The sequence below is a fragment of the Mesorhizobium sp. IMUNJ 23033 genome (genome assembly GCF_044778005.1).
Lineage (GTDB): Bacteria > Pseudomonadota > Alphaproteobacteria > Rhizobiales > Rhizobiaceae > Mesorhizobium > Mesorhizobium amorphae_A.
This window is the reverse complement of record NZ_JBJACT010000005.1, coordinates 164,991-218,972: the sequence shown is the minus strand read 5'-3', so window position 1 is coordinate 218,972 and position 53,982 is coordinate 164,991. Positions and strand designations below refer to the sequence as shown.

Genomic DNA, 53,982 nt, shown 5'->3' with positions numbered 1-53,982 from the left:
TGATCTGGCGGCTGACCGGTGGCAAGGTCCACGCCACCGACGCCACCAACGCCTCGCGCACGCTGGTCTACAACATCGAAAAGAATGTCTGGGACGACGAGCTGCTGTCCATCCTGCGCATTCCGGCCGCGATGCTCCCGGATATCAAGGATTGTGCCGATGACTATGGAGTCACGGAGAAAAACCTGTTTGGCGCCGAGATAAAAATTCTCGGCGTGGCCGGCGACCAGCATGCCGCGACCATTGGCCAGGCCTGTTTCGAGCCGGGCATGATGAAATCCACCTACGGCACCGGCTGCTTCGCGCTGCTCAACACCGGCGCCGACCTGGTGCGCTCGAAGAACCGGCTGTTGACGACCATCGCCTACCGCCTGAATGGCAAGACCACCTATGCGCTGGAAGGCTCGATCTTCATCGCCGGTGCCGCCGTGCAATGGCTGCGCGACGGCATCAAGGTGATCGGCAAGGCCGAACAGAGCGGCGCGCTGGCGGCAAGCGCCGATCCGACGCAGGATGTCTATCTGGTGCCGGCCTTCGTCGGCCTCGGCGCACCGCACTGGGACGCTGGAGCACGTGGCGCCATTTTCGGCCTGACCCGCAACTCCGGCCCGGCCGAATTCGCCCGCGCCGCGCTGGAATCCGTCGCCTACCAGACCCGCGACCTGCTCGACGCCATGCGCAAGGACTGGAAGGGCGCCTCGGCCAAGACGGTGCTCCGTGTCGACGGCGGCATGGTGGCGTCCGACTGGACCATGCAGCGGCTGGCCGACATCCTCGATGCGCCGGTCGACCGGCCGACCATCCTGGAGACGACGGCGCTCGGTGCTGCCTGGCTCGCCGGTTCGAGGGCGGGGGTGTGGCCAAAGGCCAAGGACTTCGCCAGGAGCTGGGCGCTTGAGCGGCGCTTCAAGCCGGATATGGAGGCCACTGTCCGCTCGGCCAAACTCGCCGGCTGGCGCAACGCGGTGCGCAGGACCTTGAGTACGCAGTAGTTCTGCCGGCAAAATGAAAGCCCGCACCGTCACCGGCACGGGCTTCCATCAGCCTCCCGTGTTCGATTCGCCGCTAGTAAGGCGAATAGCACTGCTGACGCGGGCCGTCATAAGGCTGGAAGGTGTTGTCCCAGGCGCGATAGCTTCTGTAGCGGTCGTAGCACCACTGCACATGCGCGTCGCCGCCGCGATAGACCCGGTTCTGGTTGTTGATGATGGCGCCGGTGATCAATGCGCCAGTCGCGAAAGCAGCAAGCGGGAACCAGAAGTCGCCGTGACGGCGATAGCCACGACGGTATTCCCGGTAGCCGCGATGACCGTTCCAATACATGCCGTCATTGCGGGAAAAGGTGCGGTTGCGGTTGAAGTTGCGGTGTCTCCGCCACTCCTGGTACTGCACGGTCTGGACGTCCGATGAGAGCCCTTGCCCCATCGGCACATAGCTCGGCTGCGCATTGACCGGCACGATCTCGGCCGCGACGAACGAAGCGGACAGGGTTGTCGCCAGCAGACCCGATATGATCCTGTTCATGGTCTTCTCCTTGAAAGAGGGCGGTTGACGTCCCTTGTGGCAAGGAAACGGGCAGGCCGGGCAATTGTTCCCGCCAGGATTGCAAGTGATTGTTTTCGCAGGCGTTGCTTGCCGAGGCACAGGCCGCGAAACCACCGCCTCAGGCCCTGCCGCTGCCCGCGGTCTGGTCGGCACCCAAAGCCCGGTGGCACCGCGCCGAGCCCCGGGAAAATCCGCCTTCCATGCCCCGCTTTTTCCGGTTGACCGGTCGCGGCACTCTCCCTATGTTCCGCGCAATTTCGAGGGCGGCCTTTTCGAGCCCGCGGGAGCGCGTAGCTCAGCCGGTAGAGCAACTGACTTTTAATCAGTAGGTCATGGGTTCGAATCCCATCGCGCTCACCATAAATTTCCAAGCAAAAACAAATGGATAAAGTTTCGCTTCCGAAACGACTTTCCTGCCGAAATCTGACAAGGCTAACGGACGGCTAACAAAAGGGGTGAGGGGCGCAGAAATGATCGATTGGGACGAAATTCGAAAGAATCGCCACGTAACAGAGCCCTCGCCGCCGACTTGGCCTATAGGAGTGAAAGCGATCAGCCTTAGCGGCGTCACCTTGCTCGGTGTCCACGAAAGCACCGGGGAACTCTATTGGGACGGGCAAGCTGTCGTAACCGAGAGGCGCCTCGCCAACTATGAGCGGCGTTTGGCATTAGCGGTTACAATCGCCACCGTCGTCATGGCGGTCATCGAGGTGGGCCGTGCGGCACACTGGATCACACCCTGAAAAGGAAAAGCCCGCCACCGTGAGGCAGCGGGAGAAAGGCCCGGAAGCCGAAGCCGCCGTCAATAGCCAGTTGGAAACCACGGACTGGTGTCATACCCTAAGCGCGGATAATGATCCGAGAAGTTTGCGGCCCGATTTGACGGTCGCGCAACAACGGTGCCCGTCGATTTACAATCCAGTTTCGGGGTCGGCTTGCTGCCAGCCTTCATATGAGCTGCAGAACACGAGGTTGCAGCCTGAGCGGTGGCCACCTTTTTCTTCTCTTTCGCAACAGCTGCTCCGGTGGCGGCCAATACCATTGCTACGCCAAAGACAACGAGTTTCATTGAAAACGCCCTCACCCTGCACAATCCGAAATGATTGCGCCTAGTTAACGTTACGTCAACCATATTTTGTCCGCAACGACGGCGAATAGTGCCAGTAAAAAGAGCCCGCCACCGAAGCAGCGGGCCAACTGGGTTTCTCAGAACCCAGTTTCAGTCGCGGTCGGGCTGTTCGCCGTTCGCCCTGATTGTTTCAAGCGTCGCAGCCCCTGCCTTAAAGCTTCGCTAGACCTCGGCTCACAGCGTCACCAACACTTCCTGCGACTTGAGGTCGTCCGGCCACATGACGGTTTCGCCAAAGTCGTCAGGGCAGTACCCTTCAGCGTCGTGGCCGTCCTCGTCGTCGCAATCGTCCTGCTCCAAGTCGAGCGTGTCACCGGGACCGCCGCGATCAGCCCAACCTAGCGACGGCTCGTCGTCTGCGGTCTCCTCCAGATCGCAATCGGCCTCCATGAGATCCAGCGCCGCTATTAGGCTCATGGCGCGGTCCAGGAGGTCGTTCAGACGTGTTTCGACCGATTGGCGCCACAGACGGGGGTCCATACCCTTCGGCATTCCTAGAGGCTGCAGGCGGCCTGAAAATCGTCCCATGATCTGCATTTCCTCGGCAGCAGGCATAGCTTCGCCGGCTGCCGGAAACGATGGTTTCGGCATTGTAGTTGCTCCTTGAGCATGCTTAGTAACAGGGTTACTAAATGAACGCTGCGCAGTGCAAAATGGCGAGGGCGGCAATTGGCCTCGGCGTGCGAGAATTGGCGGTGAAAGCCGACGTGTCGCCCAACACAATTGCTCGTCTTGAGCGCGGCGAGGCAATGCGGGAAAGCACGGTTGAAGCCATCCGCCGCGCCCTCGAATCGGCCGGCGTCGAGTTCATCGCCGAGAATGGCGGCGGCGCCGGTGTGAGGCTGAGGAAGCCGTGAGGCTGATCAAATCATTGGTGGGACTGGTCAGAATGACTTGGGCGGCACGTACAGGCAGATCGTAATGTCAGGGTTGCTAGATGGTTTTTGACGATGCCGGCCTGCTTTTTGGGCATGGCACCAATGGAAACGCATGTCGTGTGACTGACGCACCCTGCCGTCCGCGTAAGGTAGCAACTCGCCGGACGGCACCTTGAAGCCCTTGATTGTTTCCTGAACGGTGCCATCTGCCATCGGCTCGCAATGCTCGTCCTTGCAGCACTGTTTTTCATACCAGCTATCATCATGTGCCCATGCCAACGGCATTCCGAAAGCGCAGGCGGCGGCGATGATAGCGCCCAACCCGGATGCGCCACAGCGCCCGCTCCATGGCCAGATCATGATTTACATTAGGCTTGTCTGATATGATGGCGCAAGCTGGGCAGTGTTCTGCTGATACCGAATGGCGTTGGCCGGTTAGCGCCGCTTCACCTTCGGCGTGATCTCCTCGATCTGCGCCTTAACGCCGTCCTGGACCATCGCCTGTTCAAGCGCCTCTGCTTCTACCTTGTCCTTGGTCGTTAGAACCGTGCGCCAGTGCGGCTTGTCGAAAACGCTCACAATATAGGTGGTCACCGGCACCTGTCAGCTAAAGCCCGCGCCTCGCGCGCGCCTAAGCCCAGGGGGGTTCCGCGATCACACCATAGGCGTCTGCATCTCGATTATATTAGCTTGTGCTTGCGGACCTTTCCGCCTGCGGGCCATAAACCCTCTTCACCGCGAGGATTCCCGTCATGGCTAGAGAAGGTTCTCTGAGAAGATCGACATGGTGTTGACTAGGGCTCGGCGGCTCGGACGAAAGATCCTGCGCTGGCTGGAGGGAGACAGCCGATCCCAACAGCTCAGAGACGAAGTTCTGTTTTGGAGAAACTGGTTCTCCACTCAGGGGTCTTTCTGGCCAGAGGACTACAAGGAACGACTTGATCCCAATTTGCCAATTCAGGATCACGTTGGGCGATATGTGGATAGGTTGACGACTAACCCAGTTTACATCCTCGATGTCGGCGCGGGCCCCTTGACGAAGCTCGGCAAAGTGCATGCTTCGAAAGAGATCATAATTACTGCGACTGACCTGCTAGCAGCAGAATATGATCAAATTCTAATAGAGTTCGAGATCCAGCCTCTTGTACGAACAGTCTTTGGCGATGCCGAAAATCTTGTCACCCAATTTGGCGATTACAGATTCGACATCGTGCATGGACAGAATTGTATAGACCACACGGCTAGTCCTCTCAAGGCAATACAACAGATGCTCTCGGTCACAAAGCCTGATGGTTTCGTCGTGCTTTATCATGCTGAAAACGAGGGAAAAACGGAATCGTACAAGCAGTTGCACAAGTGGGACTTCACCTGTGAGAAAGGACATTTCGTTATCAGAGGGCCTGGCCCGGGTGGGGATTCGGTGGATGCCGCTGACGCGCTGGCCGCGGTGGGGCATGTTGAATGTAGCTTGGACGACGGCGCGGTGCTTGTTGCAATCCGAAAGTATCCGCAAAGACCCCGGTGACACCCGGACCGAGCCTCCGTTGAAGGGGTTCGCCGCAACGGAGGATTATATTCCTGATCTCGATGGCACCGGCAAGCGGTGGGAGCGGCCATTCGTCCTTTGTTCACCATATTAGCGCTCGCTCATAGAGGTCAGGCATACTCACGGTTGCGACTCTGGGCTCATCCGATTTGAGGGGAACCAAACTCCCCCGTTCTGCCAAGTTGGCAGCGACGCAAGCCGGCCTGTAGCCTCGCCCGCCGGCGAACTGTGTCTCTCCGTTTGTCGGCAGGTCCGGCGATCGAGCCCAGCCAAACCCGCCCCGGTCTCGCCGGGCCGCGGTCGCCGGGCCGCAGCAACCCTAGATTTTGTTCACATCTGCCGGCATCATCGGGGCATGATGAGCATCGAGGACGACATCGCTAGGGTCGAGCAGCACATCCACCAGCAGCGGATAGCCCATCAGCTAGAGGTAATTGCTCAGGCAGAGGAAACCGGCCTGTCGTCAGATAGGGCGCGCGTATTCCTATTGCTTCTGAATCAAACGGTGGGCATGAGCCGCGACCATCTGGCCAGGCTTCTGTCGGATCAGGCAATGGGGCGCGGCGGTGAGGCCTTTGGCCCCGACGGATTTAGGCCCTCAGTCTTAATTGAGCGAGTTCTAATATGCCTATAGCTTAGGCAGCGCGGGGAAGGTTGCCACCCACCCGCAATGGCCGGTGCAGTACCCCCCGAAGCGATACCCCGCTGCACCGGTCGTTGCCTACGGCTGGGTAGCGGGAAGGGGGTGCGTCTTTGTGCCCAGCGACCTTGGGCCTTCAGTCTTAATTGAGAGATTTCTAATATGCTATAAACTCTGTCCATCGCGGGTTTTCTGGTCCGCATGGCCGGTGCAGTGGGGGTGTAGGGGGTAGTGCGCTGCACCGGCCGTTTTCTCCACCATAGATTGAGAATTAGCTAATATACGTGTAAAGTCATAGTGCGGCTTCGCCTCACACGATCCGCAATGGCCGGTGTAGGCTTTGCCCAAAGCCAACCAAACGCACCGGCCATTTCTATGCTGGTCTGTCAGGTAGAGCCCGCGCTTTGCCTTGGACGGGGAAAGCGCGGGGGTTGCCACCTGAGTTGCATTTCACCAAGGGTGAAGAGCGCGCCGAGACAACCATTAACCGTCGCTGATGTCTAGGCCGGGATTTCTCACTCCTCTCTAAAATCCTGCAGCGCCATCTCAAAGGCGGAATGGCTAAAGCCCGGCATCACTGCCCGCGTCAGATATCTTCGCGGCGAGCCGAAGTTGCGCCATGCCCTTTCGGCAGTCCTGGTGGCGGCGCCCGTCCCTTGCGCACTCGGTGCCATAGACGCTCGCGCATCTCCTTGGTCAGGGCGACCGTGGCCGAGCCGGCATATTTCCCGCCGCGCGCCATAATGCCCTGCGGCGGCTTGCCAGGCTCCCGCTTGATGCCCAGCAGTTCGAAGTCGCCGATTTCCCAACACTTGGTCTTCACCCAGATGTCGGACGGACCGCTGTGGTACGGGCTGCCGCGTCGCTTCGACACCATGCCCTCCAGTCCCATCTTGTCGATGGCTGCATAGAACTCGGCGCCACCACCTTCGACGTGCTGGCTATATTGGATGATGCCATCGGCAGGCTTCACGAGATCCCAAAGCATCGCCTTGCGCTCGATCGCCGGCAGCGACCGCAAATCCCAACCATCGAGGTGCAGGATGTCGAAGGCCACAAAGGCGAGCAACTCCGCGTTCCAGGCCATGCGTGAGTGCATCTGATGGAAATTAGGCCTGCCGTCCGGATCAGGCGCGATCACCTCGCCGTCAAGGATCAGCGACTTCGCTGGCAGTTTTTCGACCGCGGCGACGATCGGCCAGTAGCTCTTCGACCAATCGTGCCCGTTCTTGGTGAAGGCACGAGCGCCGGCCCAGTCGAGGATGAGTTGGACGCGGAATCCGTCGAACTTGATCTCGTGCAGCCAGTCATCGCTAACCGGCGGCTCGAGCACCAGGACTGGCTCGAGCGGCTTGATGAACTTCAACCGGGCTTCGCCGGCCCCGTTACGCATCAGAACTCCCCGCAACATCGAATTTGATTCAATATCGCAGAGCTGTTTCGGTTCCGTTAGCAATTTCTAAAATGGGCAGTTGCCGCTGCCGATAGCGGATGCAGTCAAAACTAATTCTGCGGGAAATCCCGAAGCGATCCATTCGTTTCGCGCCTGATCGAACTCGTGCCTCTCGGCGCGAAGAAACATGTCCACGTCATCCTGAATCTGCCGACACGAAAGGTCGGAAATAAAGACTCGCAGATATGGTATCGATCATCCGGCGCGGTCTGGACGCGTTCCCGAGGTATAAACCACCACCCAGTTGACGGCTCATTGCGGTGGTAGGGCTGGGGTTGCTTGACGAAGTATCCGCCCCCCTCGGCTGGTCTGACATCCTCAGTATCGACGGGATGGCAATCTTTGTGGCCGCAACACCTTGAATGCAGAACAGGGTCAGTTTTGCCGCTGTACCAATCGTGGGCGTCTGCATTGCCAGCCAAGACGACCCCCACCAATACAATATGCCTTTGCGCATGTTTCATGGCAGAACCCCACACGCACATATCACATTAGCTATTGCTCATAAATAGCCGGTGCGGTGTGAAGCCAGCCAGCGCGCGTTTTGAATGGCCGCTCCCTAAAGGCGCCGGCCGTCCTCACCATAGCGCGCTGTTCGGATACGGCTTGGGTCTGGGGCGCAAGAAACTCATCAGCGTGCACTCGCGTGGTCGTGAATTAGCAGTTTCTTGTATTTCGCCTGAAGCGAGATCATCATGCAAGGCCGCTTGTCGGGAACTCGAAGAGGAAGGGGTTAGGTTATGGAAGCCGTTTGTTACGTCCCCAGCGCATTCTGTGTGTTGTCGTTCATGATCAGCGTCACAATGGCGTTCCTTGTCATGACACCGTTCGCAGCTACACGCCTGCTGGTGCTGAGGATGCGCAAACACGCTGTCTGGAACCTTCAGCCCGCCTGATTTCCATGCGAGCCAGTCCTGGTGGTTGATTGCTAGTCTCGCGGACAGGTTGTATTTCTGTCTGGGTTCAGCAATATGGCGGGATGGGGGGACGGCTCTACGGATTGGACGCTCTGCGCGGGATTGCGGCGCTGGCCGTCGCCGTTCACCACCTGGCCAGCATCTACCATCTTCCGCCCCCACTACCGCTGAACCCTTTTATAGCGGTCGATGTGTTTTTCATCCTGTCTGGCTTCGTGATGGCACGGACGTACGAAGATCGACTGCGCAACGGGCTAGCAACGCTTGCCTTTATCAAATTGCGGTATCGTCGGCTGTTCCTGCCGTTGGCCGTAGGATCGACCATTGGATTTGGCCTGGCGGTCGCCATCTATGGACCGACTGTTCAATTGGTTGCCGCCTACGTCCTGATTCTGTCGTTTCTTCCGGCGATCGGCCCCTCAGCGTTCCTGCTGAACGTCCCCGCGTGGTCGCTGTTCGTAGAGATCATCTGCAACTCCCTGCACGGCGCGATCTTCGCCAGAATGTCGAACGCGCGACTGCTGGCATTGATCGGCGCGTGCGGCCTACTTTTTGCCGCCTGCTTTGCCACTGGCGTTTCTCTCTGGGGTCCAGGGGTCACTTCGATCCTGTCGCTGATCCCGCGCGAATTGACCTGCTACCTCGTCGGCATCTGGATGTTCCGCCGCTATGGGGACGCACCATTGGGCGGCAACCCGGCATCCATGGTGACCGACCCGGGAACGATCCGCTCTCCCATGAGTTAGCAAATCATGGCGAACAGCATGGAACCCCACGGCATGGACACCATGGAACCCCACGGTCACGGGATGGCGGCCGATAATGCCGAGCAGCGCATCAACCGGACCGAGCTTGCGATTGAACGCACAGAAGAAATGGTGGCCGAGAATATCGCGCTGGCCAGCAGGATACGAACCGCGCGGCGTCTGGTCGGAGTCCCAGACCGCTTGGTGAAGATCGATCCTCCCAGGACGAATTGACCCATGATGCTCGCGGCTTTGGACCTCCAAACCAAGCGAAACGGCGAAATGCGTCGCGCTGCCAGGCTTGCGATGCTTAGGCACCAAGTGATCCACCACATCGAGCGAACGGACCTTGCGGCGAGGAAAGTCGAGCAGGCGCTGGTCAAGTTCGCTGAGGCAAACGCGCTTTCGGGGACCGGCTCCCACCGCCTCACTAGAGCAACGCTCTTTGTCCATTTCTGTTGAAATTTCTGGGAGGAAACCTTTCTGGCCTTTATGCGGCATCGAGGCGCGCCCCCAATTCCTCCGCCAACCGGAAGGCTCGGCCATAGTCAGGGCTGCCGTATTCGAGACTGCCGGCAACGATGTCCTCCAACCATGCTTGCCACCAGTCGGGGAAGCTCGTCCTTCCTGGCTCCTTCATGGCGCGCTCGATCATGGCGAGAATGGCGCCGACGCTCTTCCCAGGCGCTCCTTCCTGAGCCCCTTGCGCGCCGAATGGCGCCGATTCTCGGGATATATTTCCTGCTTCAGCAGGATATATTATGGTTTCACCTAATATATTTACAGAGTCATCATATTGATTTTGTTTGGTTTCTGGATTTGGCTTGTTACCTATCAACGCCATTTCGGCAACAAGCTTGTTACCTATCCCGACGCCGCCAACCTGCTGGAATGGACCTGCATTGGTAGCGGGCTTGCTACCTATGGACTTGAGGTAGGCGGCGTCGAACTCGGTATAGATGACCCTGTAGACGCGCAGCCTGGCGTTGAGAGGATGCCGGCTCGCCGAAATATAGCCGCGGCCGGCAAGAGCGCTCAGCGACCGCGACAGGCTTTTTTCGTGGCAGCCGACGAGTGCCGCCAGTCTGGCATGGGACGCGTAACAACCCATGCCATTGCCATTCAGGCGATCATGAACAGCCAGGGCCATGAGGATCCGTAGCTCCTCGCTGGTCAGGTTTTTGTCGCCGATGGCGCGCGCCGGAGTCGGCGCATAGATCGGTTTCGGCTCGGCCATTAGACACCGCCATTTCGGAGCCGGCGGTGTTCGGCCACATGATGGCGACGGCAAAGGAACCGGCCGCGCAAAGGCTGGTCATAGTGCTCGGGATCGTGATGGAAATCCGCCTTCTCTTCACCGCAGATTTCACACGGCAGACGCACGAGCAGTCCGCGCCGGATGGCCGATGCAGCGGCAATGTGAGCCCAACGCGCCAATGGATTCCGCTCACGCCAACGAGCTTGCCGGGAGTTGTCTTTCGCTTGCCGTTCCGGGGAGGCTTTGGTAGATTCGAAAGTCTCTGATGCTGCCAAGCTAGAGTTTTCGAAGCCGGCCCGCGTTTTCTCCGACGCGGCCGGTTTTGCCGTTTCAGGGGGTCGCATTGGCTGCCCCCTTGATCTCATGCGATTGGCGAATTGCCTGGCACGTTTCCAAGGCACTAAGGCCAAACATCTCCCGAAGTCCTGGCACCAGCGGTCGCGGCCGATGGCAAGGTGGCGTGATCGCGAGGAACCGTGCGGCCTCGTCGATGGCCGACGTGCTTTCGTGGCAAAGGCCCGTAGTGCCGCCTACGGGAAGCGCGGTGTCGGCGCTCATGGCAACCATCCGGCGATGGCAAAAGCCAAGAACAGGACAGCGGCGCCGGAGACGGCGTAGGGGAGGGCGGCGGCCATTTATGCGGCCTCCTCTTCGCGCTGACCAGCGAGAGGGCGGGATGCGAGCCAACTTTCGATTTCGGACTCGGTCCAGAAGCGCGAATTTTGGCCCAGCATACGGCCAGGAGGGAAGTCGTTCTTGTCGACGAGCCGGCGGAGCTGCGGCCAGTTGCATACGATGCCGCGCGTCTTTAGGTCGGCAAAGCGGAGGATTTTCTGGGTCATTGGAGTTACCTCGCGTTAAGTTGCGAGAACCCAATTACACAGGCTTTTAGCGCAGGTGGTCCTGATATTTAAATTTTAGGACGATCCGAAAAGCATCGGCCCGATGCGGTTCCAAACGGCTTCAACAGCTTTATACTCCATGTTGACTCCGGCAACGCCAAGCGCTTGTGAGACGACACGGCAGGCCGAGTTGTTCTTGTTGAGAGAACTATTCGTTGGAGCCAAACCAAAGCGCTCATGAACCTCCTGCACGGTGATCGCGATGACAATATCCCGGAGCATGTAGTCGGCTCTCGACTTGCCTTGCAATTTGCGAGGCGGAGCGACGTCGAGCAAGTTCTGGTACTCTGACAACGGCCTAGGGAGAGGCTTCCCGCTTAGTGTAATTTCTGCGATCAGCGTGCGCATAGCGCCATCGGCGATTTTCCAGCCCTGGCTTGCGTAGTAGGTATAATCGGCCAAAAGCTCAGGGTTGTTTCTGGCAAGGTTGGTCATCAACTCCTGCGCCATGCGCCTGCCATCGTCCTTCGAGAGAAATCGCACCGGCGAGAGGCCGGGCAAGATTTCAATAGGCATATCGCGGGCGGAGATGATCCGTTCTTTGGCAAATTCGACAGCTTCGGCAATGTCGGCGCTCTTGGTCATTTCCGCGCCCTCCGCTTGAGCGGAACGACGTTCTTTGCGGGCGGGCTGATGATCGACTTGAGCAGGGCGCCGAGACGGGCGAGGGCGTCTGCCTTCTCGTCCCCATAGCGGTGGCGGTTGTAAACGCCTTCAACGCCGTCAATGGCGTGACCCATGACGCGCTCGGCCGTGTCACTGGCGACGCCAGCACGGGCCATCAGCGAGCGGGCAGTGCGCCGCAAGTCGTGGATGGTCCAGTGGTCGATCTTCACCTTCTCGTCGAAGGCGACCTTCGCCTTGGACATGCCGTTGAAATAGCCTTCCTTGGTGCGGCCAGTGAAGACGTGAGGGTTTTCTCCGACTCTGTTGCGGCCCTTGATCACGTCCAGCGCCAGAGCCGGAAGCTTCAACTCGCCGCCGGTGCCTTTCTGGCGGTCGTCGCTAGGGACCTGCCAGACGCCGTCTACCGAAATGTCGTCCCAGCGGATCGTCATCACCTTCTCGCGGCGTTGCGCGGTCGAGAGAGCTAGGCGGAGGAAATCGCCAAAGGTGCCGGCCTTGCCGGCCTGCTGCCAGATGGCGCGGATCTCGTCATCGGTGAGCACTCGCTCGCGCTTGACTGGCGCCGCCCGCCGCATTCCTCGGACGATAGGCGACAGATAGTCCTCGTTGCGGGCAGCGTACCAGTTGCAGATGCCTCGGACGATCGCGAGCACCAGATCAGCCTGCCGGGCGCCGTTGCCGTCCTCGACCTCGTCGAGCAGCGTAGCGACATCGCCACGGCGAATGGCGGTGAATTCCCGCTTCTCCCATTTCGGGAAAACGTAGACGTCGAGGCAGCGCTTGATCTCTTTCTCGGAGAGCAATCCCTTCGCCGCGACATGGCGCTTGAGATAGTTTTCAGCGACCGTCCGGAATGTGTCTGCAGCGGTCTTCTGCTCGATCGGGGGAAGTCCGTCCCGGATACGCTTGATTGCCTCCCTGGCCCCATCCCTGGCCTTTTCTATGCCCATCATGTCGGCGGCGCCGATCGTGGCCCACACCTGCTTGCCGGTTGGGTCTCGCGAAACGGCAACGAAAGATTTGGCACCAGACGGCATGACGCGGACGTAGTGGCCGCGCAATTCAGGATCGGAAAAAGTGTATCGCGCGGCCCTAGCTTTTAGGTCGGCGACGCCTGCATCTGAAAGTGTCTTTCTGCGCATCAGATTTACCCTTCGGCTAACGGTGGGCTAACAGGTCGGTGCAGTGACAGGGGCTAACATGCGGCTAACATCGACTAATCTGTATGCTAAAACAGGGTGTTACGACAAGCGGAATTTAGCGGCGTTGCGTCTGATTTATCGATGAGGCCCTGACTTTTAATCAGTAGGTCATGGGTTCGAATCCCATCGCGCTCACCAAAACAATCAATGATTTTGCAGGCGCCTAGTTTACAAAATCGCAAAACCCGCCGAAGCGGGTACTGTGAGGGCACATGGGACCGGCGTCCCCGATCAGCGCTATCGCAATTACAGATCTTCCCTCGCGTGCGTGCAAGCGCGCGAGGGCACGCGAGGGCAAAAGTGATTATGTCCTCAGCGCCAGACAGGTTACGCTACGTCAGCACGAAAGGGGAAAGACGATGAAAACGTTGCTGGCAATAGCCGCCGCACTTGGCCTCTCCATATCCGCTGCATCCGCAGAGTGCCCCGGGCATTCGAAGGTACAGGCATCGGTCGACACACAGATGAAGACTGCGAGCGTCGCGCCCGCCGACACAGCAACCGCGGATACTCAGACGATCAAGAAAGAAGTGCCGCCCGAGACCGAATAGCGGTTAAGCCCAGTCACCGGAGGCCCCGCAGCGGCTGCACGGCTTCGGCCTGCAAGGCGGGACATGCTGGCTGCGCAGGTTCACGATGTCTTTGACGACATTACCGGTCCGGGCACCTGAAGCCCCCGGGTGATTTTCTCAAACGGAGGTCGCCAGGCATAAAGACCCAAAGCAGATTTCGCAGGCAGACTTGGAGTGCTTTCTGGCACACGCGGCACGGCTGCAGGCTCCTTCTCTACATTAGCAATCACTTGTATTTCCATTGAATCAGGATCATGCTGAGTCAGGCGGTGTGGGGCCACTGGATCGGGGTTAGTGGGTTTGAAGGGGTAAAGAACCATGGAATTCGCAAGTTGCTTTGACCAAAGCGGAACTGTTCTTGCGTCGACGATCTTCCTTAACGTCACAGCGGTTTTTATAATCCTGGCTGCATTCGCCGCTGCGCGTTTGATTACAACGTCAGGCGCAGGTTCAATCGAACGGCTTCGGACCGCGTAAAGCCAGCGAGGGACATCGCCACCGCGCGTTGCGGCGCCACGGAGTGGTTGTCGGCCTCGACCCCGTGGGACGGGCTAACCTGCAATCTGCTTTGCCTCTGATCGATTAGGTCGCCCAGTCGGGAACACTTGGCAGCACCATCCTTGTCGCCACACAGGTCGATGGCTAAACTCAGCCTTCCCAAGGGAGGCTCGAACATGGCACTTCACCTTTCGGCGGAAACTGTAGCTCCCAGAGCGGCGGCACCTCAAAAGTATCTCTTCGGCCCGGTTGCCGACTTCCTCATGCTCGGTGGCAGCGCATTTCTGATTCTGCCGTTTCTGTTTTTGGTGCCGCTCGAGTACGAAGGCGCTGTGGCCGCAACGATGGTCTTTGTGGCCTACCTGATAAACTATCCCCACTTCGCCCACTCATACCAGCTTTTCTACCGCAATTTTGGGCGCAAGGTGAGCGGGGACGGATACGACAGGGGCCTTCAGCTTCGCTACATTTTCGCCGGCATCGTCGTTCCCGTCATCATGGGCGCGTTCTTTGCGTATGGCGCGGCAGCGGCGAACGCCCGCCTCTTGGGATATGCAACCAATGCGATGTTCTTTTTCGTCGGCTGGCACTACGTCAAGCAAGGCTACGGCATGCTGATGGTGGATGCCGTCCTGAAGCGCAAATTCTTCGACGATCGAGACAAGAAGGTGCTGCTGGTCAACAGCTATGCCGTGTGGATCCTGGCATGGCTTCAGACAAATACGGCAGTCACCCAGGGCAAATATTATGGCCTGGAATATTACACATTTGCGGCCCCGTCGTGGATCACCAACATTGTCCTGCTGACGGCAACTGCTTCCACGGCGGCCACGGGTCTGATGCTGGTCAATCGCTGGCGAAAAAACGGCGGCAACCTGCCGTATAACGGCGTCGTGGCCTACGTCGCATCGCTTTACCTTTGGATTCTGATTGCGAGGATAAACCCGCTCTGGCTGCTTGTGGTGCCCGCGCTCCACTCGCTCCAGTACTTGGCGGTGGTTTGGCGTTATCAGACCAATGTCGAGCGCGACGATCCCGGCGCCGTCGGACATCCGCCGCTGAAGCTCCTGGCCTTTCTTGGCCCGCTCTACAGGCTGCGGGTCTTGGGATTTATCGTCGGTGGTGCCGCACTTGGATATCTCGGTTTCTGGCTGATCCCGTTCGTGCTGACTGCCTTGATCCCGTACGACAAGCAGGTGCTCGGTTCATCGCTCTTCTTCTTCATCGTGCTGATATTCATCAACGTGCACCACTACTTCCTGGACAACGTGATGTGGCGCCGCGGCAACCCGGAGGTGTCGAAGTATCTGTTCCGCTAGGCTGTTCGGCGGCAGCCCGCAAGGGTTCGAATCCCATCGCGCCAACCGGAAATTCAAGATCGTCCGAAGGCGCCAGAAGACGGCTCGGAACTGCCGGTCAAGCGTATAGGCATGGCCTCGGGGTGGCCAGCAACTGGCTGGCATATCCAGAGATGCCGACCATTACGACGAGAGCGGAAATTCCTCCCGCCAAGAAGACGAGATAACACCCAACTCGCTCGACAGCGCGTATCTGTTGATTACTAGCTAACTTATTCTAGCTATATATCGCGCGTGGGCAGCAGAAATGCGCGGGTTGCATGCCTTGAGTTGTCGGCATTGCTGACGACGGGCTGGAGCGGGTGGCACGATGGGTAACAGGTCAGATTTCGCGACGGTCCAAGCCGAACCGGGCAGCCTGAGCGCCGATGATGCGGGGGCTCCTGTTGTTTCGGCGATTATCCCTTGCCTGAACGAAGAGCGCACGCTCGGCATCTGCATTCGCAAGGCTCTTGATGTCTTTGCCGCGCGTGGCATCAGCGGTGAGGTGGTCGTCGGAGACAATGGGTCAAGCGATCGGTCGGTTGAAATTGCCGAGTCCCTCGGCGCGCGTGTCGTGCACCAGCGGGTCAAAGGATATGGCGCGGCGATCAGTGCAGCGGCTGAATCCGCGCGAGGCAAGTACCTCATCATGGCGGATGCGGACGATTCCTACGACTGGAGCAAGCTCGGCGACTTCGTCGACGCCTTGGAGGGTGGTGCCGACCTCGTCATGGGCAATCGCTTTGCGGGCGGTATCGAGCCTGGCGCCATGCCTCCGCTGCATCGATATCTGGGCAATCCGGTGCTTTCAACGATTGCCCGCTGGCTTCACCACTCTCCGATACACGATTTCCATTGCGGCATGCGGGGTTTCACCCGCGATGCGTTCCGCAGGATAGGCGCGCGCTCGCCCGGCATGGAATTCGCCTCGGAGATGGTCATCAACGCGCATCGCGCAGGCCTGGTGATCCGCGAGGTGCCGATCAAACTCTACCCGGACAAGCGTGGCCGTCCACCTCATCTGCGCTCATTCCGTGACGGTTGGCGGCACCTGCGGCTGATCGTGGCCCATGCACCCGATACCATGTACCTCATACCGGGACTGACCTTGCTGGTGATTGGCATTGCTGGCCTTGCAATCCTCGCTACTGGGCCCGTCCGCATCGGCGGGTGGTATTTCGGAATTCACTTCGTCGCGCTCTCCGCCATGGCGACCCTGATCGGCCTTTCAGCCATCCTCTTCGGTATGCTGGCCAAGGTGGCGATCGCTATCTACCACCCGGTCCACGGAGGTCGAATCGTGCCCTGGCTGACGCGCGGTCGCCCGCTGGAATGGCTGCTCTTCTCAGGTAGCGTGCTCGCAGTGGCTGGCTTCGTCGCGGACGTGTTGCTAGCGCTACATTGGATTTTTGTCGGCGGGCCAATGGAGCAGTCGGTGCACCTGACCTTTGTGATCACCACTGCCTGCGTGGCAGGTATGTCCATGGTGTTGTCCGGTTTCGTGCTCAAGCTGCTGCTTGATAATTTGGATGACAAGCGTGCGTTCTAACCGTCCGACTGACTTCCGAGCGGAAACTCGAGCAGGTAGCTGCGTCGTCGAAAAGCCATTTCTGTCCGTCATCATGCCGGTCCACGAAGGAGCGGCATGGATTGGCGCGACACTTGACTCGCTGGCTGCTGAGCCGACCGACGGCCTCGAGATAATAGTTATCGACAGCAGCCCGACGAGCGCCACCGCTGCGATTGTCGAGCGATTTGTCCACCAATTGCCCCTTCGGCTGCTTCAGCGAAGGGATCTCGGGCAGTGGCAGACGAAGACCAACCTGGGCGTCGAGCTAGCGGCCGCCGATCACGTCTGCATACTCCCATCCGACGACCTGTGGCTGCCTGGACGCGTCGCGGCCGCTCGCCACTGGCTTGCAGACGCGCCCGAAGCCGCACTTCATTTGGCCCCAACCGCTATCGTCGACCGCAACGGCCGGCGAATAGGGCGCTGGAACTGTCCCTTGCCGGCTGACGAGGTGCTCGGAGCTGAATTCCTGCTGGAACGGCTGCTCGTGCAAAATTTTGTCTCGGTGCCCGCGCCGGTATTCCGCCGAAGCGCGTGGCTGGAGTGCGGGGGCTTGGATGAGAGACTCTGGTATACGGCGGATTGGGACATATGGGCGAAGCTCGCCAGTACTGGACCGGTGACCTATCACGACGAGATCACGACGGCCTTTCGGGTTCACGGCAGCTCGCTGACTGTAACCGGATCCCGTGACGCGAGCGAGTTCCGGTCACAAATGCAGATTGTCCTGGAGCGCCATTTGCACCGGCTCCCGGCAAGCAGTCGCCGCCGGGTCGAACCGGCCGCTCGGGCGTCGATCAGCGTCAATGTGTTGCTGGCCGCTGCGTCGGGCGGCAACTTGAAGGCTTTGGTTCGCGCGACTGGTGTTGTGCTATCGCTCGGACCAATCGGAATGAGGCGCTATTTGCGCGACTCGCGGTTGCGTGAGCGTACCGTGAGCCGACTTCGCGCGAAACTGACAGGAGCTTTCTGAGCCAATGCCCAGGACTGCTATGACCTCCGGTGAGCAGGCGGGGCAGGAGCGCCTTGCGGGTGCCCGTGAAAGACCGCTTTTGGAACGAGGGTGGCGATACACACTGGTGGGGTTGGTGTGCGCCATTACGCACAACGCCATCATGATTGCGGTCGATCAAGTGGGGGTGCATTACCTGCTGGGCACCGTGATTTCATTCTTGGCAGTAACGCCCCTCGGATACGCACTGCATAGCCGCTTCACCTTTGCCGAGCCTCTTCGCTTGAAGGCATTCGCGCGTTTCGTAGGAGGCGTGGCCGCGGCCTATCCAGTCTCGCTGGCCATGATGATGGTTCTCTGTTCCGGTCTCGGTCTTGGTGTTGCGATTGCGACTCCGATCGCTACCGTCGCTCTAATCGTCTGGAACTTTGTCGCTGCGCACTGGGCCATCCTGCCGCGGCTCTATCTGCAGCCCGCAACCGTGCCGACGGCACCCTCCCGCCCGGCGAAGCAGCAATCAGTGGGAAATGAGGAATAAGAATGTTAGCACCAGGTCAGGTCGCGCGCAGGGTTCTCGGCCGCCATTTTGAGCCGGTCGGCAATGCCTATCGCCGTGTGTTCGTCAACCTCAACATAATAGCGGATTTTCTCGATGGCGAACTGCCGAACGGCGCGAAGATCTTGGATATCGGCGGAGGTGACGGCGCGCTTATCGAGCGGGTTCTAGATCGACGCCCTGACCTGGCGGTTACGATGTGCGATCCAGCTCCTGTAATCGGTACATTCCTAAGCAACGCAAATCGGGCGAGGGTTGAACTTCTGCCCGCGACTGATCTCACCTGTGTAACCGGATTTTACGATGTCGTTACGATTTGCGACGTCATCCATCATGTGCCGGTCGATCAGCGCGACGCCTTCTTCAAATCGCTGGCCGAAAGCTGCGAACGCTGGGCCTGCCGGAAGATCATCCTGAAGGACGTTGAGCCGGGAGCAATACGCGCCATGCTGTCGCTTCTTGCAGACTGGTACATTACCGGCGACAAGCATGTCGTGCTGTTTTCTCGCTCGGACTTTGCGGCCATGGCGCGACGGCATTTCCCGAAAGCGCAGAGAGAATCGGCGGTACCGGACTGGCCGAATTATTGCGAAGTGCTGAGTTGGTAGTCTCTGAACTGATTGACCCGCGCGACGACGAAGTCCGCGAATAATGCCACCATTCCTTGCGCTATTGGGTGTGCGCTGCGAGTGAGAGTCACGGTTTGGGGGGTATCTTGAACACGCAGGAACCGGGACACGGACTAACCAAGCACGACCTTGGTATCGAGCAGCGCCAGGCCGCGATATATTTGGGTGTCCTGATCGCACTCAAGATTATTTTGCTGTTCGCCCTGGCCTGGAACACTCGCTTCGTTATGGACGAATTCGTCCAACTCGGATGGGCCAAATATTTCTCCAACGGCCTGTTCGATACTATCTGGCATGCCAAGGCGGTCGGCTATGCGGTCTTTTACGAGATTGCCCACCTGATCGGCTGGGATGCCCCATCGATTCTGCTTACCGGCCGCATGCAGGCTGCGCTGCTGGCATGCGTGACTATCGCTCTCGTCTATGCATGCGCTCGCGCAATTGGCGAAGACCGCGTGCGCGCACTGGCAATCGTCCTCATCCTGCTCTGCTTCTCGAATTTCATGGAGCGCGTCTTTCGCACCATCGCCGAACCACTGGCGGTTTTCTTCGCCGTGGCGGCGCTGCTGGTTATCTTGCGGGCCCATGCGTTGAGTGCAAGGCAGCTTCTTGCCGCTGGCATCCTAAGCGGCTTGGCCTTCCTCGCTACTCAGAAGTCAGTCTACTTCAATGTAGCCCTTGGGCTTGGCTTGGTTGCTGACGCAGCTTTGCAGAGACGCTACGCAACAGGCATAGTCCGTGGAGCATGGCTCGTGCTGGGATGGGCTCTTCCTGCAATTGCCTATTGCTTCATCTTCGGTAGCGGCGACCCCGTTCCTATTGCCAAGAGCCTCGTATTCGGCCCGCTTGAGATTGCGATGCGTGGGGGCGGTGAATACGGGGGGCTGAGGCGCTTCGTGCTACAGACGCTCGCGCGGAACTACATATTTTATGTCTTCTGTTTCTCGGGCATGGCTCTGTCTCTGATGCAGATCATGAAACTCGATGAACGAAGGCGAATTGCGCTGATCTTCTCTGTCGTCATCACAGTCCTGGTTTTCGCTCACGACCAGCCGTGGCCCTACGTGTTCATCATGGCTCTGCCGTTCATGTCACTGTGGTCGTTGGTACTGCTCGACGGCATCGCAACCCATGCGCGCTATCTGCGCCTTGCATGGGTGGCGCTGATCACGAGCATGGCCATCAGCTACGTAAGCAATATCATTTACCTTCGCACCGACAACAATGCGGCCCAACTTGAGCTGGTCGCGCGTGCAGAGTCGTTGCTCGCACCCGATGAGCGATATTTCGACGGTATCGGGATGCTGCCCAATCGGAAGGAGCCGACAACTTTGTGGCTCGATAGACACTATGTTTTCGCGACCTTGCGGGAAGGCAGGAATTCCAAGGTCTACAAAGTCTTTAGCAAGTCTCCGCCGAAGATGATCCTGTGGTCTTACCGGATGGACAATATCTATCCCGTGGTCGCGCCTCTGGTTGCGAACAGCTACGTCAGCGTCGCACCAAATCTCAGGATCGCCGGCTGCCGCCTTCAGCCCGGTGAGAAGAAGATTTTCAACGTCCCGATTGCCGGAAGCTATGCGCTCTACGGCGCAACCGGGACGCCCTTGCAAGGTTCGGTCGAAATTGACGGCGCCGTGCTTGATCCGCCATTTCATCTTGAGACCGGATCAAAGACCCTGACATTGAAAACCGATTCAGGCGAAGCATTGCTGCTGCCGACAGGTTCGTACGCTGGACAATTCAAGGCGGGCAGTGACAACGATCTATTTGCCAACATCTACGACTGAGTCGATTTACGGTCATCGGCAAACAGTTGCCGCCGGGATCTACGCCCAATGCATTACCTGCAAGGATAATGTTCAGCCGGTTGGACAGCGGTTGGAATCCGAAGGCGCTCGCATTCCAGCATTCGCGGGGACGAGCCAGACGCGCAATGCGCCGCGCTCTCGATAGATTTCAGAAACCGCCGAAAACCAGCGAGACATTGCCGCCGGCGTGGCGCTCCAGCCGGCCGGCGAGGTCCAGCTCCAGCAGCACCATGGAAACCTGCGCGGCGCTGAGGCCGGTATGGCGGATGACCTCGTCCACCGCCACCGGCGTCGGGCCGAGCACTTCGAGCACACCCGCGCGCTCGTCCTCGCCGGGCGGCGGCGTTGCCGAGAGTTCTGGCGGCTCGGCAAGCGGCGCCGTCCTTGGCGGCCGGGTGCCGGCGAGCGGTGCGATCGCGCTTGCGATGTCGGCCGCTTCGGTAACGAGCGTGGCGCCGTCCTTGAGCAGGCCATTGGAGCCGGCGGCGCGCGGATCGAGCGGCGATCCGGGTACGGCAAAGACCAGCCGGCCCATCTCGCCGGCCAGCCTGGCGCTGATCAGCGATCCCGAGCGTTGCGCCGCTTCGATCACGACCAGCCCGAGTGCTGCACCCGCCACGAGCCGGTTGCGGCGTGGAAAATCCTGCGCGCGCGGCTGCCAGCCGAACGGCATTTCCGAAATGACGGCGCCACCGCGCTCGGCGATCTCGTTGCAGAGACCGGCATTTTCGGGCGGGTAGGGCAGGTCGAGCCCGCCGGCAAGCACGCCGATCGTTCCCGTCGCAATGCTGCCCTGGTGCGCTGACGTGTCGATGCCGCGCGCCAGCCCGGAGACGATCGCGTAGCCGTCGCGGCCGAGATCCGCCGCCAGCATCCGCGCCATCTTGATACCGGCAAGGGAGGCGTTGCGGGCGCCGACGATGGCGATCGCCGGCAGACGGAACACCGCGGCCTCGCCTTTCACCGCGAGGAGCGGCGGTGGGTTGTCCATGTTTTTCAGCAGGGGCGGGTAGTCGGCTTCGCCGATGCCGACGAAGCGGGCGCCGGCCTGGCCGGCGGCCTCCAGTTCCGCCTCCGCCTCAGCGACCGAAGGAATGCGGGCAATGCGGCTGGCGCCGCCGGAGATCATCAGCTCGGGCAGCATCTCGAGTGCTGCCTCCGCCGAGCCGAAACGGTTGATGAGCTGACGAAAGGAGGCCGGGCCGACATTCGGCGTGCGGGTCAGGCGAAGCCAACTCAGCCGCTGCCGGTCGCTGAGGCGCGGCCCGACGGCAGGCTTGCTCACCCCTTGGCTCCGATCTTGCCCTCGGTGCCGGCAAGCAGCCGCGAAATGTTGGCGCGATGTTTTATGATTGCGATCAGGCTCATCACCGCGAACAGGCTAGCAATCTGCGGCGTGTTGAGAAAATAGAGTGTGATCGGCACCACCACGGCCGCCACCAGTGCCGCCAGCGAGGAGTAGCGGAACAGGAAAGCGACGGCGAGCCACACGACGGCGAAGATCAGCGCCACCTGCCAGGCCAGCCCGATCAGCACGCCGAGATAGGTGGCGATGCCCTTGCCGCCCTTGAAGCCGAGCCAGGCCGGGAAGAGATGACCGAGAAAGGCACCAAAGCCGGCCCAGAGCCCGAAGTCCGGCCCGAAGCGGGCGGCGATCAGCACCGCTGCCGTGCCCTTCAGCGCGTCGAGCAACAGCGTCGCTACGGCGAGCCCCTTGTTGCCCGTGCGCAGCACATTGGTGGCGCCGATATTGCCGGAGCCGATCTTGCGGACATCACCGAGGCCGGCGGCACGGGTGACCAAGAGGCCGAAGGGAATCGAGCCGAGCAGATAGCCGAACACCAGTGCCAGGATGACGCCGTAACTCATTGTTTCCCCCCGCGTTTCGCCAACCGTTCGGAACAGCGCAATGCGCCGTGGCCGACTTAGGCCGAAAACACTGTGCGGCCCGCTACCATCGTTTGCAAGACCTTGCCTTGCAGCCGCGCGCCTTCGAAACAGGTGTTTTTCGAACGCGAGCGAAGGCCGCTTTCGCTGACGACCCACGGTTCGTCGAGGTCGACGACCGCAAGGTCGGCGACAGCGCCCGGCTTCAGCGTGCCGCCGGGCAAGCCGAACAGTCTTGCGGGAGCGGCGGTCAGTGTCTCGATCAGCCGAAGCAGCGGCACATCGCCGTTGTGGTAGAGCCTGAGTGCGGCTCCCAGCAGCGTCTCCAGGCCAATGGCGCCGGCAGCCGCATCGGCGAAGGGCAGGCGTTTGGTGTCGACGTCCTGCGGGTCATGCGAGGAGACGATGATGTCGATCGTGCCGTCCTTGACCGCCTCGATCATCGCCAGCCGGTCCTCTTCGGCCCGCAGCGGCGGCGTCAGCCGGAAGAAGGTGCGGTATTCACCGACATCGTTCTCGTTGAGCGACAGATTGTGGATCGAAACGCCCGCCGTGACATTGGCACCGTCGGCCTTCGCCCGCGTCACAGCTTCCGCCGCCATCGCCGTCGAGATCTTGGCCGCGTGATAGGCGCCGCGCGTCAGCCGCGCCAGCGCCAGGTCGCGTTCCAGCGGGATCGATTCGGCCTCGCGCGGGATGCCGGCAAGGCCGAGCCAGCTGGCATAGAGGCCTTCATTCATGACGCCGGCCGAGGCCAGGTCGCCATCCTGGGTCTCATGCGCGATGACGCCGCCGAAATCGCGGGCATAGGTCAGTGCCCGGCGCATCACCAGCGCGCTTGATATGGTGTGGCGACCGTCGGTGAAGGCGACCGCGCCGGCTTCGCGCAGCAGGCCGAACTCGGTCATCTCGCGGCCGGCAAGACCCTTGGTGATCGCCGCCGCCGGGAAGATGTTGACCACGGCCGTGTCCTTGGCGGTGCGCAGCACGAACTCGACCAGCGCGACATTGTCGATCACCGGGTCGGTGTCCGGCATCATCACGATCGAGGTGACGCCGCCGGCCGCCGCGGCGACGCTTGCCGAGGCAATGGTCTCGCGGTGCTCGCCGCCCGGTTCGCCTATGAAGACGCGAGCGTCGATCAGACCGGGAATGAGCGCCTTGCCGGCGCAGTCGACGACGATGGCGCCCTCCGGCATGCCCTGGTTCAGGGCGGCCTTGCCTGCAGCAACGATCTTGCGGCCCTCGACGATGACGGTGCCGATCTCGTCGACACCGCGCGACGGGTCGACGATATGCGCCTTGCTGAAGACGGTCGTCGTCATGCGCCGCGCCCCTCATGGTTGCGGCGCGGGTCGAGCAAGGCTTCCATCACCGCCATGCGCACGGCGACACCCATTTCTACCTGCTCCTGGATGACGCTCTGCGGACCATCGGCGATTTCCGAGGCGATCTCGACGCCGCGGTTCATCGGGCCGGGATGCATGACCAGCGCGCCGTCCTTGGCCGCCTTCAGCTTTTCGGCATCGAGGCCGAAATAGCGGAAATACTCGCGGATCGACGGCACGAAGGCGCCTTCCATCCGCTCGCGTTGCAGGCGCAGCATCATGACAACGTCGGCACCCTTCAGGCCTTCGGCCATCGAGCGGGCGACGATCACGCCCATCCTCTCGATGCCTGACGGCAACAGCGTCGAAGGGGCGACGACGCGCACCTGCGCGCCGAGCGCGTTCAAGAGCATGATGTTGGAGCGCGCGACGCGCGAATGCAGGATGTCCCCACAGATCGCCACGATCAGCTTCGACAGCGGCCCTTTGGCGCGGCGGATGGTCAGCGCGTCGAGCAAAGCCTGGGTCGGGTGTTCATGCGCGCCGTCGCCGGCATTGACCACCGAGCAGCCGACCTTCTGCGCCAGAAGCGCCGCCGCCCCCGCCGACTGGTGGCGGATGATCAATATGTCGGGGCGCATGGCGTTCAGCGTCATCGCCGTATCGATCAGCGTCTCGCCCTTCTTCACCGAAGAGCTTGCCACCGACATGTTCATGACGTCGGCGCCGAGCCGTTTGCCCGCAAGCTCGAACGAGGATTGCGTGCGGGTGGAGGCTTCGTAGAAGAGGTTGATCTGGGTGCGGCCGCGCAGCGTCGAGGTCTTCTTCTCAGGCTGCCGCGAAATGGCGACGGCCCGGTCCGCCCGGTCGAGCAAAAGCTCGATATCGGCGGGGGAAAGATCGCGGATGCCCAGAAGATGGCGGTGGGGATAGAGCGGCAGGGACGAAGCGTCAGTCATCTCAAGGCGCTGCTATAGGGTGCAGAATTCCCTGCTGCAAGCACCGGCTTTGGATTGCGGCCTTTCTCCCCGGTATTTTCGTCGCGCGCCTTGCGTGGCTTGGGCTATAACCCGCCGATGGCTTCGGATTCGACCGACCTGCGACGACAAGGACAAAGCGTGACCGACGACGTGACCAACCAGCCGCCGCCGCTGACGGGCGGCAACGCCTGGCGGGGCGATCCGTTGCTTATCCAGCTTGCCGAGCGCTTTTCCGATCCGGTGCGCAAGGATCTGGATGGGCTTGGCCGCTTCGTGCTGACGCAGGAAGCGCAGGAACTGGCCCGTCTCGCCAATGTCGAGACGCCGAAGCTCAGGACCCATGACCGCCAGGGCCGGCGCGTCGATCTGGTCGAGTTCCATCCCGCCTACCACGCACTGATGCGCCGTTCGGTCGCCAACGGACTGCATTCCTCGGTCTGGGAAAATGGCGACGCCGAGATCGGCCGCCGCCACCAGGTGCGCGCCGCCCGCTTCTACATCACCGCCGAGCTCGAGACCGGGCATCTGTGCCCGATCACCATGACCAGCGCTTCGCTGGCAGCGTTGATGGCAAGCCCAAAGCTGTTTCGCGAATGGGCGCCACGGGTGACAACGCGCAAATACGACCAGAGCCAGAAGCCGCCGGTTGAAAAGACCGGGCTGACGCTCGGCATGGGCATGACCGAGAAGCAGGGCGGCACCGACGTGCGCGCCAACGTCACCAGGGCCGAGCGCGCCGGCAGCGGCTTCTATCGCCTGACCGGCCACAAATGGTTCATGTCGGCGCCGATGTCGGACGCCTTCCTGGTGCTCGGACAGGCGCCGGAAGGTCTTTCCTGCTTTCTCGTCCCGCGCATCCTCGGCGACGGTTCTGGCAACGGCTTCCGCTTCCAGCGGCTGAAGGACAAGCTCGGCAACCGCTCCAATGCCTCGTCGGAAGTGGAGTTCGTCAATGCCATCGGCGAGATGGTCGGCGAACCCGGGGCAGGGGTGAAGACGATCATGGACATGGTGACGCTGACCAGGCTCGACTGCGCCGTCGCCTCCTCGGCGATCATGCGGGCGGGCCTCGCGGAGGCCATTCACCACACCCGTCACCGCCAGGTGTTCGGCGCCAGTCTGATCGACCAGCCGCTGATGCAGCGCGTGCTGGCCGACATGGCGCTCGACGTCGCCGCCGCCACCGCGCTGTCGTTCCGGCTGGCGCGCTCCTTCGACGAGGCGGCCAGTGACCGTGGCGAGGCGGCCTTCGCCCGTGCCATGACGCCGGTCGTCAAATACTGGGTCTGCAAGATCGCGCCGCCACTGCTCTACGAGGCCATGGAATGCCTCGGCGGCAACGGCTATGTCGAGGAGGCGCCGCTCGCCCGCTACTACCGCGAAGCCCCGGTCAACGCGATCTGGGAAGGCTCGGGCAATGTCATGGCGCTCGACGTGCTGCGCGTGCTCGGCCGCGCGCCGGGCCTGTTCGAGGAGGTGCTGGCCGGCATCGACCGCGACCTCGGCGCCGGCGGACGCGGCACCATCGGCGTGCTCAAGGCGGCCATGCAAGTGGCGGCGACCGACGAGGGCTCCGCCCGTCTGCTCACCGAGCAACTGGCGTTGTCGGCGGCCGCAGCCGAGCTTCGCCGGCTGGGGGCAGGGCGGATTGCTGATGCCTTCGTCGAGACGCGGCTCGCCGGCCAGTGGCGCAACACCTACGGCATGCTCGATTCGCGCCACGATGCGCGCATGATCATCGACACGCTCTATCCGCCGGTGAACTAGCGCCGACGCGGGCTTTTCGCGGTTCGCCTTGTCCTGTGGATAGCCGTTAACCTTAACAAATGGTTTCCGTTGCGGTGGCCGGCCGCAGAGCCCACAGTCCTGCTGGAGCAAGGATTGGTTAACCATAAGCCGCCTGTGCTCGCGAAGCAGGAACGCCATGCGGCACGTACTGACCTCTTTTCTGGCCTTGCACTGGGCGATCGTTTTCGCCTTGCTGGCCTTCATCTGCATCGACGGCAACCGCGGCGTCGCAGGCGCACTCGGCGTGCTGGGCGTGGCTGTCGAGAGCACTCACTTAGCCGGTCTGGATGACGCCGTCGTCGTCGCGCCTTTGGCCATCGCACTGCTGGTCGTGGCGGTGCTGTTCTGCTGGGCTTTCGTCGAGACCCTGCTCAACATCGCGGCAAATCCCGATGCCACCGACATCGTCGTGCGCATCGCCTTCATTTCCGCGTCCGGCGTCCTGTCGCTGATCCTGGTCGGCGGCGCCGCGCAAGGCATCGACGGACTGTTCATGGTCATAGCCGTGCAACTGACGGCGCTGCTGGCGTCCTATGTTGCCGTGCTGGCCGAGCGCCGATCGGCCTTGGCCACGACGGTTGCCGTCGAGAGCGAGATCCGTGCCAGAGCCAACGTCATGGCAAGAGGGGCAGCGCACAGTTCCTTGCTCAACCGTATTTCCGGCCGATCGGACACGAAGCATGAGGATGGCCGCTGATGCGCATTCTGTTCGCACTGTGGGCGGCCCCCATGGCCTTGTTCTGGGGCTGGTTCTATTTGTCGCTCAACGACATCAATTTCGGCTATGTGATGCTGAGCCGTCGGCTGCATGATTTGGTGTTCGAGCTCTACGGCCAGATGCTGGGCATCGATCCGGCAATCATTCCGGGCATGGTAGCCAAAACCTGCGTCTTCGACGGCTTCCTGCTGATGGCGTTGTGGGCGTTTCGCCGCCGCCGCAACATTGCCTCCTGGGTCAGGAACCGCTGGATGAATCCGGTTCCGCCTGAGCGGATGGCCCGAGCGACTGAAGCCGGTCAAGGACTCCCTGCAGAATAAAGGCGGCCGCCGCCGAATCGATCTTGCCGGCGCGCTTCTTGCGCGAGAAATCCATCTCGATCAGTGTCCGCTCGGCCGCCACGGTCGACAGCCTCTCGTCCCAAAGCACGAAAGGCAGGTCGGACAGGGCAGCCATGTTGCGCACGAAGGCCCGCGATTTCTGGGCACGCGGACCCTCCGACCCGTCCATGTTGACCGGCAGGCCGAGCGCGATGGCGCCGACATTGTCCTTCTGCAGCTGGGCAAGCAACAGGGCCGCGTCGAGGGAGAATTTCTTGCGCATAATGACAGGGCGCGGATGAGCGAAGGACAGGCCGCGGTCGGAAACCGCCACGCCTATCGTCTTGTCGCCGAGGTCGAGCCCGGCCAGTGTCCTGCCGCCGACAAGCCGTGCCGGCAATTCCTCGATCGCGATGATCCCCAACGGTTTTCCTTCGATGGAGCGTGACACGCTCTTTTGACCGGCAATGACACTATGGCACTTTCATTCTGCAGGAGGCGTTCTATCTTCCGGCGCAGCAAAAATCGAGGAACACGACTGATGAAACTGACCTGGTATGGACATTCGGCATTCCGCATCGAAACGGCGGACGCCAATATCCTCATCGACCCCTATCTGGTCGGCAATCCGTCCTGGACGGGCGGCTGGGAAGGACCGGCGGAAGGGGTCACCCATGTGCTGCTGACCCACGGCCACAACGATCACGTCAGCGGCGCGCTGGAAGTCCTCAAGAAGAGCGGCGCCGTGCTGGTCGCCAACTACGAGATCTGCATGTACCTCGTCGGCAAAGGCGCCAGCAGCGACAAGATCAATCCCGGCAACATTGGCGGCACCGTCGATTGCGGCGCCTTCACCACCACCTTCGTGCAGGCGCTGCATTCGTCATCGTTTGGCGGCGAGGGCGGTCTGAACACCTATCTCGGCAATCCCGGCGGGCTCGTCCTGCATTTCCCTGAAGAGAAAACGCTCTACCATATGGGCGACACCGACATCTTCTCCGACATGGCGCTGATCAACGAATTGCACGAGCCGAAGATCGGCATCGTGCCGGTCGGCGACCGCTTCACCATGGGCGGCGCGGTGGCAGCCCTTGCCTGCCGGCGCTTTTTTCGCTTCGATACGGTCGTTCCCTGCCATTTCGGCACGTTTCCGATCATCGACCAGACGGCGGAAAAATTCGTTGCGGGAATGGAGGGATCAGGTGTGGACGTGGCGTTGCCGGGGATCGGCCAGACCATCACTCTCTAGAAAAACCGTCGCACTCTAGAAAAATGAAATGAAACCATGGCGTTGAGGCAGACTCTTTGCGTTTCGATGTTGGTCGCCGCATCTCCGGCGCCGGCGGCCGAGGATTTCATCGAAGGCGTCTATCTCCAGTCCGAGGAGCTCTGCGCCAAGGCCAAGAAGGAGACGCTGCAGAGCGTGATCGACGCCGGCAACATCGTGCTGTCGGCCCACGGCCTGCAAAGCGTCGAATACAATTGCGAATTCCTTCAGGTCACCAAGGCAACACTCTCGCCAAGCTGGGCGGTCACCGCCATCTGCCAGGAGCCGGGCTTTGTCTTTCCGGATGTCCTTTCGGTCACGCAGATGAGCCCGACTCAGATCGACCTGGTTTCGGTCCGCCCGGTCGTCGACGAAAGCGAGCAGGCCGGCAACGGCGGCAGTTACGTGTTGTGCGACGGCGTGGCTCTGCCTTGAGCCCAAAGTCTCAATTGCCCGCGTGACGATGCATGTTGCGCGGCAAGCGCCGCGCCGCTATAGCGCTGGTTTTCCCGAGGCAACAGAAATGTCCGTTGATCTTCAGACAGTGAAGCGCGTCGCGCACCTTGCCCGCATTGCGGTGAGCGAAGAGGACGCCGAGCGCATGACCGGCGAGTTGAACGCCATCCTTGGCTTCGTCGAACAGTTGAACGAGGTCGACGTCTCCGGCGTCGAGCCGATGACCTCGGTCACGCCGATGGAGATGAAGAAGCGGCAGGACGTCGTCACCGACGGTAGCAAGGCCACCGACATCGTCGCCAATGCGCCGGCGACCGATGAGAATTTCTTCCTCGTTCCCAAGGTGGTGGAGTAGGTGGCGGTGGCAGTCGAGATCGCCATCGAGACGCCGCTGCAGGACGACGTGCGCACCCTGGTCGAGGAGCTCAACGCCACGCTGCTCGAACTGACGCCGCCTGAACATTGCTACCACCTGACTGTCGAGCAGATGGCCGGCGAGGACACGAGCGTCTTCATCGCCCGCGACAACGGCCTGGCCATCGGCTGCGGCGCGCTGAAGCGCCATGAAGGCTCGGTCGGCGAGGTCAAGCGCATGTACACGCGGCCCTCGCATCGCGGCCGCAAGATCGGCGCCAAGATCGTCGAACGGGTTGAGGCGCTGGCGCGCAGCGAAGGGCTGAAGCGTCTGGTGCTGGAAACCGGCGACCGCCATCCCGCCGCCTGGACCGTCTACGAACGCGCCGGCTTCTCGCGCTGCGGCCCGGTGCTGGATTATCCCGACTCCGAGTGGTCGGTGTTTTACGAAAAGAGCCTTGCCTGATGAGCGACCTGACCCACCTGACGATTTCGCAGGCCCGTGCCAAGCTGCGCGGCAAGGAGATTACCGCGGCCGAGATCACCGAGGCTTACCTCTCGGCGATCGAGCGCGCCAATCCGGCGCTCAATGCCTATGTCACCGTGACTGAGGACAAGGCGCGCGATATGGCCAAGGCCTCCGACGCGAAGCTGGCGAAGGGTGAGGGCGGTGCGCTGGAGGGCATCCCGCTCGGCATCAAGGACCTGTTCGGCACCGAAGGCGTCCACACCCAGGCCTGCAGCCACGTGCTGGACGGCTTCAAGCCGCGTTACGAATCGACCGTCACCGCCAATCTGTGGGCCGACGGCGCCGTCATGCTGGGCAAGCTCAACATGGACGAGTTCGCCATGGGCTCGTCCAACGAGACATCCTATTACGGCCCGGTGATCAACCCGTGGCGGCGCTCGCGCCTCGACACGGTGGTGATGCCGACGACGCATCAGGGCGACGGCGGCTTTGTTTCGGCCGGCGGCACCAAGACCGCGCGCACCCTCGACAACGCCCAGCTTGTGCCGGGCGGCTCGTCGGGCGGCTCGGCGTCGGCCGTCTCGGCCTTCCTCTGCGCCGGCGCCACGGCGACCGACACCGGCGGCTCGATCCGCCAGCCCGCCGCCTTCACCGGCACGGTCGGCATCAAGCCGACCTATGGCCGCTGCTCGCGCTGGGGCATCGTCGCCTTCGCCTCGTCGCTCGACCAGGCCGGACCAATCGCCCGCGACGTGCGCGACGCCGCGATCCTGTTGAAGTCGATGGCCTCCGTCGATCCGAAGGACACCACTTCGGTCGACCGTCCCGTGCCGGACTACGAGGCGGCGATCGGCAAGCCGATCAAGGGCATGAAGGTCGGCATTCCCAAGGAGTACCGCGTCGACGGCATGCCGGAGGACATCGAGGCCCTCTGGCAGAAGGGCATTGCCTGGCTGAAGGATGCCGGCGCCGAGATCGTCGACATCTCGCTGCCGCACACCAAATACGCCCTGCCGGCCTATTACATCGTCGCGCCCGCCGAAGCCTCATCCAACCTCGCCCGCTATGACGGCGTCCGCTACGGCCTGCGCGTGCCGGGCAAGGACATCATCGACATGTATGAGAGGACCCGCGCCGCCGGCTTCGGCCGCGAGGTCAAGCGCCGCATCATGATCGGCACGTATGTGCTGTCGGCCGGCTATTACGATGCCTACTATCTGCAGGCGCAGAAGGTGCGCACCCTGATCAAGCGCGACTTCGAGAACGTGTTTACTGCCGGCGTCGATGTCATCCTGACCCCGGCAACGCCGTCGGCTGCCTTCGGCGTTGCCGACGAGGACATGGCCTCCGATCCGGTCAAGATGTACCTCAACGACATCTTCACCGTGACCGTCAACATGGCCGGCCTGCCCGGCATCGCTGTGCCCGCCGGCCTCGACGCCAAGGGCCTGCCGCTCGGCCTGCAGCTCATCGGCCGTCCTTTCGATGAGGAAACGCTGTTCCAGACCGCCCATGTCATCGAGCAGGCGGCCGGCACATTTCAGCCGGAGAAGTGGTGGTAGGATCGTTCCTTGTCTAGCGCATGACCCCGAAAATCGGCATCGATTTTCGGAAAAGGATCATGCGCAAAATCAAAGTGTTACAGCGTCCTTTGCGCGTCCAGGGACGCGCGGCGCTGTAATGGGGCGAGGGATGTTCTTCTATCTTTCCAAAATCTTCTGGTTCATCATTCAGCCGCTCAACCTGGCGATCTTCCTGCTGCTGGCTGGATTGCTCGCCGCCTTGCTTGGGCGCAGAAAACTGTTCGCTTCCGGCAGCGTGCTCGCCTTCCTGATCCTCGCGCTGGCGGCCTGGACCTCGCTTGGCGCGATGCTGCTCAATCCGCTTGAAGAGCGCTTTCCCAAGCCGCCGCTGCCACAGAAGGTCGACGGCATCGTCGTGCTCGGTGGTGGCTTCGAGGGCGCCATCAATCTGGTGCGCGGCGGCGACGAGCTGAACAGCGGCGGCGACCGCATGGTCGAGACCGCGATCCTCGCGCGGCGCTTCCCACAAGCGAAAGTGGTCGTTTCCGGCGGCAATGGCGAGCTTTTCCTCGACGGCGAGGGCGACGCCGACACTGCACCCCGCCTGCTTGGCGCGCTCGGCGTCGTGTCCGATCGCCTGATCCTTGAGAACAAATCCCGCAACACCTACGAAAATGCCGTCTTCACCAAGCGATTGGTGGCGCCGAAGCCGGGCGAGACCTGGCTGCTTGTGACCTCGGCCTTCCACATGCCGCGCGCCAAGGCACTGTTCGACAAGGCCGGCTTCGCGACCATTCCCTGGCCGGTCGACTACCGCACCTCGGGCAAGGAGGGCGTCGGCCTGTTCCGCGACAATGCGGCCGATTCGCTGCAGGTCACCACCATGGCCATTCGCGAATGGATCGGTCTCTTTGCCTATTGGCTGTCGGGCCGGATCGATCAGCCGTTTCCGGCGCCGGGCGGCTGACCGATCACCGCCTGTCTGGCGGCGGAGAAGAACTGGCGGCGCACCAGCACCGCAAGCAAGAGCAGCGTCGACAGCACTAACACGATCGGGTCGACGAACCAGCCGAGATAGGCGATCGAGAAGAACACGCCGCGCAGGCCGGAATTGAAATGCTTGCCGGCCAGCATGTTCATGCGCGCCGCACGCCATACCGCTGTTTCGGTAATCGGATTGCGTGAGGCCTCGCCATGCGGGATCGGCACGCAGCCGATCAGGATCGAGCAATAGTTGAACAGCCGATAGGCCCAACCGAACTTGAAGAAGGCGAAGGCGAGGATCAGCACCAGGCCGAAAACTTTCATCTGGAACGCCGTGCGCGATGAGGTCGCACTCAACGGCAAATCGCTCAGCACGGTAAGGACCTGGTCGGAGGCGCCGAGCAGCGCAAAGCAGCCGCCGAGCGCGATCAGCGAGCTGGAGGCGAAGAAGGCGGTGCCCTGCTGCAGGCCGCTCATGATGGCGGTGTCGACGATGCGAATCTCACGCTCGGCCATGGTCCGCATCCAGGTCTCGCGCTGCGCGTTCATCGCCGTCGTCAGCGACACACGGCTGACCAGTCTTCCATCGGAGGCGAGCGTATGCAGGACCCACACGAGGAGGAAGAAGCCCAGTGCCGCGAGATCGGCCGTCGACAGATGGAAGGAATCGCCCATGTTCCTTTGTACCACAGGCAAGGCGGTCGCTTCGATGATCGCTAGGCCGGCAACGGTTCGGCAGTTTTCACGCGCAAGGCGTCGATGACCATATCGGTCCTGGTGACCCATCCGAACGCGTTTTCGAAATTCCACAGCGTTGACTGGCGGTTGAAGTCCGGGCCCGAATGGTTCATCGCGTCCTCGACCAGGATCGGCCAGAATTCCAGCATGTAGGCGTCGCGCGCCGTTGCATCGACGCAGACATTGGTGGCGACCCCGGTGAACAGCAGATGGCGAATCTTGCGGGCTCGCAGATACGCCTCCAGGCCGGTGTTGCAAAAGCCGCTGTAGCGGGATTTGCGGATGACATGGTCGCCGGGCTCGGGCTTCAGCGCATCGACGATTTGCCAATCCCAGCTGTTGTCGATCAGCAGCTTGCCGCGAAGCTCCGGACGCCCGCGCATCATGACCATCCCCAGTTCCTTGTGGTAGTTCGGTGAGGAGGGATCTCCCGCATCGCTGAGATCGGGTCTGTACGACATCTGCAGATAGACCATCGTCACGCCTGCTTTGCGCGCGGCAGCGAGCAGGCGCTTGTTGGCCTCGATGGCTGGTGCCGCGCCGGATATGTCGAACCCTGCCAGGTCGAACATGCCGCCTGCCGAAGCAAAGGCGTTCTGCATGTCCACCACAATGATGGCTGTCTGGGCAGGCACGATACCCACCGGATCCGGCTTGGCATTCAAGGCGAGCATTGCTTCCTCCCTGGGTAAGTGACAAGCAAGGCACTGACGCCGCCTTCGGGGGCGCAAGGCGCAGATTAATCGCGCCGTCATGGTCTAGCAACCAATGTCGCTGCAGGAGCAAACAAGGTCGGCAGGCGCCGCGCCGCGATTGTCAAAACAGCGGAAACATCATGAGAATTCCTATATGTAGGTTTCAAAGGGTGCAGGAGATAGCAAAAGCGTGTTCCTTTCGGTTTTCGACCTGTTCAAGATCGGCATCGGCCCGTCGAGCTCGCACACGATGGGGCCGATGACGGCCGCGCGGCGCTTCCTCGACGAGGTTGCCGGTGACGACTGGCCGCGCCCGGCCGGCGCAAAGGTCGAGCGCATCGCCGCCAGCCTGCACGGCTCGCTCGCCTATACCGGCATCGGCCATGGTTCGGACCGCGCCGTGGTACTGGGGCTGGCCGGCGAAACACCACAGACGGTGGACCCCGACCAGGCCGACGTCATTGTCGCCCGCATCGCCACCGACAAGCGAGTATCGCCGCCCGGACACCCGTCCTATCGCTTTGATCCGGCCACCGATCTGGTGCTCGACAAGAAGACGCCGCTGACCGGCCACGCCAACGGCATGGCCTTCTACGCTTACGATGCCGCCGACCGCCTGCTGCTTAAGCGCATCTACTATTCGATCGGCGGCGGCTTCGTCGTTTCCGACGAAGAGCTGCAGCGGATGAAGGCCAAGGGCTCGGTGACGACCGAAGGCAAGAAGGTGCCTTACCCCTTCAAGAATGCCGTCGAAATGCTGGCGATGGCCGGCAGGAGCGGGCTTTCCATCGCCGAGATGAAGCGCGTCAACGAGGAGACGCAAATGTCGCGCGAGAAGCTCGACAGCGGCCTCGACGCCATCTGGAGCGCCATGAAGGGCTGCATCGATCGCGGCCTGTCGCAGGATGGCATCATGCCGGGAGGGCTGAAGGTGCGCCGCCGCGCCCGCCAGCTCCACGACAAGTTGCAGGAGCAGTGGCAGCAGAACCGGCCGAACCCGCTGCTCGCCAATGACTGGCTATCGATCTACGCCATGGCGGTCAACGAAGAGAACGCCGCCGGCGGCCGTGTCGTCACGGCGCCGACCAATGGCGCGGCCGGCACATTGCCGGCGGTGCTGCGCTACTGGCTGCATTTCCACCCCGAGGCCGACCAGCCGAGCATCCGCGACTTCCTGCTGACGGCGGCGGCCGTCGGCGGCATCATCAAGACCAACGCCTCGATCTCGGGCGCCGAGGTCGGCTGCCAGGGCGAGGTGGGTTCGGCCTCGGCGATGGCGGCTGCTGGGCTTTGCGCAGTCATGGGCGGCACGCCCGAACAGGTCGAGAACGCTGCCGAGATCGCGCTCGAACACCATCTCGGCATGACCTGCGATCCGGTTGGCGGACTGGTGCAGGTGCCCTGCATCGAGCGCAACGCGCTGGGCGCCGTCAAGGCCGTGACCGCCGCCTCGCTGGCGATCAAGGGCGATGGCGTTCACTTCGTGCCGCTCGACGCGGCGATCGAGACCATGCGCCAGACCGGTCTCGATATGAACGAGAGGTACAAGGAGACCAGCCTTGGCGGTCTCGCCGTCAATGTGGTGGAGTGCTGAGCCGACCCCGGCGTTCCGTACTGGCACTGTGGAGAAGTCGATGAGGCCGTTGACGCGCTGGGCTGTCAGGCTAAATCTTGGGCCATGGCTCTCAATCTCCTAAAACTTTGCGTCGGCTGCGACAGCGTCGAGGATCTGGAAGAGTGGATCGCCTTTCGTCTCGATGAGCGCCGCCGCGCCGGGGAACCTGCGGAACACTGGCACACCACCCGCATGGTGCCGACGCGTGGCGCCGAGATCACCGATGGCGGCTCGCTCTATTGGGTGATCAAAGGCAATGTGCAGTGCCGCCAGCTGATCACCGAGATCCGGCCGTTCACCGACGACGAAGGCATCGGCCGCTGCCATCTTATGCTCGACCCGCAAGTCGTGCGCACCGACTGGCAGCCGCGCCGCGCTTTCCAGGGCTGGCGATACCTGAAGCCGTCCGATGCGCCCGCCGATCTCGGCAAGGGCAAGGCCGCGATTGCCGAGATGCCGCCGAAACTGCGGCTCGAACTGGCCGAACTCGGCCTGCTTTAGTCAGCTGTCCTGAAACCGCTTCTCCTGCCCGGCCGTACTGGTCCTTCATGTCGCCCATGATGGGACTTGCAAGCGCTGCCGCCGCGCCACATCTTGATCTCATGAGCGACAACAAGCAGCCCGTGCCCGCAAAGGCCGATTCTGCGCCGGTCAAACCTCAATCAAGCACCGGCGAGATCGATGCTTTCATTCGTCAGGCAAGGACGCTCGCCGCGTCCGCGACCGGTGCGGGCCGGCTGATCCTGGCGCTCGACGCAACGATGAGCCGGCAGCCGACCTGGGATCTGGCCAATGCGTTGCAGGGCGAGATGTTCGACGCCGTCGGCAAGGTCGGCACCCTCAGCGTCCAATTGGTCTATTTCCGCGGGCTTGGCGAATGCCGCTCGTCCGATTTCGTCACCAACACCAATGCCTTGAAGCAATTGATGACGCGCATCGAATGCCGCAGCGGCAACACCCAGATCGGCAAGGTGCTCGCCCATGCGCTGAAGGAGACCGCGAAGGGCAAGGTCAATGCCCTTGTCTATATCGGCGATGCAATGGAGGAAAACCCCGACGACCTAGCGGACAAGGCAGCCAGCCTCGGCCTGCATGGCGTTCCGGTCTTCGTCTTCCAGGAAGGTCATGATTCCGGCGCAGAAAAGGCGTTCAAGGAAATCGCACGGCTGTCCAAAGGGGCTTGGTTCCGTTTTGATCGGCGGGCTGCCGCGACGCTGGCAGGACTGCTTTCGGCGGTCGCCATGTTCGCGACCGGTGGGCTGAAGGCGCTGGAAGCCAGGGGTAGTCCGGGAGACCGGCTGTTGATCGAGCATTTGCGGGGCGGCGGGAGCTGATGGGCGCAATCATCGCACTTGTTGCACTGGTTCTGGTGCTTTTTGGCGTCGCGGCGATTTTCGTGCGCGCCGATCCGGCAAAGGTTGCGGACGGCTTGAAGACGCTGGGGCCGGTTCTTCTGGCACTGGCCGGTGCAGCCGTGCTTGTCGCGGGCCGCGGCGGCGTCGGCGGCATGATGCTGCTTGGCGCGGCCGCCTGGTATGGTTCGATGCGGATGGCGCGGCCGACATCGAAGCCGGCGGCCAGCAAGCGTTCGACTGTGCGCACCGCGGCGCTGGAGATGGAGCTCGATCACCAGACCGGCGGGCTGGAAGGCCTGGTGCTGGCCGGACGCCACGAAGGCAAGATGCTTGGCTCGATGGGCCTGGCGGAATTGCAGCAGCTCTATCGCGAGCTCCCGGGCGATCCCGAGAGCCGCCAGTTGCTAGAGACGTATCTTGACGGCAGGTTTCCCATCTGGCGCAAAAACGCTGAGCCGGACGGTGGCGAAGGGCTGGGTGTTGCGCCAGGTGCGGGCGCCATGACTAAGGAGGAGGCCTACAAGATCCTTGGTCTTGAAGCGGGGGCCGCCGCGGCGGATGTCCGCAAGGCGCACCGCCGCCTGATGCAGCGCCTGCACCCCGATATCGGTGGCACGTCGTTCCTTGCGGCGCGGATCAATGAAGCCAAGGACGTCTTGCTCTCCAACCACAATTAGTCTCCTTCGACGCAGAAATTTCCCGGGAGAATCCAGCACCGTCCTACTGTTGGACGGCGTAGCACGCGATTTTCTTCTTCTTCAAAGCACTGCAGGCGTTCCAGGCAGCGTCCTTTGAACCGAAGCCGCCAAACCGGGCGCGGTAGTAGGTCACGCCGTCCTTGTCGAAGGCGACGGTGAAGCCGGCCGCATCGGCCAGGACCTTGGGCGCCTGCTTGCTCGTCTTGTCGAGGAAGGCCTGGGCTTCGGACTGCTTTGGCGACGAAGCGACCTGGATCGCCCATCCCGATGGCACCGAGGCGGTGTTGACCGGGTCGACCGCCGGCGCGGGTGCCGGCTCGGCATAGGCGGCCACGACTTGCGGCGCCGGAACCTCGGTCGCGGCGGCGACGGCCACCGTCTTGACCTTCTTGATCTGGACGACGGGAGCGGTCTCTTCGACGACCGGCGCGCTGTCGTCCGCCGAGGCAACCGTCGTATCCTCTTCGACCGCCGGCTTTTCATCCGGGGTCGGCGCATCGTGCTTCGGCAGGAACACCTTGGCCAGCGCGCGGATCGGACCGTCGCCGCCAGCCTTGGCGATCAAGGCGCCACCGCCGCGGGTCGACGCCCTCGGCATATAGGCGTTGATCAGGCCGGCCATCTGGTTGTCGCGGCTGCGGCCCGAGGTTCCTCCCATGACGACGGCGACGAGGCGGCGGTTGCCATCGGAAACCGACGAGACGAGGTTGAAGCCGGAGGCGCGGGTGTAACCGGTCTTGATGCCGTCGACGCCCTTGATGCGGCCGAGCAGGCGGTTGTGACCGTTGATGCGCTGGCGGCCATAGAGGAAGGAGCGCTGCGAGAAATAGCCGTAATATTGGGGGAAGTGCTCCCTGAGCGCTATGCCAAGCATCGCCATGTCGTGGGCAGTGGTGAACTGGCCGGGATCGGGCAGGCCGTTGGCGTTGCGGAACACGGTGCCGTTCATGCCGAGCGCGCGTGCCTTGGCGGTCATCATGCGGGCAAAATCGGGCTCGCTGCCGCCGAGCAGTTCGCCGAGCGCGGTCGCCGAATCATTGGCCGACTTGGTCACCATCGACAGGATGGCCGTCTCCACCGAAACCGCGCGGCCGGCTTTCACACCGAGCTTGGTCGGCGGCTCGGCCGCGGCACGGGCCGAAAACGGCACAGGCGTGTTCTTGCTGATCCGACCTTTGGCCAGCGCCTCGAAGGTCAGATAGAGCGTCATCATCTTGGTCAGCGAGGCGGGGTAGCGCCGGCCGTTCGCGTCGGACGAATAGAGCACCTTGCCGGTCTTGGCATCGACGACGATGGCCGCGGACTTGGCCGCCATCGACGAGGCCACGTCGCCGAGAACGACCGCCATCGCCAAAGCGACGATCATGACCGCCCTGAAGGAGATTGAGGATTTGGAGACGAAGCCCGACCACGCCTGACGCACTGATACTTCCCTTGAATTTCATTGCCTTGGAGGCGGCAAAGGGACCTGCCTCGCTTCCGGCCAAACTATCGCGGTCGGCGTTACCAATCCGTTTATGGTAACCGCCGCGTTCACCATTTTCTTTGCGTTTGAGCCTCCCTTTATTCGAATTTTATCCATTGCCGGCGCAGCGGCGCCCACAAAGCAGGCAAAAACTTGACTTTTGTGCAGCGCACAATATATTCATCGTGCATTGCACAAGGGCGCCCGGGGCTAAAGGGCGTTTCAACCAAAGGGAAACGTGAAATGACCCAGACCTATGAGGACTTCAGCAAATACGGCAAAGAGTTTGCCGACACCGGATTGAAGAGCTTCGCTTCCCTCTCGAAGGGTGCGCAGGCGATCGCCACCGAGGCTGGCGAGTACACCAAGAAGAGCCTCGAAGCGGGCAGCGCCGCGTTCGAGAAGCTGTTTTCGGCCAAGTCGCTGGACAAGGCGATCGAGATCCAGTCCGAATACGCCAAGCAGAGCTACGAGAGCTTCGTCGCCGAAGCCACCAAGATCGGCGACCTCTATGCCGAGCTCGCCAAGGAAGCCTACAAGCCGTTCGAATCGATCATCGCCAAGGCGAAGTAATTTCGTCCGACGGCACTGAAAAACGGCCTGCGGGCCTGCAGGACAGACCCGGTCGCGGATGCGCGGCCGGGTTTTTTCATGCCCGGTTCAATTCCGGGGCTTTATGTCCTCACGATTTTCAAAATCGCTCAAGTTTGCCCACCTAGCCATATTGTCAGCTAACCAGAAGGGCTTAAAATCGTCCATCGAACACCTACATGTCGAACTCGCATGGGGATTCGAAAGAGGCAGGACTACGTGACGATCGGTTTGACTGCCACGGCAGGCGTGGTGCGGATGCAAAGTGACGGCGACGGCAACGAGGCCGGTCGCGGCACTGCCGTTATCACGCGCACCAAGACCAAGACCAAAAAGCCCAGCCTATACCGGGTCCTCATCCTCAACGACGACTACACGCCCATGGAGTTCGTGGTTCACGTCCTGGAGCGTTTTTTCCAGAAGGACCGCGAAGCCGCCACACGCATCATGCTTCATGTTCACAATCATGGAGTGGGCGAGTGCGGGGTCTATACATTCGAGGTGGCCGAGACCAAAGTGTCCCAGGTCATGGATTTTGCACGACAGAATCAGCATCCGCTGCAATGCGTGATGGAGAAGAAGTGAGGTAACATGCCGGCTTTCTCCCAAGGCCTGGAAAAGGCGCTTCACCAGGCGCTGACGCTCGCCAATGAGCGGCACCATGAATATGCAACGCTCGAACACCTGCTGCTTGCGCTGATCGACGACACCGAGGCGGCCGCCGTCATGCGCGCCTGCAACGTCGATCTCGACGAGCTGAAGCACACCGTTCTCACCTACATCGACACGGAGCTCGACAATCTCGTCACCGGCTACGACGAAGACTCCAAGCCAACCGCCGGTTTCCAGCGCGTCATCCAGCGCGCCGTCATCCACGTGCAGTCGTCCGGTCGCGAGGAAGTATCCGGCGCCAACGTGCTCGTCGCAATCTTCGCCGAGCGCGAGAGCCACGCCGCCTATTTCCTGCAGGAACAGCAGATGACCCGCTACGACGCGGTCAACTACATCTCGCACGGCATCGCCAAGCGTCCAGGCGCCTCGGAGAGCCGCACCCCGCGCGGCGCCGATGACGAGCAGGGCGGCCCGAATGGCGCCGAGCCGCAGGAGGAGAACGGCAAGAAGAAGCAGCAGCAGGACGCGCTGACCGCCTATTGCGTCAACCTCAACAACAAGGCCAAGGCCGGCAAGATCGACCCGCTGATCGGCCGCGAGAGCGAGATCAACCGTACCATCCAGGTGCTGTGCCGCCGCTCCAAGAACAACCCGCTCTACGTTGGCGATCCCGGCGTCGGCAAGACGGCGATCGCCGAAGGTCTGGCCAAGCGCATCGTCGAAGGCGATGTGCCGGAAGTGCTGCACAACGCAACTATCTTTGCGCTAGACATGGGCACGCTGCTCGCCGGCACCCGCTATCGCGGCGATTTCGAGGAGCGGTTGAAGCAGGTCGTCAAGGAGCTCGAGGATTATCCTGGCGCCGTGCTGTTCATCGACGAGATCCACACCGTGATCGGGGCAGGGGCGACGTCGGGCGGCGCCATGGATGCGTCGAACCTTCTGAAGCCCGCGCTGTCGACCGGCGCCATCCGCTGCATCGGCTCGACCACCTACAAGGAGTTTCGCCAGTTCTTCGAGAAGGATCGCGCGCTGGTGCGGCGCTTCCAGAAGATCGACGTCAACGAGCCGACCATCGAGGACGCCATCGAGATCATGAAGGGCCTGAAGCCCTATTTCGAGGAGTTCCACAAGGTCCGCTACACGAGCGAGGCGATCAAAGCCTCGGTCGAGCTGTCAGCGCGCTACATCAACGACCGCAAGTTGCCGGACAAGGCGATCGACGTGATCGACGAGACCGGCGCCTCGCAGATGCTGGTGCCGGAGGCCAAGCGCAAGAAGACCATCGGCATCAAGGAGATCGAAGCGACGATCGCCACCATGGCGCGCATCCCGCCGAAGACGGTTTCGGCTGACGACGAGAAGGTGCTGCAGGGCCTCGACATCGAGCTGAAGCGCGTCGTCTACGGCCAGGATACCGCGATCACCGCGCTGACCTCGGCGATCAAGCTGGCACGTGCCGGCCTGCGCGAACCGGAAAAGCCGATCGGGTCCTACCTGTTCTCCGGCCCGACCGGCGTCGGCAAGACCGAAGTGGCAAAGCAGCTCGCCGCCTCGCTCGGTGTCGAGCTGATCCGCTTCGACATGTCGGAATATATGGAACGCCATACCGTCTCGCGGCTGATCGGCGCGCCTCCCGGCTATGTCGGCTTCGACCAGGGCGGCCTGTTGACCGACGGCGTCGACCAGCATCCGCACTGCGTGCTGCTGCTCGACGAGGTCGAGAAGGCGCATCCGGACCTGTTCAACATCCTGTTGCAGGTCATGGACCACGGCAAGCTGACCGACCACAACGGCAAGCAGATCGACTTCCGCAATGTCATCCTGATCATGACCACCAATGCGGGCGCGTCCGACGCGCAGCGCGCGGCGATCGGCTTCGGTTCGACCAAGCGTGAAGGCGACGATGTCGAGGCGATCAACCGGCTGTTCACGCCGGAGTTCCGCAACCGCCTCGATGCGATCATCCCGTTCGGCTCGCTGCCGGTGCCGGTCATCCATCAGGTGGTGCAGAAGTTCGTCATGCAGCTGGAGGCCCAGCTTTCCGAGCGTGGCGTCACCTTCGAGCTGTCGCCCGAGGCGATCTCGTGGCTGGCCGACAAGGGCTATGACGAGCGCATGGGCGCGCGTCCGCTCGGTCGCGTCATCCAGGAGCACATCAAGAAGCCGCTGGCCGACGAGGTGCTGTTCGGCAAGCTGAAGAAGGGCGGCACGGTGCGCGTCACCGTCGAGAAGAAGGAGACCGGCGAGACCGGCCTGAAGCTCGAATCGCTGGCCGACGAAGCGCCGGTGAAACCGAAGAAGGAAGAGCCGGACGAAGCGCCGAAGGTACGCAAGGCCGTGGCGAAGAAGCCGGCCGCGAAAAAGGTGGTGGCGCAGAAGCCGGAGCCGAAGGGCAAGGACGGCGGCAAGCGCAGCCTGGTGCCGCAATTGCCGCGCAAGGGCTGACAAGCCTCCGAGTCAAATAGTCAAAAAGCCCCGGAAACGGGGCTTTTTTCGTGGTAGGAGGATGCCGCGTGGAGCTCGGGCAAATCATCGTGCTGAACGGCGCGCCGCGATCGGGAAAGTCGAGCATTGTCCAGGTGATCCAGGAGACGTTCGACGGCGCCTGGATGAATCTGGGCGTCGACGTTTATGCACGGATCACCCCGCCAAGCTATCGTCCCGGCATCGGCCTGCGTCCCGGGGGAGAGCGTCCCGATCTTGAAATCTACCTACCCCAATTCTACGCCGCACTCTATGAATCGATTGCCGCCCATAGCCGGGCGGGACTGAATGTCGTCGCCGATGTCGGTCACCACGACGCCTATTCGAAGCCGCTCAACATACTTGCCGATTGCGCCCGGCGGCTCGCCGGCCTGCCGGCGCTTTTCGTCGGAGTTCGCTGCCCGATCGAGGTGATCCTTGAAAGGCGCGCGCAGACTTCCGCGGAGGGCTATGTGACGGGATCGCGTGATGATCCGGCACCGCTGCCGGTCCGCCTCTGGCAGGAGGCGGTCCACAAGCCAGGCCTCTACGATCTGGAGGTCGATACGTCGCAGCTCAGCCCGGCACGGTGTGCACAGGCAATCCTGCAACAGCTGGGCACGCAGCCGACCGCCTTTCAGAGACTGGCGCAATCGCCGGCTAGCTGAACTTCGGTTGCGGCCGGCTTAGCTTCCCAGCGCGGCCCGTATCTTTTCGGCGTTCTCCACCAGCACCTCCGGCTTCTCCATCTGTCCGGAGTGCGGCTTCAACGGAATGCCGTCGAAGCGCGGAATGACGTGCACATGCAGGTGATAGACGCTCTGTCCCGATGCCGGTTCGTTGAACTGCAGGATGGTGACGCCATCGGCGGTGAAGGCTTTTTTGACCGCCAGCGCAACCTTCTGCACAACCGCAAAAAGCGGACCGAATGTCGCCGGATCGGCGTCGATCAGATTGCGCGACGGCGCCCTTGGCACCACCAGCGTATGACCGGTCCCTTGCGGCATCACATCCATGAAGGCGACAACGGCGTCATCTTCATAGACGCGATGCGACGGGATTTCGCCGCGCAGGATTTTCGCGAAGATGTTGCCGGGATCGTAGGTGGCTTCGGCCATGGCGTGCCCTCCAGATAATTGTCCAGCCCGTTTAGCGGCCATCGCGCGGCAAGGCGACGCCGACCAGGCTTCAGCTATTCCGCCAGGTCCTTGCGGAATGGCGTGTGGTCCTCAAGATATTCGCCCATCCGCTCGACTTCGCGGCGTTCCCGCCTGAGATAGTCAGCCACCGCGTTGCGCAGGCCGGGGTGCGCGATGTAGTGCGCCGAATGCATGGTCACCGGACGATAGCCGCGCGCCAGCTTGTGCTCACCTTGCGCGCCGGCCTCGACCACCTTCAGCTTGTGCTCGATGGCGAAGTCGATCGCCTGGTGGTAGCAGACCTCGAAATGCAGGAACGGGTGGTCCTCGATGCAGCCCCAGTTGCGCCCGTAGAGCGCATCGGAGCCGATGAAGTTGATGGCGCCGGCGATGTAGCGTCCATTGCGTTTGGCCATCACCAGCAGGATGTCGTCGGCCATCCGCTCGCCGATCATCGAGAAGAATTCGCGGTTAAGGTACGGCCGGCCCCATTTCCTGCTGCCGGTGTCCATGTAGAAGGCGAAAAACTCGTCCCAGGCCTTTTCGGTTAGGTCCTTGCCGGTCAGCCAGTCGATCGAAATGCCGTCGGCGAGCGCCTCGCGCCGCTCCTTCTTCATCGCCTTGCGCTTGCGCGAGGCGAGCGTGGCGAGAAAGTCGTCGTAGTTCGAAAAGCCTTCATTGAAAAAATGGAACTGCTGGTCGGTGCGGTGCAGGAAACCTGCCGCCTCCAGCGTCGCGACATCGCTCTCGCTGGCGAAGGTGACATGCGCGGAGGACACGCCGAGCTTGTCGGTCACCATCTTGAGACCAGCGGCAAGGCCGGCCTTCACCGTATCTTCGTCTTCACCCTTGCCGACCAGCAGGCGAGGACCTGTGACCGGCGTGAACGGCACAGCACTTTGCAGCTTCGGATAGTAGCGCCCGCCGGCGCGCGCGAAAGCATCCGACCAGCCATGGTCGAAGACATATTCGCCCTGGCTGTGCGATTTCAGATAGCAGGGCACGGCCCCGAGCAGCCTGCCTTGCGCGCTCTCCAGCCTGAGGTGATGGCCCTGCCAGCCGGTGCGCCGCACGGCGCAGCCGGAATCCTCGAGCGCGCTCAGAAAAGCGTATGAAACGAGAGGGTTGTAGCCATTTTCTGCATCGCCGCTCGTGGTGCCGGCAAAGCCGTTCCACTCATCGCAGGTGAAGGCGCCGATGCCGGCGGCGACACGGATCGAAAACTCCCCATTCGCCGTTTGCCCATCGCCGTCGTCACCCTGATCCATGAGGCTTATTTAAGCTCCCTATGGGGCCGTGCAAGCCTGGATCACGCCACCTTTACGAGATCGGGTTCAAAACCTTCGAACGTCATCTGGTCGGCGTATCTGAAGGTCAGGTCGACCGCCGGTTGGTCATGCACGGTCCAGGTGATTACAGGCATTTTCAACCGCTCGCGCACGAAACTGACGAACGGGTTCGGCAGGTCGCCCGCCGCATAGGAGGTGAAGGCGATGTCATGCGCCAGCATTGAGAAATGTGCTTCGATCAGCTGGTTGTCCTTGCCATAGGCTGTCAGTCCGCCGGGGATGCCGGCCGCATGTTTCGGAAAGTCGCGGATCAACCAGTGGTCGAACGACATGATCGCGGCCTTGCCCCTGTAGCGCCTGAGCATCTTGCCGACGCTCTCCACCAGGCCCTGGTCGTGACCGGGAACGCCCTTCAGTTCGACGACCATCGGCACGCGGCCGTCGACCAGATCGAGCGCCTGCTGCAGCGTCGGCACGTGATCCGATGTGCCGCCGACCTTCAGCGTCGTCAGCTCTGCCGCCGTTCGCTGCCAGACGAAACCGTCCTGGCCGGTCAGCCGCTTGAGGTCGCCGTCATGGATGACGACGGGGATACGGTCCGACGACAGGTGGACGTCGCATTCGATCGCATAGCCGCGCTCGGTGGCGGCGGCGAAGGCCGACAGCGTGTTTTCCCAACGCGCCTTGTTCATGTCGTGGAAGCCGCGATGCGCGACGGGGCGGGCCGTCAGCCAGGAAAGATCAGTCATGATTGCGCCTGCTCTATTCGACTTCGAAGATCGCTTCGATTTCCACTGCGGCATTAAGCGGCAGCGAGGCGGTGCCGACGGCGGAGCGGGCATGCTTGCCGCGCTCGCCAAGTGCTGCGACCAGAAAATCGGAAGCGCCATTGGCGACCAGATGCTGCTCGACGAAACCCGGCGCCGATGCGACGAAGACGGTGATCTTCACCACGCGGCGGATTTTCTCGAGATCGCCGAGCGCCGCCTTGGCCTGCGCCAAAATGTTGATCGCGCAGTATTTTGCGCCTTCCTGGCCGGCTGCCGTGTCGACGTCGCGGCCCAGCAGGCCGCTCGCCTGCAGCTTGCCGTCCTTGAGCGGCAATTGCCCGGCGGTGAACAGCATGTTGCCGGTTCGGCAATAGGGCACGTAGTTGGCGGCGGGCGCGGCGGCGGCAGGAATCGTCACGCCGAGATCACTTAGCCGCTTTTCGATTGTTTCACTCATTGGTTTTCCCTATTGCTGGAAGGCGCCGCGTTAGCCGGGCCGAAATTGCTATTTTTGCCTCGCTTCCGCCATGACTTTTTTTAAGCTGGACCATCTTTCCCTGCGGCCTGCCATCAGCCGCGACGATCGGAGCACCATATGCGCGCAACGCGCCTTGCCTTCCACGCCGTCCTGCTGCCAACGCTCTTCTCGATGGCTCCAGCCTTTGCCGTGCCGGCCCTGCAGGCGCATCGCGCCGTCTACGATCTCACCTTGAGCAAGGCCTCCGATCGCTCGGGAATCACCGGCATATCGGGCCGCATGGTCTATGAGTTCAATGGTTCGCCCTGCGAGGGCTATACGGTCAAGTTCCGCTTCGTCACCCAGATCGTCACCAACGACAACACCAGGCTGACCGACCAGCAGACGACCACCTTCGAGGATGCCGAGGGCAAGACGTTCTCCTTCGTCACCAAATCCTTCGTCGACCAAAACCTCGACAAGGAGGTCAAGGGCACCGCGACCAAGGAGGCCAAGGGCCTCAAGGTCGATATCGACAAGCCCGAGAAGAACAGCCTGGAGCTCGCCGCCACCCAGTTTCCGACGCAGCATCTGGTCGAGCTGATCGGCAAGGCGGAAAAGGGCGAAAATTTCTACGAAACCAATCTCTTCGACGGCTCGGAAGACGCCAACAAGGTGATGACCACCACCGTCATCGTCGGCAAGAAGGCCGACGGCGACAAGGCCGACCCGGAAGCGCCGGCGCTGGCCAAGCTTGCCGGCGACAAATACTGGCCGGTCGACATCGCCTATTTCGACGACACCGACAAGACCGGCGAAGAGGTGCCGGAATACCGGATCAGCTTCAAGCTGCACGAGAACGGCATCACCCGCGATCTCACCATGGACTATGGCGAGTTCTCGATGACCGGCAAGCTGGTCAACCTGTCCCTGTTCGACCAGTCGAAGCCCTGTCCGGCGAAGTAGCGCCACCCCGCTTTGAGTTAACCACGACCCGGCGACCGACTTGAACGCGCCGCAATCAGGCCCCAGCTTTCCCTTCAAGCATATTCGGGGGGAGTGCAGCTTGAGCAGGATCGACGTGTTCGTGGCGCCGCGGCCCAATCCGGCGCTGATCAGGGTCATGACGGTCTTCAACCGGATCGTCATGCTGCGCGGCGTGCCGGGGTTTCGCGATCTCTTGCCGTTCAACCGGCTGGCCGGGCTGCGCGGCGTCGCCAATGTCCGCCACATCGACTTTCCCGACGCTGACCGGGAGCGCCTGAAGGCCTGCTGCGGCGCCGGCAAGGCGACCTTCATCACCCCCAACCATCCCGAGTTCTTCACCGATTGGATGATCGACAAGGAGATCGTCTCGCAGGTCAGCCCGCTCGCCGCCTCCTGGGCCACGCATGGGGTCGTCAACGGGCTCGGCCGGCCGATGCAGAAATTCTGGCTGGCCAACAATCTGATCGCCCAGATCCCCGGCAACAGCGCAGCGGCCAGGGAACACTCGGTCGGCTGGGCGCTGCAGGGGCACGGCGTGCTCCTGCACCCGGAAGGCAGCGTCGGCTGGCACGGCAATGTCGTCGCGCCGCTGCTTCCGGGTGCCGTCGAGATGGGGCTCGAGGCGCTGAAGCGCGGCCCCGCCACGGCTGCCGATTTCAAGGTCTGGGTCGCGCCGGTGGTCTGGAAGCTCGCCTTCACCGGCAATGTCGAGCCGGGGCTGGCAAAGGAATGCACCTATGTCGAGCGCAGGCTGGGGATCGACCGCCGCTCCGCCGATACGCTGCCGGAGCGTGTCCACCATATCTATTCGACGCTGTTGTCGCGCGACGTGGCCGCCTCGGGCATGGTGTCCGACCGGCGGGTCCCATACGACGTGCTGCAAAAGGCGTTGCTGGTCGAACTTAGCCACCGGCTCGGCGAGGTCATTTCGGCCGACAGCGCCCTCGGCGACATCATCGAACTGCTGCGCCTGTCACGCCGCTGGCTGCGTGAAAACGCCGGTGACGCCGAGAGATCGAAAAAGGTCCGCGCGCTTACCGAGACGATCCAGCGCCTGCAGCGGGTCGGGCCTTGGGCGTCAGTCAGTCCGACGGTCACGCAGGAGGAGATCGCCGAGCATCTGAAGCGCATCCGCAACGACTATTGCAAGGGTGGACTGCGCGATACGCTCAACCGCTTCATTCCGCAGCCGGCCGGACCGCGCCGCGCCCACATCCGCGTGCCGGAACCGCTGGGCTTGCATACCTTTGAAGGCTCGGTCGACGAGGCGCTCGACGAATTGCGGTCGCGTATGCAGGAAGCCATCAGCGGTATCGTGGCCGGTCTCGACGCAAGTGGCGGCTTCATTTCCTATCCGAATCCCTTCTATCATCGCTGAGGTTGGACGCCGGGCTAATCGCATGGCTGCCAGAGAGAAATCGGGAGTGCGGCAAGCCTCATGGCGGTCTATGTCGATGCGGCAATCTGGAAATGGGCCGGCCATCGCTGGTGCCATCTGATGGCCGACGATACCGACGAACTGCATCGCTTTGCGGCCGCGCTCGGCGTCAAGCGTTCATCCTATCAAGGACCACCCAGGACATCGGCGCCGCATTATGACATAACCGGCTTCGAGCGCGACCGCGCGGTGCGGCTCGGCGCCATCGAATGCAGCCGCGAGGAGATCGTCGCGATCTTCCGGCGGGTGCGAGTGCCGAACGGGAAGAGACGCCCATGACATTGACGGCATTTCTGGCTTACTGCGCCGCGATCACGCTTGCGGCGGCAACGCCCGGTCCGGCGATGTTTGCGGTCATCACCAACGGCGTCTCGCGCGGCTTCGTTCGCGCCTTCATGGCCGGCGTCGGCATTGCCGCCGGCGACGCGGTGCTGGTGATCCTGGCGCTGCTCGGCCTTGTGGCGCTGGCGAAGACCTTCGAATGGGTGTTTCTCGCCCTGAAATATGCAGGTGCCGCCTATCTGGTGTTCCTTGGCATCAGGATGTGGCGGTCGGCAGCCGCGCAATCCGATGGGCCAACTGCGGCGCAGCCAAGGCTGGCCCGATCGTTTTTCCTCGGTGCGTCCATCGCCCTGGGCAATCCGAAGGCGATCCTGTTCCACGCTTCCATCATGCCGCTGATCCTCGACCTCGATACGATGACCTTCGCCGACGGAGTGCTGGTGATTGCCGTCGTGATCAGCGTCAACATCGTCACCATGGGTGTCTATGCCGCTCTGGCCGGAAGGGCTTCCGGCTGGTTCAGGACGCCGGGCCGCATGCGCCTGATGAACAGGTTTGCCGGCAGCGCCATGATCGGCACCGGTGCGCTGATCGCCGCACGCTGAGCCATAAGACGGCGCAGCGCTTGCGTTTGTCGCGCATCCCCTCTATATGGCCGCTCATTCCACACACGGACTTTGGTGTCTGCCCGGGAGAAATCCGGCTGAAACCTCCGGTGGCGTTCGAGGACATAAGTCCAAAAATGCCTGTGTCCGTGGAGGCTAACCGGAAAGGAACTAAGAATGGCTCTGCCTGATTTCAGCATGCGCCAGCTTTTGGAAGCTGGCATTCACTTCGGCCACCAGACCCACCGCTGGAACCCGAAGATGGCGCCTTACATCTACGGCGCCCGTAACAACATCCACATCATCGACCTGTCGCAGACGGTGCCTTTGCTGCACCAGGCGCTGAAGCAGGTGTCCGACACCGTCGCCAAGGGCGGCCGCGTGCTGTTCGTCGGCACCAAGCGCCAGGCGTCCGACATCGTTGCCGATGCCGCGCAGCGTTCGGCGCAGTACTACGTCAATTCGCGTTGGCTCGGCGGCATGCTGACCAACTGGAAGACGATCTCGAACTCCATCCAGCGCCTGCGCAAGCTCGATGAGCTGCTGGCCGGCGAGGCCCAGGGCCTCACCAAGAAGGAGCGCCTCAACCTCGACCGCGAGCGCGAGAAGCTCGACAAGGCGCTGGGCGGTATCAAGGACATGGGCTCGACCCCGGACCTGATGTTCGTCATCGACACCAACAAGGAAGCGATCGCCATCCTCGAGGCCAAGCGCCTCGGCATTCCGGTCGTCGCCATCATCGATTCGAACTGCGATCCGGACAAGATCGACTTCCCGATCCCCGGCAATGACGACGCGGCCCGCGCCATCCAGCTCTATTGCGACCTGATCGCCAAGGCTGCGATCGACGGCATCGCTCGCCAGCAGGGCGCGCTCGGCGTCGACATCGGTGCCTCGGTCGAGGCTCCGGTCGAGCCGGCGCTCGATCCGACCCCGGCCGCCGAGAGCCCGGAAGCCTAATAGCGAAGGCCGGTTGCGGCCTTCATCTTTCCAATATGTTGGCGCGTTAAGCGCTGGTGTCGGGCGCATCATCGGGAATCGATGGTGCGTCGGCGCATTTGAAACAAAGAGGCGACAATGAGCATTTCGGCTGCACAGGTCAAAGAACTCCGCGACTTGACCGGCGCGGGCATGATGGACTGCAAGGCGGCGTTGAACGAAACCAACGGCAACATGGAAGAGGCCGTCGACTGGCTGCGCAAGAAGGGCATCTCCAAGGCCGACAAGAAGGCCGGCCGCACCGCCGCCGAGGGGCTGATCGGTGTTGATTCCGGCGTCCGCGAGGCCGCGGTCGTCGAGGTCAATTCCGAGACCGACTTCGTCGCCCGCAATGCCGCTTTCCAGGAGATCGTCGCCAACGTCGCCAAGGTCGCGCTCGCCTATGGCGGCAAGACCGATGTGGTCGCAGCGGCCAAATATCCGGGCTCGGACAAGTCGGTCACCGACACCATCAAGGACGCGGTTGGCACCATCGGCGAGAACATGGGCTTCCGCCGCTCGGCCAAGCTCACCGTCGAGCACGGCGTCGTCGCCACCTATGTCCACAACGCGGTTGCCGACGGCCTTGGCAAGCTCGGCGTGCTGGTTGCCATCGAGACCACCGGAAACGAGCAGGCGGCCAACGCTTTTGCCCGCCAGGTTGCCATGCATGTCGCCGCCACTAACCCGATGGCGCTGACGGCCGAGCAGATCGATCCGGCGGCGGTCGAGCGTGAGAAGGCGATCTTCTCCGACCAGGCGCGCCAGTCCGGCAAGCCGGAAGCGATCATCGAGAAGATGGTCGAAGGCCGTCTGCGCAAGTTCTACGAAGAGGTCGTTCTTTTGAAGCAGGCCTTCGTGATCAATCCCGACATCACCGTCGAGAAGGCGCTGAAGGATGCCGAGAAGGAGATCGGAGCGCCGGCCAAGATCACGGCCTATCTGCGCTTCGCGCTCGGCGAAGGCATCGAGAAGGAAGAGACCGATTTCGCGGCGGAAGTCGCCGCGGCGGTCAAGAAATAACCCGAAGACGGGTTTCTCTGCTCAGGCAGCACGGCCGGGCGTCCGCGAGGATGCCCGGCCGATTTCTTTGCGGTGTCGATGAAGGCCCTGAGCTTCGGCGCCATCGACGCACGGCGCGGGAAGTAGAGGAAAGGCCGGGTTCCTCGATCGCCGATTGCGGCAGGATTTGCACGAGGCTGCCGGCGGCGACGTGTGCGCGCACCAGCGGCTCGAAGACATAGGCAATGCCGATTCCGGCCAGCGCGAGATCGATCGCGGCAAGTGAATCCGTGACGATTGCAGTGCCGCGCGTTTCCACGGAAACGTCTTTGCCGTCCTCCGCCAGATCCCAGCGATAGAGCGCGCCGCTGCGGACGAGCCGGTAGCCGATGCAATTGTGGTTCGCCAGATCGGCCACATCGCGCGGACGACTATGCCGCCCGATATAGGCCGGAGTGGCAACCATGACGGCGCTGAACGGCCGCGTAAGCCGGACCGTGACCATGTCCTGCGCGATCATCTCGCCGAGCCTGATGCCGGCGTCGAACCCTTCTCCGACGATATCGACGAGCCCCTGGTCGGCGACTATCTCGACCGTCACGTCCGGATAGCGCTCCGCCATCGCGGCAACCACAGGCGTCACCGCCAGGGGGATGGCGATGTTGGAGGCGTTGATCCTGAGCTGGCCTGCCGGGCGTCCCTTGATGCCGCGGATGCGATCCATCCGCTCGGCGATATCCTGGAGGGCAGGGGCCGCCGTCTCGACCAGCGCCTTGCCAGCTTCCGTCAGCGAAACGCTGCGCGTCGTGCGCGCGAACAAAGGTTGGCCGATCCGCTCCTCAACGAGACGCACCGCATGGCTGACCGCCGAGGGGCTCATGCCGAGTTCGGCCGCGGCGAGCGCAAAGCCGCCGCGCCGGGCAACGGCGACGACGACAGGCAGATGGCTGAGCAGGTCCCGGTCCATTCATGAATAGTATCGCATAGTCCTTGCGAACAATGCAATCTTCTCGATGCCAACGCATTGCCCCACATTGCCCTCAACACATCGGCGGCGGGCTGACACAAGGAGAAGAGCTATGAACGCGTTGAGAAACGTCACCTTCGCAGCAGGTATTGCGCTGGCGCCAGTCGATGCCGGTGGAGCCGAGCCATTGGAGTGGCGGGCGCTCGCCGACGAACGCGCCGTCATCCGCATCGCAGATGCCATCGACCGCGCCGTCGACGCGCAGGACTGGAAGCTTGCGCGCAGCTATTTTGCCGACCGCGTCACCGCCGATTTCAGCAGCCTTTCCGGACAGCCTGCGGCCACCATCGCCTCGGACGACCTGATCGGGACATGGGCGGCGAATCTGAAGGGCAGCAAGACAAGCCTGCACCTGCGCACCAACCACCAGGTCGCCATCGACGGCGAGAGCGCTATAGTTCTGTCGAACGGCTATGCCTGGAACCGGATGGAAGGCAATGGCGATCCGCTCTGGGAAGTCTGGGGCACCTACGAGCACCATCTGGTCCGCTCCAGCGCGGGCTGGAAAGTCGACGGCTTCACCTTCCGCATGACGCATGAGCGCGGCAACCCCTTGGTCAAGGCCACTCCAGGCCATTGAGCGCCGGCACCGTCAAGATCAGGAAAGGATGACGTCATGACAATGAACTACTACAATCTCGGCAACAGCGGCCTGCGGGTAAGCCGGCTGGCGCTGGGCACGATGACCTTCGGCACCGTACTGGGCTGGGGGGCGGACAAGGAAACTGCCCGCGCCATGTTCGACGCCTATGTCGAGGCGGTGGCAATTTCTTCGACACCGCCGATCTCTACACAGGCGGCACCGCCGAGACCTGGCTCGGCGAGTTCGTCGCCGAGCGGAGCTTACGCGACAAGGCGGTGATCGCCACCAAATTCACCATGAATACGCAGCCCGGCAATCCGAATGCCGGCGGCAATGGTCGCAAGA

60 protein-coding genes, 1 tRNA gene and 2 pseudogenes (2 of these 63 running past the window's edge) are annotated in these 53,982 nt (G+C 62.1%); 40 read left to right on the top strand and 23 right to left on the bottom strand.

Features of this window, described 5'->3' with window-relative positions:
• A protein-coding gene (glpK, locus tag ACFX5Q_RS08280) for a glycerol kinase GlpK (RefSeq protein ID WP_404276892.1) crosses the window boundary here: on the top strand, nt 1-992 show its 3' portion. It extends 502 nt beyond the left edge of the window; 992 of the gene's 1,494 nt are visible here — the last part of the coding sequence; its start codon lies beyond the left edge, outside the window; the stop codon is at nt 990-992.
• Nucleotides 993-1,065: 73 nt separating this feature from the next.
• Here the strand turns inward: glpK and ACFX5Q_RS08275 are convergent, their stop codons facing one another.
• Nucleotides 1,066-1,524, bottom strand: coding sequence for a BA14K family protein (locus tag ACFX5Q_RS08275; protein WP_404276890.1), 459 nt, complete (start codon nt 1,522-1,524; stop codon nt 1,066-1,068).
• A 305-nt stretch (nt 1,525-1,829) separates the two neighbouring features.
• Between ACFX5Q_RS08275 and ACFX5Q_RS08270 the strand changes: the two genes are divergently transcribed.
• Nucleotides 1,830-1,905, top strand: a tRNA-Lys gene (locus tag ACFX5Q_RS08270).
• A gap of 110 nt (nt 1,906-2,015) precedes the next feature.
• Entirely contained in the window at nt 2,016-2,288 is a 273-nt protein-coding gene (locus ACFX5Q_RS08265) for a hypothetical protein (RefSeq protein ID WP_404276888.1), read from the top strand.
• 59 nt (nt 2,289-2,347) lie between these two features.
• On the opposite strand, the gene ACFX5Q_RS08260 is transcribed toward ACFX5Q_RS08265, so the two are convergent.
• Both ACFX5Q_RS08260 and ACFX5Q_RS08255 read right to left on the bottom strand, forming a co-directional pair.
• A complete protein-coding gene (locus ACFX5Q_RS08260; protein ID WP_404276886.1) occupies nt 2,348-2,614 on the bottom strand; it encodes a hypothetical protein in 267 nt (88 codons plus the stop codon).
• 234 nt (nt 2,615-2,848) lie between these two features.
• Nucleotides 2,849-3,265 carry a hypothetical protein gene (locus ACFX5Q_RS08255; RefSeq protein ID WP_404276884.1) on the bottom strand — a complete coding sequence of 139 codons (417 nt, stop codon included), beginning with the start codon at nt 3,263-3,265 and terminating at the stop codon, nt 2,849-2,851.
• A 41-nt stretch (nt 3,266-3,306) separates the two neighbouring features.
• Here ACFX5Q_RS08255 and ACFX5Q_RS08250 point away from each other — a divergent pair, with 41 nt between their 5' ends.
• Nucleotides 3,307-3,531, top strand: a complete 225-nt coding sequence (locus ACFX5Q_RS08250; RefSeq protein WP_404276882.1) for a multiprotein-bridging factor 1 family protein — start codon at nt 3,307-3,309, stop codon at nt 3,529-3,531.
• A 27-nt stretch (nt 3,532-3,558) separates the two neighbouring features.
• On the opposite strand, the gene ACFX5Q_RS08245 is transcribed toward ACFX5Q_RS08250, so the two are convergent.
• Together ACFX5Q_RS08245 and ACFX5Q_RS08240 are read right to left on the bottom strand one after the other, a co-directional pair.
• Nucleotides 3,559-3,873, bottom strand: a complete 315-nt coding sequence (locus ACFX5Q_RS08245; protein ID WP_404276880.1) for a hypothetical protein — start codon at nt 3,871-3,873, stop codon at nt 3,559-3,561.
• 114 nt (nt 3,874-3,987) lie between these two features.
• Nucleotides 3,988-4,146, bottom strand: coding sequence for a hypothetical protein (locus ACFX5Q_RS08240; protein ID WP_404276878.1), 159 nt, complete (start codon nt 4,144-4,146; stop codon nt 3,988-3,990).
• A 190-nt stretch (nt 4,147-4,336) separates the two neighbouring features.
• Between ACFX5Q_RS08240 and ACFX5Q_RS08235 the strand changes: the two genes are divergently transcribed.
• Nucleotides 4,337-5,077, top strand: coding sequence for a class I SAM-dependent methyltransferase (locus ACFX5Q_RS08235; RefSeq protein WP_404276876.1), 741 nt, complete (start codon nt 4,337-4,339; stop codon nt 5,075-5,077).
• 1,247 nt (nt 5,078-6,324) lie between these two features.
• On the opposite strand, the gene ACFX5Q_RS08230 is transcribed toward ACFX5Q_RS08235, so the two are convergent.
• Nucleotides 6,325-7,131: a DNA ligase gene (locus tag ACFX5Q_RS08230; protein WP_404276874.1), complete on the bottom strand. Its 807-nt coding sequence runs from the start codon at nt 7,129-7,131 to the stop codon at nt 6,325-6,327.
• Between the two features lie 1,060 nt (nt 7,132-8,191).
• Between ACFX5Q_RS08230 and ACFX5Q_RS08225 the strand changes: the two genes are divergently transcribed.
• Nucleotides 8,192-8,854: an acyltransferase family protein gene (locus ACFX5Q_RS08225; protein ID WP_404276872.1), complete on the top strand. Its 663-nt coding sequence runs from the start codon at nt 8,192-8,194 to the stop codon at nt 8,852-8,854.
• 33 nt (nt 8,855-8,887) lie between these two features.
• Entirely contained in the window at nt 8,888-9,088 is a 201-nt protein-coding gene (locus tag ACFX5Q_RS08220; RefSeq protein ID WP_404276870.1) for a hypothetical protein, read from the top strand.
• A gap of 256 nt (nt 9,089-9,344) precedes the next feature.
• On the opposite strand, the gene ACFX5Q_RS08215 is transcribed toward ACFX5Q_RS08220, so the two are convergent.
• Nucleotides 9,345-10,091: a helix-turn-helix domain-containing protein gene (locus tag ACFX5Q_RS08215; RefSeq protein WP_404276868.1), complete on the bottom strand. Its 747-nt coding sequence runs from the start codon at nt 10,089-10,091 to the stop codon at nt 9,345-9,347.
• Nucleotides 10,092-10,117: 26 nt separating this feature from the next.
• Between ACFX5Q_RS08215 and ACFX5Q_RS08210 the strand changes: the two genes are divergently transcribed.
• Nucleotides 10,118-10,378, top strand: coding sequence for a hypothetical protein (locus tag ACFX5Q_RS08210; RefSeq protein WP_404276866.1), 261 nt, complete (start codon nt 10,118-10,120; stop codon nt 10,376-10,378).
• A gap of 369 nt (nt 10,379-10,747) precedes the next feature.
• On the opposite strand, the gene ACFX5Q_RS08205 is transcribed toward ACFX5Q_RS08210, so the two are convergent.
• From ACFX5Q_RS08205 to ACFX5Q_RS08195, 3 genes are all read right to left on the bottom strand, one after another.
• Nucleotides 10,748-10,954, bottom strand: coding sequence for a helix-turn-helix transcriptional regulator (locus ACFX5Q_RS08205; RefSeq protein WP_404276864.1), 207 nt, complete (start codon nt 10,952-10,954; stop codon nt 10,748-10,750).
• A gap of 75 nt (nt 10,955-11,029) precedes the next feature.
• Nucleotides 11,030-11,599 (bottom strand): hypothetical protein, encoded by a 570-nt coding sequence (locus ACFX5Q_RS08200; protein WP_404276862.1) that lies wholly within the window; start codon nt 11,597-11,599, stop codon nt 11,030-11,032.
• Complete coding sequence (locus ACFX5Q_RS08195; protein WP_404276860.1) at nt 11,596-12,783, bottom strand: tyrosine-type recombinase/integrase; 1,188 nt, start codon at nt 12,781-12,783, stop codon at nt 11,596-11,598. Before ACFX5Q_RS08195 ends, ACFX5Q_RS08200 begins: the two co-directional genes overlap by 4 nt.
• A gap of 419 nt (nt 12,784-13,202) precedes the next feature.
• Here ACFX5Q_RS08195 and ACFX5Q_RS08190 point away from each other — a divergent pair, with 419 nt between their 5' ends.
• The 7 genes from ACFX5Q_RS08190 to ACFX5Q_RS08160 all read left to right on the top strand — a co-directional run bounded on the left by ACFX5Q_RS08190 (nt 13,203) and on the right by ACFX5Q_RS08160 (nt 20,750).
• Nucleotides 13,203-13,394 (top strand): hypothetical protein, encoded by a 192-nt coding sequence (locus tag ACFX5Q_RS08190; protein ID WP_404276858.1) that lies wholly within the window; start codon nt 13,203-13,205, stop codon nt 13,392-13,394.
• A gap of 695 nt (nt 13,395-14,089) precedes the next feature.
• Nucleotides 14,090-15,232, top strand: a complete 1,143-nt coding sequence (locus ACFX5Q_RS08185; RefSeq protein WP_404276856.1) for a hypothetical protein — start codon at nt 14,090-14,092, stop codon at nt 15,230-15,232.
• Nucleotides 15,233-15,581: 349 nt separating this feature from the next.
• A complete protein-coding gene (locus tag ACFX5Q_RS08180; RefSeq protein WP_404276854.1) occupies nt 15,582-16,802 on the top strand; it encodes a glycosyltransferase family 2 protein in 1,221 nt (406 codons plus the stop codon).
• Nucleotides 16,783-17,796, top strand: a complete 1,014-nt coding sequence (locus ACFX5Q_RS08175) for a glycosyltransferase (RefSeq protein WP_404276853.1) — start codon at nt 16,783-16,785, stop codon at nt 17,794-17,796. The genes ACFX5Q_RS08180 and ACFX5Q_RS08175 overlap by 20 nt, the downstream gene beginning before the upstream one ends.
• A gap of 19 nt (nt 17,797-17,815) precedes the next feature.
• Complete coding sequence (locus ACFX5Q_RS08170) at nt 17,816-18,313, top strand: GtrA family protein (protein ID WP_404276851.1); 498 nt, start codon at nt 17,816-17,818, stop codon at nt 18,311-18,313.
• Nucleotides 18,314-18,390: 77 nt separating this feature from the next.
• On the top strand, nt 18,391-18,939 hold the full coding sequence (locus ACFX5Q_RS08165; RefSeq protein WP_404276849.1) for a class I SAM-dependent methyltransferase: 549 nt from the start codon (nt 18,391-18,393) through the stop codon (nt 18,937-18,939).
• Nucleotides 18,940-19,046: 107 nt separating this feature from the next.
• Nucleotides 19,047-20,750 carry an ArnT family glycosyltransferase gene (locus ACFX5Q_RS08160; RefSeq protein ID WP_404276847.1) on the top strand — a complete coding sequence of 568 codons (1,704 nt, stop codon included), beginning with the start codon at nt 19,047-19,049 and terminating at the stop codon, nt 20,748-20,750.
• A 169-nt stretch (nt 20,751-20,919) separates the two neighbouring features.
• Here the strand turns inward: ACFX5Q_RS08160 and dprA are convergent, their stop codons facing one another.
• From dprA to ACFX5Q_RS08140, 4 genes are read right to left on the bottom strand one after another with little or no spacing between them, the layout of a single operon-like run.
• Nucleotides 20,920-22,056, bottom strand: a complete 1,137-nt coding sequence (gene dprA / locus ACFX5Q_RS08155) for a DNA-processing protein DprA (RefSeq protein WP_404276845.1) — start codon at nt 22,054-22,056, stop codon at nt 20,920-20,922.
• A complete protein-coding gene (gene plsY, locus ACFX5Q_RS08150) occupies nt 22,053-22,640 on the bottom strand; it encodes a glycerol-3-phosphate 1-O-acyltransferase PlsY (protein ID WP_404276843.1) in 588 nt (195 codons plus the stop codon). The genes dprA and plsY overlap by 4 nt, the downstream gene beginning before the upstream one ends.
• Before the next feature lie 56 nt (nt 22,641-22,696).
• Nucleotides 22,697-23,983, bottom strand: coding sequence for a dihydroorotase (locus ACFX5Q_RS08145; RefSeq protein ID WP_404276841.1), 1,287 nt, complete (start codon nt 23,981-23,983; stop codon nt 22,697-22,699).
• Nucleotides 23,980-24,945, bottom strand: coding sequence for an aspartate carbamoyltransferase catalytic subunit (locus ACFX5Q_RS08140; protein ID WP_404276839.1), 966 nt, complete (start codon nt 24,943-24,945; stop codon nt 23,980-23,982). The genes ACFX5Q_RS08145 and ACFX5Q_RS08140 overlap by 4 nt, the downstream gene beginning before the upstream one ends.
• A gap of 159 nt (nt 24,946-25,104) precedes the next feature.
• Here ACFX5Q_RS08140 and ACFX5Q_RS08135 point away from each other — a divergent pair, with 159 nt between their 5' ends.
• The 3 genes from ACFX5Q_RS08135 (at nt 25,105) to ACFX5Q_RS08125 (ending at nt 27,792) form a co-directional block, all read left to right on the top strand.
• Nucleotides 25,105-26,733, top strand: a complete 1,629-nt coding sequence (locus ACFX5Q_RS08135; protein ID WP_404276837.1) for a DNA alkylation response protein — start codon at nt 25,105-25,107, stop codon at nt 26,731-26,733.
• 157 nt (nt 26,734-26,890) lie between these two features.
• On the top strand, nt 26,891-27,451 hold the full coding sequence (locus tag ACFX5Q_RS08130) for a hypothetical protein (RefSeq protein ID WP_404276835.1): 561 nt from the start codon (nt 26,891-26,893) through the stop codon (nt 27,449-27,451).
• The gene (locus tag ACFX5Q_RS08125) at nt 27,451-27,792 is read left to right on the top strand and encodes a DUF6105 family protein (RefSeq protein ID WP_404276833.1); all 342 of its coding nucleotides are present in this window, start codon (nt 27,451-27,453) and stop codon (nt 27,790-27,792) included. Before ACFX5Q_RS08130 ends, ACFX5Q_RS08125 begins: the two co-directional genes overlap by 1 nt.
• On the opposite strand, the gene ruvX is transcribed toward ACFX5Q_RS08125, so the two are convergent.
• Complete coding sequence (ruvX, locus tag ACFX5Q_RS08120) at nt 27,710-28,216, bottom strand: Holliday junction resolvase RuvX (RefSeq protein ID WP_404276831.1); 507 nt, start codon at nt 28,214-28,216, stop codon at nt 27,710-27,712. The genes ACFX5Q_RS08125 and ruvX overlap by 83 nt on opposite strands.
• 117 nt (nt 28,217-28,333) lie before the next feature.
• Between ruvX and ACFX5Q_RS08115 the strand changes: the two genes are divergently transcribed.
• The 6 genes from ACFX5Q_RS08115 to ACFX5Q_RS08090 all read left to right on the top strand — a co-directional run bounded on the left by ACFX5Q_RS08115 (nt 28,334) and on the right by ACFX5Q_RS08090 (nt 32,828).
• Entirely contained in the window at nt 28,334-29,041 is a 708-nt protein-coding gene (locus tag ACFX5Q_RS08115; RefSeq protein ID WP_404276829.1) for a metal-dependent hydrolase, read from the top strand.
• A 36-nt stretch (nt 29,042-29,077) separates the two neighbouring features.
• Nucleotides 29,078-29,494, top strand: a complete 417-nt coding sequence (locus ACFX5Q_RS08110) for a hypothetical protein (RefSeq protein WP_404276827.1) — start codon at nt 29,078-29,080, stop codon at nt 29,492-29,494.
• A gap of 88 nt (nt 29,495-29,582) precedes the next feature.
• Nucleotides 29,583-29,870: an Asp-tRNA(Asn)/Glu-tRNA(Gln) amidotransferase subunit GatC gene (gatC, locus tag ACFX5Q_RS08105; protein ID WP_006202114.1), complete on the top strand. Its 288-nt coding sequence runs from the start codon at nt 29,583-29,585 to the stop codon at nt 29,868-29,870.
• A 6-nt stretch (nt 29,871-29,876) separates the two neighbouring features.
• A complete protein-coding gene (locus ACFX5Q_RS08100) occupies nt 29,877-30,335 on the top strand; it encodes a GNAT family N-acetyltransferase (RefSeq protein WP_192179053.1) in 459 nt (152 codons plus the stop codon).
• Nucleotides 30,335-31,900: an amidase gene (locus ACFX5Q_RS08095; protein WP_404276825.1), complete on the top strand. Its 1,566-nt coding sequence runs from the start codon at nt 30,335-30,337 to the stop codon at nt 31,898-31,900. The genes ACFX5Q_RS08100 and ACFX5Q_RS08095 overlap by 1 nt, the downstream gene beginning before the upstream one ends.
• Nucleotides 31,901-32,030: 130 nt before the next feature.
• Entirely contained in the window at nt 32,031-32,828 is a 798-nt protein-coding gene (locus tag ACFX5Q_RS08090) for a YdcF family protein (RefSeq protein WP_404276824.1), read from the top strand.
• Here ACFX5Q_RS08090 and ACFX5Q_RS08085 read toward each other — a convergent pair.
• Nucleotides 32,801-33,520 (bottom strand): DUF599 domain-containing protein, encoded by a 720-nt coding sequence (locus ACFX5Q_RS08085; RefSeq protein WP_404276822.1) that lies wholly within the window; start codon nt 33,518-33,520, stop codon nt 32,801-32,803. The two genes, ACFX5Q_RS08090 and ACFX5Q_RS08085, sit on opposite strands and share 28 nt — an antisense overlap.
• 41 nt (nt 33,521-33,561) lie before the next feature.
• Nucleotides 33,562-34,257 carry a cysteine hydrolase family protein gene (locus ACFX5Q_RS08080; RefSeq protein ID WP_404276821.1) on the bottom strand — a complete coding sequence of 232 codons (696 nt, stop codon included), beginning with the start codon at nt 34,255-34,257 and terminating at the stop codon, nt 33,562-33,564.
• Between the two features lie 211 nt (nt 34,258-34,468).
• Here ACFX5Q_RS08080 and ACFX5Q_RS08075 point away from each other — a divergent pair, with 211 nt between their 5' ends.
• From ACFX5Q_RS08075 to ACFX5Q_RS08060, 4 genes are all read left to right on the top strand, one after another.
• Complete coding sequence (locus ACFX5Q_RS08075) at nt 34,469-35,872, top strand: L-serine ammonia-lyase (RefSeq protein WP_404276819.1); 1,404 nt, start codon at nt 34,469-34,471, stop codon at nt 35,870-35,872.
• An 84-nt stretch (nt 35,873-35,956) separates the two neighbouring features.
• Entirely contained in the window at nt 35,957-36,394 is a 438-nt protein-coding gene (locus tag ACFX5Q_RS08070; protein WP_040582725.1) for a DUF1489 family protein, read from the top strand.
• A 101-nt stretch (nt 36,395-36,495) separates the two neighbouring features.
• Nucleotides 36,496-37,227 carry a VWA domain-containing protein gene (locus tag ACFX5Q_RS08065; protein WP_404276817.1) on the top strand — a complete coding sequence of 244 codons (732 nt, stop codon included), beginning with the start codon at nt 36,496-36,498 and terminating at the stop codon, nt 37,225-37,227.
• Nucleotides 37,227-37,925 carry a DnaJ domain-containing protein gene (locus ACFX5Q_RS08060; RefSeq protein WP_404276815.1) on the top strand — a complete coding sequence of 233 codons (699 nt, stop codon included), beginning with the start codon at nt 37,227-37,229 and terminating at the stop codon, nt 37,923-37,925. The genes ACFX5Q_RS08065 and ACFX5Q_RS08060 overlap by 1 nt, the downstream gene beginning before the upstream one ends.
• A 43-nt stretch (nt 37,926-37,968) precedes the next feature.
• On the opposite strand, the gene ACFX5Q_RS08055 is transcribed toward ACFX5Q_RS08060, so the two are convergent.
• Nucleotides 37,969-39,369, bottom strand: coding sequence for a D-alanyl-D-alanine carboxypeptidase (locus ACFX5Q_RS08055; protein WP_404276813.1), 1,401 nt, complete (start codon nt 39,367-39,369; stop codon nt 37,969-37,971).
• A 285-nt stretch (nt 39,370-39,654) separates the two neighbouring features.
• Between ACFX5Q_RS08055 and ACFX5Q_RS08050 the strand changes: the two genes are divergently transcribed.
• From ACFX5Q_RS08050 to ACFX5Q_RS08035, 4 genes are all read left to right on the top strand, one after another.
• Nucleotides 39,655-39,984 carry a phasin family protein gene (locus tag ACFX5Q_RS08050; RefSeq protein ID WP_404276811.1) on the top strand — a complete coding sequence of 110 codons (330 nt, stop codon included), beginning with the start codon at nt 39,655-39,657 and terminating at the stop codon, nt 39,982-39,984.
• Between the two features lie 276 nt (nt 39,985-40,260).
• Nucleotides 40,261-40,587 (top strand): ATP-dependent Clp protease adapter ClpS, encoded by a 327-nt coding sequence (clpS, locus tag ACFX5Q_RS08045; RefSeq protein ID WP_023671012.1) that lies wholly within the window; start codon nt 40,261-40,263, stop codon nt 40,585-40,587.
• A gap of 6 nt (nt 40,588-40,593) precedes the next feature.
• Nucleotides 40,594-43,062, top strand: a complete 2,469-nt coding sequence (gene clpA / locus ACFX5Q_RS08040) for an ATP-dependent Clp protease ATP-binding subunit ClpA (protein ID WP_404276809.1) — start codon at nt 40,594-40,596, stop codon at nt 43,060-43,062.
• A gap of 50 nt (nt 43,063-43,112) precedes the next feature.
• Nucleotides 43,113-43,748 carry a chloramphenicol phosphotransferase CPT family protein gene (locus ACFX5Q_RS08035; protein WP_404276807.1) on the top strand — a complete coding sequence of 212 codons (636 nt, stop codon included), beginning with the start codon at nt 43,113-43,115 and terminating at the stop codon, nt 43,746-43,748.
• 18 nt (nt 43,749-43,766) lie between these two features.
• On the opposite strand, the gene ACFX5Q_RS08030 is transcribed toward ACFX5Q_RS08035, so the two are convergent.
• The 4 genes from ACFX5Q_RS08030 to ACFX5Q_RS08015 form a co-directional block, all read right to left on the bottom strand.
• On the bottom strand, nt 43,767-44,198 hold the full coding sequence (locus tag ACFX5Q_RS08030) for an HIT family protein (protein WP_404276805.1): 432 nt from the start codon (nt 44,196-44,198) through the stop codon (nt 43,767-43,769).
• Between the two features lie 74 nt (nt 44,199-44,272).
• A complete protein-coding gene (locus ACFX5Q_RS08025; RefSeq protein ID WP_404276803.1) occupies nt 44,273-45,487 on the bottom strand; it encodes a GNAT family N-acetyltransferase in 1,215 nt (404 codons plus the stop codon).
• A 41-nt stretch (nt 45,488-45,528) separates the two neighbouring features.
• Nucleotides 45,529-46,257 (bottom strand): glycerophosphodiester phosphodiesterase, encoded by a 729-nt coding sequence (locus ACFX5Q_RS08020; protein WP_404276801.1) that lies wholly within the window; start codon nt 46,255-46,257, stop codon nt 45,529-45,531.
• A gap of 13 nt (nt 46,258-46,270) precedes the next feature.
• Entirely contained in the window at nt 46,271-46,735 is a 465-nt protein-coding gene (locus tag ACFX5Q_RS08015) for a RidA family protein (protein WP_404276799.1), read from the bottom strand.
• A 138-nt stretch (nt 46,736-46,873) separates the two neighbouring features.
• Between ACFX5Q_RS08015 and ACFX5Q_RS08010 the strand changes: the two genes are divergently transcribed.
• The 6 genes from ACFX5Q_RS08010 (at nt 46,874) to tsf (ending at nt 52,048) form a co-directional block, all read left to right on the top strand.
• Nucleotides 46,874-47,701 (top strand): cell envelope integrity EipB family protein, encoded by an 828-nt coding sequence (locus ACFX5Q_RS08010; RefSeq protein WP_192178773.1) that lies wholly within the window; start codon nt 46,874-46,876, stop codon nt 47,699-47,701.
• A gap of 100 nt (nt 47,702-47,801) precedes the next feature.
• Complete coding sequence (locus tag ACFX5Q_RS08005; protein WP_404276796.1) at nt 47,802-49,100, top strand: hypothetical protein; 1,299 nt, start codon at nt 47,802-47,804, stop codon at nt 49,098-49,100.
• Nucleotides 49,101-49,160: 60 nt separating this feature from the next.
• Nucleotides 49,161-49,439 (top strand): DUF4031 domain-containing protein, encoded by a 279-nt coding sequence (locus tag ACFX5Q_RS08000; protein WP_006205160.1) that lies wholly within the window; start codon nt 49,161-49,163, stop codon nt 49,437-49,439.
• Nucleotides 49,436-50,047 (top strand): LysE family translocator, encoded by a 612-nt coding sequence (locus tag ACFX5Q_RS07995; protein ID WP_404276794.1) that lies wholly within the window; start codon nt 49,436-49,438, stop codon nt 50,045-50,047. Before ACFX5Q_RS08000 ends, ACFX5Q_RS07995 begins: the two co-directional genes overlap by 4 nt.
• A gap of 177 nt (nt 50,048-50,224) precedes the next feature.
• Entirely contained in the window at nt 50,225-51,007 is a 783-nt protein-coding gene (gene rpsB, locus ACFX5Q_RS07990; protein WP_404276793.1) for a 30S ribosomal protein S2, read from the top strand.
• A 117-nt stretch (nt 51,008-51,124) separates the two neighbouring features.
• A complete protein-coding gene (gene tsf, locus ACFX5Q_RS07985) occupies nt 51,125-52,048 on the top strand; it encodes a translation elongation factor Ts (protein WP_404276791.1) in 924 nt (307 codons plus the stop codon).
• 21 nt (nt 52,049-52,069) lie between these two features.
• On the opposite strand, the pseudogene ACFX5Q_RS07980 reads toward tsf, so the two are convergent.
• Nucleotides 52,070-52,994 (bottom strand): annotated as a pseudogene (locus tag ACFX5Q_RS07980) (LysR family transcriptional regulator).
• A gap of 112 nt (nt 52,995-53,106) precedes the next feature.
• Between ACFX5Q_RS07980 and ACFX5Q_RS07975 the strand changes: the two are divergent.
• Nucleotides 53,107-53,634, top strand: a complete 528-nt coding sequence (locus tag ACFX5Q_RS07975) for a nuclear transport factor 2 family protein (protein WP_404276789.1) — start codon at nt 53,107-53,109, stop codon at nt 53,632-53,634.
• A 36-nt stretch (nt 53,635-53,670) separates the two neighbouring features.
• Nucleotides 53,671-53,982 (top strand): annotated as a pseudogene (locus tag ACFX5Q_RS07970) (aldo/keto reductase) (it continues 797 nt past the right edge of the window).

Excerpts from the sequence above, each read along its gene's own strand:
- ACFX5Q_RS08065 (WP_404276817.1), top strand. The coding sequence starts at position 36,496 with ATGAGCGACAACAAGCAGCCCGTGCCCGCAAAGGCCGATTCTGCGCCG.
- ACFX5Q_RS08115 (WP_404276829.1), top strand. The coding sequence starts at position 28,334 with ATGAAACTGACCTGGTATGGACATTCGGCATTCCGCATCGAAACGGCG.
- ACFX5Q_RS08185 (WP_404276856.1), top strand. The coding sequence starts at position 14,090 with ATGGCACTTCACCTTTCGGCGGAAACTGTAGCTCCCAGAGCGGCGGCA.
- ACFX5Q_RS08195 (WP_404276860.1), bottom strand. The coding sequence starts at position 12,783 with ATGCGCAGAAAGACACTTTCAGATGCAGGCGTCGCCGACCTAAAAGCT.
- tsf (WP_404276791.1), top strand. The coding sequence starts at position 51,125 with ATGAGCATTTCGGCTGCACAGGTCAAAGAACTCCGCGACTTGACCGGC.
- ACFX5Q_RS08170 (WP_404276851.1), top strand. The coding sequence starts at position 17,816 with ATGACCTCCGGTGAGCAGGCGGGGCAGGAGCGCCTTGCGGGTGCCCGT.
- ACFX5Q_RS08215 (WP_404276868.1), bottom strand. The coding sequence starts at position 10,091 with ATGGCCGAGCCGAAACCGATCTATGCGCCGACTCCGGCGCGCGCCATC.
- ACFX5Q_RS08200 (WP_404276862.1), bottom strand. The coding sequence starts at position 11,599 with ATGACCAAGAGCGCCGACATTGCCGAAGCTGTCGAATTTGCCAAAGAA.
- ACFX5Q_RS08235 (WP_404276876.1), top strand. The coding sequence starts at position 4,337 with ATGGTGTTGACTAGGGCTCGGCGGCTCGGACGAAAGATCCTGCGCTGG.
- ACFX5Q_RS08130 (WP_404276835.1), top strand. The coding sequence starts at position 26,891 with ATGCGGCACGTACTGACCTCTTTTCTGGCCTTGCACTGGGCGATCGTT.
- ACFX5Q_RS08015 (WP_404276799.1), bottom strand. The coding sequence starts at position 46,735 with ATGAGTGAAACAATCGAAAAGCGGCTAAGTGATCTCGGCGTGACGATT.
- ACFX5Q_RS08070 (WP_040582725.1), top strand. The coding sequence starts at position 35,957 with ATGGCTCTCAATCTCCTAAAACTTTGCGTCGGCTGCGACAGCGTCGAG.
- ACFX5Q_RS08230 (WP_404276874.1), bottom strand. The coding sequence starts at position 7,131 with ATGCGTAACGGGGCCGGCGAAGCCCGGTTGAAGTTCATCAAGCCGCTC.
- ACFX5Q_RS08125 (WP_404276833.1), top strand. The coding sequence starts at position 27,451 with ATGCGCATTCTGTTCGCACTGTGGGCGGCCCCCATGGCCTTGTTCTGG.
- ACFX5Q_RS08190 (WP_404276858.1), top strand. The coding sequence starts at position 13,203 with ATGAAAACGTTGCTGGCAATAGCCGCCGCACTTGGCCTCTCCATATCC.
- rpsB (WP_404276793.1), top strand. The coding sequence starts at position 50,225 with ATGGCTCTGCCTGATTTCAGCATGCGCCAGCTTTTGGAAGCTGGCATT.
- ACFX5Q_RS08260 (WP_404276886.1), bottom strand. The coding sequence starts at position 2,614 with ATGAAACTCGTTGTCTTTGGCGTAGCAATGGTATTGGCCGCCACCGGA.
- ACFX5Q_RS08090 (WP_404276824.1), top strand. The coding sequence starts at position 32,031 with ATGTTCTTCTATCTTTCCAAAATCTTCTGGTTCATCATTCAGCCGCTC.
- ACFX5Q_RS08095 (WP_404276825.1), top strand. The coding sequence starts at position 30,335 with ATGAGCGACCTGACCCACCTGACGATTTCGCAGGCCCGTGCCAAGCTG.
- ACFX5Q_RS08140 (WP_404276839.1), bottom strand. The coding sequence starts at position 24,945 with ATGACTGACGCTTCGTCCCTGCCGCTCTATCCCCACCGCCATCTTCTG.
- ACFX5Q_RS08205 (WP_404276864.1), bottom strand. The coding sequence starts at position 10,954 with ATGACCCAGAAAATCCTCCGCTTTGCCGACCTAAAGACGCGCGGCATC.
- ACFX5Q_RS08020 (WP_404276801.1), bottom strand. The coding sequence starts at position 46,257 with ATGACTGATCTTTCCTGGCTGACGGCCCGCCCCGTCGCGCATCGCGGC.
- ACFX5Q_RS07975 (WP_404276789.1), top strand. The coding sequence starts at position 53,107 with ATGAACGCGTTGAGAAACGTCACCTTCGCAGCAGGTATTGCGCTGGCG.
- ACFX5Q_RS07995 (WP_404276794.1), top strand. The coding sequence starts at position 49,436 with ATGACATTGACGGCATTTCTGGCTTACTGCGCCGCGATCACGCTTGCG.
- ACFX5Q_RS08050 (WP_404276811.1), top strand. The coding sequence starts at position 39,655 with ATGACCCAGACCTATGAGGACTTCAGCAAATACGGCAAAGAGTTTGCC.
- plsY (WP_404276843.1), bottom strand. The coding sequence starts at position 22,640 with ATGAGTTACGGCGTCATCCTGGCACTGGTGTTCGGCTATCTGCTCGGC.
- ACFX5Q_RS08250 (WP_404276882.1), top strand. The coding sequence starts at position 3,307 with ATGAACGCTGCGCAGTGCAAAATGGCGAGGGCGGCAATTGGCCTCGGC.
- ACFX5Q_RS08220 (WP_404276870.1), top strand. The coding sequence starts at position 8,888 with ATGGACACCATGGAACCCCACGGTCACGGGATGGCGGCCGATAATGCC.
- ACFX5Q_RS08085 (WP_404276822.1), bottom strand. The coding sequence starts at position 33,520 with ATGGGCGATTCCTTCCATCTGTCGACGGCCGATCTCGCGGCACTGGGC.
- clpA (WP_404276809.1), top strand. The coding sequence starts at position 40,594 with ATGCCGGCTTTCTCCCAAGGCCTGGAAAAGGCGCTTCACCAGGCGCTG.
- ACFX5Q_RS08265 (WP_404276888.1), top strand. The coding sequence starts at position 2,016 with ATGATCGATTGGGACGAAATTCGAAAGAATCGCCACGTAACAGAGCCC.
- ACFX5Q_RS08025 (WP_404276803.1), bottom strand. The coding sequence starts at position 45,487 with ATGGATCAGGGTGACGACGGCGATGGGCAAACGGCGAATGGGGAGTTT.
- ACFX5Q_RS08180 (WP_404276854.1), top strand. The coding sequence starts at position 15,582 with ATGGGTAACAGGTCAGATTTCGCGACGGTCCAAGCCGAACCGGGCAGC.
- ACFX5Q_RS08145 (WP_404276841.1), bottom strand. The coding sequence starts at position 23,983 with ATGACGACGACCGTCTTCAGCAAGGCGCATATCGTCGACCCGTCGCGC.
- ACFX5Q_RS08255 (WP_404276884.1), bottom strand. The coding sequence starts at position 3,265 with ATGCCGAAACCATCGTTTCCGGCAGCCGGCGAAGCTATGCCTGCTGCC.
- ACFX5Q_RS08275 (WP_404276890.1), bottom strand. The coding sequence starts at position 1,524 with ATGAACAGGATCATATCGGGTCTGCTGGCGACAACCCTGTCCGCTTCG.
- ACFX5Q_RS08110 (WP_404276827.1), top strand. The coding sequence starts at position 29,078 with ATGGCGTTGAGGCAGACTCTTTGCGTTTCGATGTTGGTCGCCGCATCT.
- ACFX5Q_RS08080 (WP_404276821.1), bottom strand. The coding sequence starts at position 34,257 with ATGCTCGCCTTGAATGCCAAGCCGGATCCGGTGGGTATCGTGCCTGCC.
- ACFX5Q_RS08175 (WP_404276853.1), top strand. The coding sequence starts at position 16,783 with ATGACAAGCGTGCGTTCTAACCGTCCGACTGACTTCCGAGCGGAAACT.
- clpS (WP_023671012.1), top strand. The coding sequence starts at position 40,261 with ATGCAAAGTGACGGCGACGGCAACGAGGCCGGTCGCGGCACTGCCGTT.
- ACFX5Q_RS08010 (WP_192178773.1), top strand. The coding sequence starts at position 46,874 with ATGCGCGCAACGCGCCTTGCCTTCCACGCCGTCCTGCTGCCAACGCTC.
- ACFX5Q_RS08030 (WP_404276805.1), bottom strand. The coding sequence starts at position 44,198 with ATGGCCGAAGCCACCTACGATCCCGGCAACATCTTCGCGAAAATCCTG.
- ACFX5Q_RS08060 (WP_404276815.1), top strand. The coding sequence starts at position 37,227 with ATGGGCGCAATCATCGCACTTGTTGCACTGGTTCTGGTGCTTTTTGGC.
- gatC (WP_006202114.1), top strand. The coding sequence starts at position 29,583 with ATGTCCGTTGATCTTCAGACAGTGAAGCGCGTCGCGCACCTTGCCCGC.
- ACFX5Q_RS08000 (WP_006205160.1), top strand. The coding sequence starts at position 49,161 with ATGGCGGTCTATGTCGATGCGGCAATCTGGAAATGGGCCGGCCATCGC.